At 59.2% G+C, this 57,208-nt stretch carries 53 protein-coding genes (2 of these 53 running past the window's edge); 34 read left to right on the top strand and 19 right to left on the bottom strand.

What is annotated here, in order from left to right; all coding sequences use genetic code 11:
* Window positions 1–470: the 5' portion of an arylesterase gene (locus tag ACR0D6_RS11785; protein ID WP_480765637.1), read on the bottom strand. 166 nt of this gene lie to the left of the window's left edge; 470 of the gene's 636 nt are visible here — the first part of the coding sequence; the start codon lies at window positions 468–470; its stop codon lies beyond the left edge, outside the window.
* Between the two features lie 50 nt (window positions 471–520).
* Between ACR0D6_RS11785 and ACR0D6_RS11780 the strand changes: the two genes are divergently transcribed.
* Window positions 521–1,216 (top strand): ABC transporter ATP-binding protein, encoded by a 696-nt coding sequence (locus ACR0D6_RS11780; RefSeq protein WP_480765636.1) that lies wholly within the window; start codon window positions 521–523, stop codon window positions 1,214–1,216.
* Window positions 1,213–3,741 carry an ABC transporter permease gene (locus ACR0D6_RS11775; protein WP_480765635.1) on the top strand — a complete coding sequence of 843 codons (2,529 nt, stop codon included), beginning with the start codon at window positions 1,213–1,215 and terminating at the stop codon, window positions 3,739–3,741. The genes ACR0D6_RS11780 and ACR0D6_RS11775 overlap by 4 nt, the downstream gene beginning before the upstream one ends.
* A gap of 32 nt (window positions 3,742–3,773) precedes the next feature.
* Here ACR0D6_RS11775 and ACR0D6_RS11770 read toward each other — a convergent pair whose 3' ends face one another.
* On the bottom strand, window positions 3,774–4,220 hold the full coding sequence (locus tag ACR0D6_RS11770) for an RrF2 family transcriptional regulator (RefSeq protein WP_480451399.1): 447 nt from the start codon (window positions 4,218–4,220) through the stop codon (window positions 3,774–3,776).
* A 95-nt stretch (window positions 4,221–4,315) separates the two neighbouring features.
* On the opposite strand from ACR0D6_RS11770, the gene ACR0D6_RS11765 reads away from it, so the two are divergent.
* Window positions 4,316–4,885, top strand: coding sequence for a gamma-glutamylcyclotransferase family protein (locus ACR0D6_RS11765; protein ID WP_480765634.1), 570 nt, complete (start codon window positions 4,316–4,318; stop codon window positions 4,883–4,885).
* Between the two features lie 83 nt (window positions 4,886–4,968).
* Here ACR0D6_RS11765 and gltX read toward each other — a convergent pair whose 3' ends face one another.
* Together gltX and ACR0D6_RS11755 are read right to left on the bottom strand one after the other, a co-directional pair.
* Complete coding sequence (gene gltX, locus ACR0D6_RS11760) at window positions 4,969–6,294, bottom strand: glutamate--tRNA ligase (RefSeq protein WP_480765633.1); 1,326 nt, start codon at window positions 6,292–6,294, stop codon at window positions 4,969–4,971.
* A 100-nt stretch (window positions 6,295–6,394) separates the two neighbouring features.
* On the bottom strand, window positions 6,395–6,829 hold the full coding sequence (locus ACR0D6_RS11755; protein ID WP_480765632.1) for a DUF1801 domain-containing protein: 435 nt from the start codon (window positions 6,827–6,829) through the stop codon (window positions 6,395–6,397).
* Between the two features lie 107 nt (window positions 6,830–6,936).
* Here ACR0D6_RS11755 and ACR0D6_RS11750 point away from each other — a divergent pair, with 107 nt between their 5' ends.
* Window positions 6,937–7,869 carry an MBL fold metallo-hydrolase gene (locus ACR0D6_RS11750; RefSeq protein ID WP_170654814.1) on the top strand — a complete coding sequence of 311 codons (933 nt, stop codon included), beginning with the start codon at window positions 6,937–6,939 and terminating at the stop codon, window positions 7,867–7,869.
* A 114-nt stretch (window positions 7,870–7,983) separates the two neighbouring features.
* On the opposite strand, the gene ACR0D6_RS11745 is transcribed toward ACR0D6_RS11750, so the two are convergent.
* Both ACR0D6_RS11745 and ACR0D6_RS11740 read right to left on the bottom strand, forming a co-directional pair.
* On the bottom strand, window positions 7,984–8,196 hold the full coding sequence (locus ACR0D6_RS11745; RefSeq protein ID WP_480765631.1) for a hypothetical protein: 213 nt from the start codon (window positions 8,194–8,196) through the stop codon (window positions 7,984–7,986).
* 395 nt (window positions 8,197–8,591) lie between these two features.
* Window positions 8,592–10,253 (bottom strand): NAD+ synthase, encoded by a 1,662-nt coding sequence (locus ACR0D6_RS11740; protein WP_480765630.1) that lies wholly within the window; start codon window positions 10,251–10,253, stop codon window positions 8,592–8,594.
* Window positions 10,254–10,410: 157 nt separating this feature from the next.
* Between ACR0D6_RS11740 and ACR0D6_RS11735 the strand changes: the two genes are divergently transcribed.
* Window positions 10,411–11,877, top strand: coding sequence for an MORN repeat-containing protein (locus tag ACR0D6_RS11735; protein WP_480765629.1), 1,467 nt, complete (start codon window positions 10,411–10,413; stop codon window positions 11,875–11,877).
* A gap of 251 nt (window positions 11,878–12,128) precedes the next feature.
* Window positions 12,129–13,703: a 2-isopropylmalate synthase gene (locus ACR0D6_RS11730; protein WP_480765628.1), complete on the top strand. Its 1,575-nt coding sequence runs from the start codon at window positions 12,129–12,131 to the stop codon at window positions 13,701–13,703.
* Between the two features lie 51 nt (window positions 13,704–13,754).
* Here ACR0D6_RS11730 and ACR0D6_RS11725 read toward each other — a convergent pair whose 3' ends face one another.
* Together ACR0D6_RS11725 and ACR0D6_RS11720 are read right to left on the bottom strand one after the other, a co-directional pair.
* A complete protein-coding gene (locus ACR0D6_RS11725) occupies window positions 13,755–15,491 on the bottom strand; it encodes an adenylate/guanylate cyclase domain-containing protein (RefSeq protein WP_480765627.1) in 1,737 nt (578 codons plus the stop codon).
* A 108-nt stretch (window positions 15,492–15,599) separates the two neighbouring features.
* Window positions 15,600–16,394, bottom strand: coding sequence for a 23S rRNA (adenine(2030)-N(6))-methyltransferase RlmJ (locus tag ACR0D6_RS11720; RefSeq protein ID WP_480765626.1), 795 nt, complete (start codon window positions 16,392–16,394; stop codon window positions 15,600–15,602).
* A 155-nt stretch (window positions 16,395–16,549) separates the two neighbouring features.
* Between ACR0D6_RS11720 and ACR0D6_RS11715 the strand changes: the two genes are divergently transcribed.
* The 6 genes from ACR0D6_RS11715 (at window position 16,550) to ACR0D6_RS11690 (ending at window position 23,117) form a co-directional block, all read left to right on the top strand.
* Entirely contained in the window at window positions 16,550–17,596 is a 1,047-nt protein-coding gene (locus ACR0D6_RS11715) for a rod shape-determining protein (RefSeq protein WP_039523195.1), read from the top strand.
* Window positions 17,597–17,657: 61 nt separating this feature from the next.
* Window positions 17,658–18,560, top strand: a complete 903-nt coding sequence (mreC, locus tag ACR0D6_RS11710) for a rod shape-determining protein MreC (protein ID WP_480765625.1) — start codon at window positions 17,658–17,660, stop codon at window positions 18,558–18,560.
* Window positions 18,553–19,089, top strand: a complete 537-nt coding sequence (locus ACR0D6_RS11705) for a rod shape-determining protein MreD (protein ID WP_480765624.1) — start codon at window positions 18,553–18,555, stop codon at window positions 19,087–19,089. The genes mreC and ACR0D6_RS11705 overlap by 8 nt, the downstream gene beginning before the upstream one ends.
* Window positions 19,086–21,032 carry a penicillin-binding protein 2 gene (gene mrdA, locus ACR0D6_RS11700; protein ID WP_480765623.1) on the top strand — a complete coding sequence of 649 codons (1,947 nt, stop codon included), beginning with the start codon at window positions 19,086–19,088 and terminating at the stop codon, window positions 21,030–21,032. The genes ACR0D6_RS11705 and mrdA overlap by 4 nt, the downstream gene beginning before the upstream one ends.
* Window positions 21,029–22,168 carry a rod shape-determining protein RodA gene (gene rodA, locus ACR0D6_RS11695; RefSeq protein WP_170654792.1) on the top strand — a complete coding sequence of 380 codons (1,140 nt, stop codon included), beginning with the start codon at window positions 21,029–21,031 and terminating at the stop codon, window positions 22,166–22,168. Before mrdA ends, rodA begins: the two co-directional genes overlap by 4 nt.
* Before the next feature lie 16 nt (window positions 22,169–22,184).
* Window positions 22,185–23,117, top strand: a complete 933-nt coding sequence (locus ACR0D6_RS11690; RefSeq protein WP_480765622.1) for a 2-hydroxyacid dehydrogenase — start codon at window positions 22,185–22,187, stop codon at window positions 23,115–23,117.
* 69 nt (window positions 23,118–23,186) lie between these two features.
* On the opposite strand, the gene ACR0D6_RS11685 is transcribed toward ACR0D6_RS11690, so the two are convergent.
* Window positions 23,187–25,202 carry a M3 family metallopeptidase gene (locus tag ACR0D6_RS11685; RefSeq protein WP_480765621.1) on the bottom strand — a complete coding sequence of 672 codons (2,016 nt, stop codon included), beginning with the start codon at window positions 25,200–25,202 and terminating at the stop codon, window positions 23,187–23,189.
* Window positions 25,203–25,345: 143 nt separating this feature from the next.
* On the opposite strand from ACR0D6_RS11685, the gene ACR0D6_RS11680 reads away from it, so the two are divergent.
* On the top strand, window positions 25,346–26,557 hold the full coding sequence (locus ACR0D6_RS11680) for a trans-sulfuration enzyme family protein (protein WP_480765620.1): 1,212 nt from the start codon (window positions 25,346–25,348) through the stop codon (window positions 26,555–26,557).
* Between the two features lie 89 nt (window positions 26,558–26,646).
* Here ACR0D6_RS11680 and ACR0D6_RS11675 read toward each other — a convergent pair whose 3' ends face one another.
* From ACR0D6_RS11675 to ACR0D6_RS11655, 5 genes are all read right to left on the bottom strand, one after another.
* Window positions 26,647–27,696 carry a HesA/MoeB/ThiF family protein gene (locus ACR0D6_RS11675; protein WP_480765619.1) on the bottom strand — a complete coding sequence of 350 codons (1,050 nt, stop codon included), beginning with the start codon at window positions 27,694–27,696 and terminating at the stop codon, window positions 26,647–26,649.
* Window positions 27,696–28,151, bottom strand: coding sequence for a dUTP diphosphatase (gene dut / locus ACR0D6_RS11670; protein WP_480765618.1), 456 nt, complete (start codon window positions 28,149–28,151; stop codon window positions 27,696–27,698). Before dut ends, ACR0D6_RS11675 begins: the two co-directional genes overlap by 1 nt.
* 53 nt (window positions 28,152–28,204) lie before the next feature.
* A complete protein-coding gene (gene coaBC, locus ACR0D6_RS11665; protein ID WP_480765617.1) occupies window positions 28,205–29,401 on the bottom strand; it encodes a bifunctional phosphopantothenoylcysteine decarboxylase/phosphopantothenate--cysteine ligase CoaBC in 1,197 nt (398 codons plus the stop codon).
* Between the two features lie 78 nt (window positions 29,402–29,479).
* Window positions 29,480–30,307, bottom strand: coding sequence for a ChaN family lipoprotein (locus tag ACR0D6_RS11660; protein ID WP_480765616.1), 828 nt, complete (start codon window positions 30,305–30,307; stop codon window positions 29,480–29,482).
* Window positions 30,304–31,182, bottom strand: coding sequence for an RNA polymerase factor sigma-32 (locus tag ACR0D6_RS11655; RefSeq protein ID WP_480765615.1), 879 nt, complete (start codon window positions 31,180–31,182; stop codon window positions 30,304–30,306). Before ACR0D6_RS11655 ends, ACR0D6_RS11660 begins: the two co-directional genes overlap by 4 nt.
* Window positions 31,183–31,300: 118 nt before the next feature.
* Between ACR0D6_RS11655 and cobU the strand changes: the two genes are divergently transcribed.
* The 4 genes from cobU (at window position 31,301) to ACR0D6_RS11635 (ending at window position 34,724) form a co-directional block, all read left to right on the top strand.
* Window positions 31,301–31,807 carry a bifunctional adenosylcobinamide kinase/adenosylcobinamide-phosphate guanylyltransferase gene (cobU, locus tag ACR0D6_RS11650; RefSeq protein WP_480765614.1) on the top strand — a complete coding sequence of 169 codons (507 nt, stop codon included), beginning with the start codon at window positions 31,301–31,303 and terminating at the stop codon, window positions 31,805–31,807.
* On the top strand, window positions 31,804–32,382 hold the full coding sequence (locus tag ACR0D6_RS11645; protein WP_170654773.1) for a histidine phosphatase family protein: 579 nt from the start codon (window positions 31,804–31,806) through the stop codon (window positions 32,380–32,382). The genes cobU and ACR0D6_RS11645 overlap by 4 nt, the downstream gene beginning before the upstream one ends.
* 58 nt (window positions 32,383–32,440) lie before the next feature.
* Window positions 32,441–33,133 carry a glutathione S-transferase gene (locus ACR0D6_RS11640; protein ID WP_480765613.1) on the top strand — a complete coding sequence of 231 codons (693 nt, stop codon included), beginning with the start codon at window positions 32,441–32,443 and terminating at the stop codon, window positions 33,131–33,133.
* Window positions 33,134–33,209: 76 nt separating this feature from the next.
* The gene (locus ACR0D6_RS11635; protein WP_480765612.1) at window positions 33,210–34,724 is read left to right on the top strand and encodes a YifB family Mg chelatase-like AAA ATPase; all 1,515 of its coding nucleotides are present in this window, start codon (window positions 33,210–33,212) and stop codon (window positions 34,722–34,724) included.
* On the opposite strand, the gene gshB is transcribed toward ACR0D6_RS11635, so the two are convergent.
* The 3 genes from gshB to rsmI all read right to left on the bottom strand — a co-directional run bounded on the left by gshB (window position 34,721) and on the right by rsmI (window position 36,945).
* Window positions 34,721–35,653, bottom strand: a complete 933-nt coding sequence (gene gshB, locus ACR0D6_RS11630) for a glutathione synthase (protein WP_480765611.1) — start codon at window positions 35,651–35,653, stop codon at window positions 34,721–34,723. The genes ACR0D6_RS11635 and gshB overlap by 4 nt on opposite strands.
* 61 nt (window positions 35,654–35,714) lie before the next feature.
* Window positions 35,715–36,086: a YraN family protein gene (locus tag ACR0D6_RS11625; RefSeq protein ID WP_170654765.1), complete on the bottom strand. Its 372-nt coding sequence runs from the start codon at window positions 36,084–36,086 to the stop codon at window positions 35,715–35,717.
* A 1-nt stretch (window position 36,087) separates the two neighbouring features.
* Entirely contained in the window at window positions 36,088–36,945 is an 858-nt protein-coding gene (gene rsmI / locus ACR0D6_RS11620; protein WP_480765610.1) for a 16S rRNA (cytidine(1402)-2'-O)-methyltransferase, read from the bottom strand.
* 86 nt (window positions 36,946–37,031) lie between these two features.
* On the opposite strand from rsmI, the gene ACR0D6_RS11615 reads away from it, so the two are divergent.
* The 3 genes from ACR0D6_RS11615 to murJ are packed head-to-tail and all read left to right on the top strand — an operon-like array spanning window position 37,032 to window position 42,524.
* Window positions 37,032–38,207, top strand: coding sequence for a penicillin-binding protein activator (locus ACR0D6_RS11615; RefSeq protein ID WP_480729439.1), 1,176 nt, complete (start codon window positions 37,032–37,034; stop codon window positions 38,205–38,207).
* On the top strand, window positions 38,167–40,986 hold the full coding sequence (locus ACR0D6_RS11610) for a [protein-PII] uridylyltransferase (protein WP_480765609.1): 2,820 nt from the start codon (window positions 38,167–38,169) through the stop codon (window positions 40,984–40,986). The genes ACR0D6_RS11615 and ACR0D6_RS11610 overlap by 41 nt, the downstream gene beginning before the upstream one ends.
* Window positions 40,983–42,524 carry a murein biosynthesis integral membrane protein MurJ gene (gene murJ / locus ACR0D6_RS11605; RefSeq protein WP_480765608.1) on the top strand — a complete coding sequence of 514 codons (1,542 nt, stop codon included), beginning with the start codon at window positions 40,983–40,985 and terminating at the stop codon, window positions 42,522–42,524. The genes ACR0D6_RS11610 and murJ overlap by 4 nt, the downstream gene beginning before the upstream one ends.
* 14 nt (window positions 42,525–42,538) lie before the next feature.
* On the opposite strand, the gene ACR0D6_RS11600 is transcribed toward murJ, so the two are convergent.
* Window positions 42,539–43,225, bottom strand: coding sequence for a rhomboid family intramembrane serine protease (locus ACR0D6_RS11600; RefSeq protein ID WP_480765607.1), 687 nt, complete (start codon window positions 43,223–43,225; stop codon window positions 42,539–42,541).
* Window positions 43,226–43,311: 86 nt separating this feature from the next.
* Between ACR0D6_RS11600 and trpS the strand changes: the two genes are divergently transcribed.
* Entirely contained in the window at window positions 43,312–44,340 is a 1,029-nt protein-coding gene (gene trpS, locus ACR0D6_RS11595; protein ID WP_480765606.1) for a tryptophan--tRNA ligase, read from the top strand.
* A 55-nt stretch (window positions 44,341–44,395) separates the two neighbouring features.
* On the opposite strand, the gene ACR0D6_RS11590 is transcribed toward trpS, so the two are convergent.
* Complete coding sequence (locus tag ACR0D6_RS11590) at window positions 44,396–45,445, bottom strand: Glu/Leu/Phe/Val family dehydrogenase (protein ID WP_480765605.1); 1,050 nt, start codon at window positions 45,443–45,445, stop codon at window positions 44,396–44,398.
* A 128-nt stretch (window positions 45,446–45,573) separates the two neighbouring features.
* Here ACR0D6_RS11590 and ACR0D6_RS11585 point away from each other — a divergent pair, with 128 nt between their 5' ends.
* The 13 genes from ACR0D6_RS11585 to ACR0D6_RS11525 all read left to right on the top strand — a co-directional run.
* The gene (locus ACR0D6_RS11585) at window positions 45,574–46,032 is read left to right on the top strand and encodes an Lrp/AsnC family transcriptional regulator (RefSeq protein WP_480765604.1); all 459 of its coding nucleotides are present in this window, start codon (window positions 45,574–45,576) and stop codon (window positions 46,030–46,032) included.
* 61 nt (window positions 46,033–46,093) lie between these two features.
* Window positions 46,094–46,957 carry a branched-chain amino acid aminotransferase gene (locus ACR0D6_RS11580; protein WP_480451453.1) on the top strand — a complete coding sequence of 288 codons (864 nt, stop codon included), beginning with the start codon at window positions 46,094–46,096 and terminating at the stop codon, window positions 46,955–46,957.
* Between the two features lie 73 nt (window positions 46,958–47,030).
* Window positions 47,031–47,486, top strand: coding sequence for a universal stress protein (locus ACR0D6_RS11575; protein ID WP_170654907.1), 456 nt, complete (start codon window positions 47,031–47,033; stop codon window positions 47,484–47,486).
* A 103-nt stretch (window positions 47,487–47,589) separates the two neighbouring features.
* The gene (locus ACR0D6_RS11570; protein ID WP_480765603.1) at window positions 47,590–49,176 is read left to right on the top strand and encodes a hypothetical protein; all 1,587 of its coding nucleotides are present in this window, start codon (window positions 47,590–47,592) and stop codon (window positions 49,174–49,176) included.
* A 294-nt stretch (window positions 49,177–49,470) separates the two neighbouring features.
* Window positions 49,471–50,034, top strand: coding sequence for a NifU family protein (locus tag ACR0D6_RS11565; protein ID WP_480451459.1), 564 nt, complete (start codon window positions 49,471–49,473; stop codon window positions 50,032–50,034).
* Entirely contained in the window at window positions 50,024–50,614 is a 591-nt protein-coding gene (gene tsaB, locus ACR0D6_RS11560; protein ID WP_480765602.1) for a tRNA (adenosine(37)-N6)-threonylcarbamoyltransferase complex dimerization subunit type 1 TsaB, read from the top strand. Before ACR0D6_RS11565 ends, tsaB begins: the two co-directional genes overlap by 11 nt.
* Window positions 50,611–51,024 (top strand): GNAT family N-acetyltransferase, encoded by a 414-nt coding sequence (locus ACR0D6_RS11555; RefSeq protein WP_480765601.1) that lies wholly within the window; start codon window positions 50,611–50,613, stop codon window positions 51,022–51,024. The genes tsaB and ACR0D6_RS11555 overlap by 4 nt, the downstream gene beginning before the upstream one ends.
* A gap of 160 nt (window positions 51,025–51,184) precedes the next feature.
* Window positions 51,185–52,183: a BMP family ABC transporter substrate-binding protein gene (locus tag ACR0D6_RS11550; protein ID WP_170654737.1), complete on the top strand. Its 999-nt coding sequence runs from the start codon at window positions 51,185–51,187 to the stop codon at window positions 52,181–52,183.
* Between the two features lie 89 nt (window positions 52,184–52,272).
* Complete coding sequence (locus ACR0D6_RS11545) at window positions 52,273–53,802, top strand: ABC transporter ATP-binding protein (RefSeq protein ID WP_480765600.1); 1,530 nt, start codon at window positions 52,273–52,275, stop codon at window positions 53,800–53,802.
* Window position 53,803: 1 nt separating this feature from the next.
* Window positions 53,804–54,898: an ABC transporter permease gene (locus tag ACR0D6_RS11540; RefSeq protein ID WP_170654733.1), complete on the top strand. Its 1,095-nt coding sequence runs from the start codon at window positions 53,804–53,806 to the stop codon at window positions 54,896–54,898.
* Window positions 54,898–55,905 carry an ABC transporter permease gene (locus ACR0D6_RS11535; RefSeq protein ID WP_480765599.1) on the top strand — a complete coding sequence of 336 codons (1,008 nt, stop codon included), beginning with the start codon at window positions 54,898–54,900 and terminating at the stop codon, window positions 55,903–55,905. Before ACR0D6_RS11540 ends, ACR0D6_RS11535 begins: the two co-directional genes overlap by 1 nt.
* Window positions 55,906–55,995: 90 nt before the next feature.
* Window positions 55,996–57,054, top strand: a complete 1,059-nt coding sequence (locus ACR0D6_RS11530) for a sulfite exporter TauE/SafE family protein (protein WP_480765598.1) — start codon at window positions 55,996–55,998, stop codon at window positions 57,052–57,054.
* Window positions 57,055–57,062: 8 nt separating this feature from the next.
* Window positions 57,063–57,208, top strand: the start of a protein-coding gene (locus ACR0D6_RS11525) for a sulfite exporter TauE/SafE family protein (protein WP_480765597.1). It continues 778 nt past the right edge of the window; only the first 146 of its 924 coding nucleotides appear in the window; it begins with the start codon at window positions 57,063–57,065; its stop codon lies off the right edge, out of view.

The raw sequence follows: 57,208 nt of genomic DNA, 5'->3' as shown, positions 1-57,208 counted from the left end.
AGACTGTCGTATGCGCCGGACAAATCCGGATAGATTGCATCAAAGGCAGATTTATACTCGGCACCGAAGTTCCCCGGCGCCTTCATCCCGACCAGAAGAACATCGACATCCGCCTGTTGGGCCACCATCAGAATTTTTTCAATATTCGCGCGGGACACAGCGGGATCGATGCCGCGCAACAGGTCGTTGCCACCAAGTGCTACGATCATTCCGTCAACCTCGGGTGTCAGCGTCCATTCCACGCGGGCTGCACCGCCTGCGGTCGTATCACCGGACACACCCGCGTTGATCAACCGGACGTCGGCCCCTTGCGCGTCAAGCCAGCGATCCAGTTGTGGGACAAATCCATCCCGCTCGACCAACCCATACCCCTGCGTCAGCGAATCCCCCAGCGCAGCGATCACCACCGGTTCGGCTGTGGCTGTAAAACCGCACCAGACAAAAATGGCCGACATCAAGACCTTGCGCATTTTCTGATCCGCTCCATATCCCAAATGATCCAGTTCCCCAGGAAGGCCTCATGTCGAAACCTGTACTTGTCCTCAAAGATGCCGCTTTGTCGCTGAATGGCAATGCCGGAAAGGTCGACATCCTGCACGAAGTCTCACTGACCGTGAATCATGGTGAGACGCTGGGCCTGATCGGCCCATCCGGTTCGGGCAAGTCGTCGATCCTGATGCTGATGGGCGGGCTGGAACAGGCCACGGGCGGCACGGTTCATGCCCTTGGGGCCGACCTGACGACCATGGATGAGGATTCGCTGGCCCGGTTCCGCCGGGACAACATGGGCATCGTGTTTCAGAATTTTCACCTGATCCCAACCATGACGGCGCTGGAGAATGTCGCCACCCCCCTTGAACTGGCCGGTCACAAAGATGCCTTTGCCCGGGCCGAGGCCGAGCTTGATATCGTTGGACTTTCGCATCGCCGGGACCACTATCCAGCGCAATTGTCGGGCGGGGAACAGCAAAGGGTTGCGTTGGCCCGCGCTTCGGCACCGCGACCGCAGATCCTGCTGGCGGATGAACCCACAGGAAATCTTGATGAAACAAACGGCGCCGCGATCATCGATCTGCTGTTCGGGCTGCGCGACAAGCATGGTGCGACGCTGGTTCTGGTGACACACAGTCACGAACTGGCTGACAAGTGCGACCGCATCGTTCGCCTGCGGGACGGGCGACTGGCAGAAACGGTCGAGCGTGAGGCCGCAGAATGAGCCTGCGCCTGTCTGCGCGGCTGGCCTGGCGTGAATTGCGCGGGGGCATTCGCGGCTTTCGGATTTTTCTGGGTTGCCTGGCCCTTGGCGTTGCCGCCATAGCCGCAGTCGGCTCGGTCCGCGAAGCCATTGAAACCGGGCTGGTACAGGAGGGTGCCGCGCTGCTGGGCGGCGACGCCCAGATGGAGTTCACCTACAGGTTTGCGTCCGAGGACGAGCTGACCTGGATGCGTTCAAATGCGCGATCCGTATCAGAGGTCGTAGATTTCCGGTCCATGGCCGTGACGGAACACGGGGGCGAAACCCAACGCGCGCTGACGCAGATCAAGGCCGTCGATGGGGCCTATCCTCTGGTCGGCTCGGTCATTCTGGCCCCCGACATGCCACTGGAGGACGCGTTCGCCGGGCAGGACGGAACCCCCGGCGCGGTTATGGACCCGGCGCTTATCGACCGGCTGAATCTGGAGACGGGCGATCGCTTTCGGTTGGGCACGCAAGACTTTGTCCTGATGGCGTCGCTGGAGCATGAACCGGATGGGGCCGCAGACGGATTTGGCCTTGGCCCGCGCACGATGGTGCAAACCAAGGATTTGACAGCATCCGGGCTGCTTGAGCCGGGCACGCTGTTTTCGACCAAGTACCGTCTGGCCCTGCCCGAGGGGACCGATCTAGCCACGATCGCCGAAACCGCCCGGCAGGATTTCAAAAGCAACGGCATGCGCTGGACGGATGCGCGCAACGGCGCACCCGGTATTGCCGAGTTTGTCCAGCGCCTCAGCGCGTTCCTTGTGTTGGTCGGATTGTCGGGGCTTGCGGTTGGCGGGATTGGCGTTTCAGCCGCTGTTCGCGCCTATCTGGCAGAGAAAACAGATACGATCGCGACGTTGCGCACCCTAGGGGCGGATCGCGCGACCCTGTTTCAGACCTATTTCCTACAAATCGGCATTTTATCGGGCGTCGGTATCCTTCTGGGGATCGCATTGGGCGGGGTTGCGCCCATCCTGCTGGCCTCCGCGATCGAGGCCCGGCTGCCGGTTCCGGCAGTATTCACCCTCTATCCCGCACCAATGGCCGAGGCCGCGCTTTATGGTCTGCTGACGGCATTTCTTTTCACGCTGTGGCCGCTGGCGCGAACCGAGGAGGTCCGGGCGGCGACGCTGTTCCGGGATGCCCTGTCGTCGGCCCGGCCCCTGCCGCGGGCCAGATACCTTGTGACAACCCTTGTCGCGCTGATCCTTCTGATCGCGGCTGCCGCATGGTTCAGCGGCTCGTACCGGCTGACGATCTGGACAACCGGCGGCGTGATTGGTGCTCTTGTCTTGCTGGCGATGTCGGCTTTGCTGATCCGTCTTGCCGCGCGGGCTGCCGTGCCAAGATCCCGGGGCCGCCCTGCCCTTCGCTGGGCGCTGTCGGCGATATCCGGGCCACGGGAAAGCGCGGTTTCCGTGGTTTTGTCGCTGGGGCTGGGGTTGTCGGTGCTTGCAGCCGTCGGTCAGATCGACGGTAACCTGCGCAAGGCCATCACCGGAAATCTGCCGGACGTGGCCCCGTCCTATTTCTTCGTGGATATTCAAAAAGACCAGATGGAAGGCTTTTCCCAGCGCCTCGATAGCGATCCGGCGGTCAGCCGGGTGGAAAGCGCACCGATGCTGCGCGGTATCATCACCCGGATCAATGACCGCCCTGCCAGCGAAGTCGCCGGAGACCACTGGGTTCTCGAAGGGGATCGTGGCCTGACCTATTCACCCCAGCCGCCCGAAAACACGCGCCTGACAGCCGGTGAATGGTGGCCACAGGATTACAGTGGCACCCCCCAGATCAGCTTTGCAGCCGAAGAAGCGCAGGAGATGGGGCTGCAACTTGGTGACACGCTAACCGTCAATGTTCTGGGCCGCGACATCACCGCCCAGATCACATCCTTCCGCGAGGTCGATTTTTCAACTGCAGGCATGGGGTTTGTCATGTCGATGAATCCGTCGGCACTTGCCGGGGCGCCACACAGCTTCATCGCAACTGTTTATGCCGAGGAACACGCCGAAAGCGCGATATTAAAGGACCTCGCAGATCGCTTTCCCAACATTACTGCGATCCGTGTCCGCGACGCCATAGACCGGGTCTCGGGGCTTCTTGCCGGGCTTGCCACGGCGACTTCCTATGGGGCGGGCGCATCGTTGTTGACCGGATTTCTCGTGCTGATCGGAGCGGCCGCGGCCGGTGAATCTGCACGCCGGTTCGAGGCTGCGGTCCTCAAAACCCTTGGCGCAGACAGAACGCGCATATTGCTGAGCTTCGCGCTGCGGTCCGCCTTGCTGGGTGCTGCCGCCGCCTGTGTGGCACTGGTATCGGGGCTGTTAGGAAGCTGGGCCGTCGTCAGTTTCATCTTCGAAACCGGTTTTGTGATCATCTGGCCGTCCGCGCTTGGCATCGTTCTGGCGGGAACGACGGTTACGCTGGTTGCGGGGCTGTTGTTTGCATGGCGACCCCTGTCCGCCCGGCCCGCGCGCATCCTGCGTGCCAGCGACTGACCCGTTCCGTCTTCGGCAATACCGGATACGCTTTAGCGAACGCAGGCCACCGGCTGCAAAATCTTCAGCAACTGAGTATTGTCACAAACCAGGGCGTCCAGCGTGATCTCGTCCAGCGATGCATAAAACGCCTGAGCCGCATCCTGCAGTGCAAGCCGCAACCGGCAGGCATCGGTCAACGGGCAGGTGTTGTCGGCATCAGCAAAACACTCGGCAATCGGTAGGCCGCCTTCCACGTGGCGAAAAACCTCGCCAATTCTGATCTGATCGGCGGGCCGACCCAGAGACATGCCGCCATTGCGGCCGCGCTGCGTGCTCAGGTACTTGAGCTGGCTCAGCTGATTGATGACCTGCGCCAGATGGTTTTCCGAAATGTTGCAAACCTCGGCGATCTCGGATTTCGTGACCAACCGATCCTGGTGGGCGGCGCAATACATCAGAAGGCGGACAGCGATATTCGTCCTTTTGGTAATACGCATGGGTACTCTCCTCAGATTTCGAGACGAACCCATATTGCATGTGCTTCAAAAAAACGGTTTGACATACATCAATTGCTCAAAGGACGTCACATCGCATGGCAGACCCCTATTTCTTTGGCTATGGCAGCTTGGTGAACCTTGCCACTCACGACTTTCCCGATCCGCGCCCGGCCCGATTGCAAGGATGGAGGCGCGCCTGGCGGCATACCGACCTGCGAGCCGTTGCCTTTCTGACTGCCGTCCCTGACCCGGACAGTGAAATCGACGGCATGATCGCGCATGTGCCCGGAAATGACTGGGCCGCGCTGGACGAACGGGAATGGGCTTATGACCGTATCCCGACAACACGATCGGTCGCGCACCCCCTGTCGCATGAGGTCGAGATTGCGGTCTATGCCGTGCCCGAACACCGGCATCGCGACCCGTCCGAGGGGCATCCGATCCTGCTCAGCTATATCGACGTGGTCATTCAGGGCTATCTGCGCGCCTTCGGCCCGGAAGGCGCGGACCGTTTCTTTGCCACCACGGACGGCTGGGACGCTCCGATCCTGAACGACCGGGCAGAGCCCAGATACCCGCGCCATCAGCAACTCAAACCCGCTGAGACTGATTTCGTGGACGACCGCCTTCACAAAATTTCCGCCAGAATCGGACTGCCAGCTTAGAACGAAAAGGGGCAGGCGCAGCGCCCACCCCTTCACCTTGTTCAATATACGGCCGCCGGAGGCACTCCGTCAGGCGCGTCTCATCACCCCCGGGCGCGGATCACCTGCAACAACGGCATCAGCGTCGCCATCTCCGGCCCACGCTCCATGCCGGTCAGTGCCTTGCGTAGCGGCATGAACAGGCCCTTGCCCTTGCGGCCCGTCGCCTCTTTCACGGCGCTGGTCCAGGAGCCCCAGGTTTCTCCGTCAAACGGTCCATCGGGCAGCAATGTCATGGCCTGAGAAATGAATTCGCGGTCCTCATCAGCGATCAGAGGCTCGGCCCCGTCGCGACACAACTCCCACCAGCCCTTCAGATCGCCCAACGTGGTGATGTTTTCCCGGGCCATGGCCCAGAACGGCTCGGCCAGTTCTGTCGGAACGCCAGCCTCGGCCACTGCTTCGGCCACGTTTGCCAAAGGCAGCGACTGAAGGTGCTTCGCTGTCAGCGGAAACAGGTCCTGCACATCGAACTTGGTGGGCGCTGCGCCAAAACGGTTCACGTCGAACCCTTCGATAAGTTCAGCCATGTCCGCGCGCAGCTCAACCGGATCGGAAGAACCCAGCCGCGCCATCAGGCTGAGCAGCGCCATCGGCTGCACGCCCTGCTCTCGCAGATCGCGCAAGGCCAGCGTGCCCAGACGTTTCGACAGCGCCTCGCCTTGCGGGCCGGTCAGTAGCGAATGGTGCGCGAAACGTGGGCACGTCCCGCCCAGCGCTTTGATGATCTGAATTTGCGTGGCCGTGTTGGTCACGTGGTCCGAGCCACGCACAACATCGGTCACACCCATCTCGGTGTCATCAACCACCGATGCAATCGTATAGAGAACCTGACCATCGCCGCGGATCAGCACCGGGTCAGAGACCGAAGCCGCATCGATCGATATGTCGCCCAGAATGCCGTCGGTCCACTCGATCCGCTCGTGATCCAGCTTGAAGCGCCAGACACCATTGCCACGCTCGGCGCGCAACGCCTCTTTTTCGGCATCTGACAGGTTCAGCGCGGCGCGGTCATAGACCGGCGGCTTGCCCATGTTCAGTTGCTTCTTGCGCTTCAGGTCCAACTCGGTCGGTGTCTCGAATGCCTCATAGAACCGGCCCATTTCGCGCAGCCTGTCGGCAGCCTCGGCATAACGATCCAGTCGGTCCGACTGACGCTCAATCCGGTCCCAGTGAAGGCCCAGCCACTCCATGTCCTGCTTGATCGCGTCGACATATTCTTCCTTCGACCGCTCGGGGTCTGTGTCGTCGATGCGCAAAATGAACGTACCGCCCGCCTTGCGGGCGATCAGATAGTTCATCAGGGCGGTACGCAAGTTGCCCACATGGATGTAACCGGTGGGCGACGGGGCGAAACGGGTGGTTGTCATGGGTGTCTCCTGTTGGCGCGGCTCTTGTCACAGGATTGGCCAATTGTCCAGCCGAACACCCTTCGGCACCATGGGGTTGGAGCACCATCCGAACTGACGTTCAGGTCGGTTCGACGGACCAGAGCCGGTCAAGATCGTCCAGCCCGGCGCGGATCAGTTCCGACAGAACATCCAGATCGATATCGGCAAGTTTGTTCACATACAGACAGGATTTGCCCAGCTTGTGCTTTCCCAGACGGGACAGGATATCCCCGAAATCGGCATATCCTGGCATGATATAGATTGAGTGCGCCGCTTTGCGCGGGGAAAAACCGGTCGCCAGAAAGTCCCCCTCGCGGCCCGTTTTGTAGCGATAGTGATACTTGCCATACCCGACCATCGACGGCCCCCACATCAGGGGCGTGAAACCGGTCACCTTACGAAACAGCTGATCAAGCCTGCGCGCATCATCTGCTTTGCTTTGGGGCAGCACGCCCGCCAGAAACGCTTCGACGCTCTGATCGGTGGGCACTGTTTTGTTACTGCTGTTTGCCATAAAGCGACGGTACCATGTGAATACAAGGAGCACAGCCCCGGACAGGCTGGAAGAGCATTCCACGCGTTCTATGTATCAGTCATCAGATCAGACAGGGAGTTCATTACATGGCCATCAAACTTACCCGTCGCTCGGCACTGGGGGCTGCAGTTGCCCTTCCACTGGCAGCAGGCGTGACACCCGCGCGCGCCGCCGGTTCAGAGCCCAAATCCGCGACCCCGAATACCCGATCCTTCAAGCTGGGCGACTTTACGGTCACCACCCTGCTCGACGGCAGCTTTCCACGGGACGGCGCAAAGGAGATATTCGGCGGCGGTGCCTCGGATGAGGAATTCGCCAGTGTTTCTGCGGAAAACTTCATTCCTGCTGATCAGGCCCAGTTCTTTTTCACCCCGACGCTTGTCGACACCGGGTCCGAGCTTGTGTTGTTTGACACCGGCCTTGGTCAGGGTGGCATTCAAGCAGCCCTGAGCGAGGCCGGTGTTGCCCCGGATGCCATCGATGTCGTGGTTCTGACGCATATGCATCCTGACCATATTGGCGGCATGACAACCGACGGCGCACCGACCTTTCCGAATGCACGTTATGTCACCGCAGCGGCCGAGTATGATTTCTGGGCGGCGCAGGACGCGGGAAATCGGGTCGGCGATCTGGTTGCCGAAAAGGTAACGCCGTTGGCCGAGAAAATGACCTTTATCGAGGACGGCGGCGACGTTGTGTCCGGGGTCACCGCCAAGGCGGCATTTGGGCATACGCCCGGTCATATGGTTTATCACCTGGAAAACAACGGGCAGCGACTGATCCTGACAGCCGATCTGGCCAACCACTATGTTTGGTCATTCGCGCATCCGGACTGGGAGGTCAAATTCGATATGGACAAGGCTGCGGCCACCGCCGCGCGGCGAGATGTGTTGGGTCTTCTGGCCGCCGACCGGGTGCCGATGATCGGCTATCACATGCCCTTCCCGGCAGCTGGTTATGTTGAGAAACGAGGCGACGGCTTCCGCTTTGTCCCGGTCAGTTATCAGTTGATGGGCTGAACCGCATCGGCGCTAATCCGGTCACACGGGCGATACGACTTGTGTCGTTGTCGCCCAGCTGTGGCCGGGTTCCGCTGGTGAGGAGTATCTCTGAAATTGCAGCCCGATTAAAACTCAGGCCGCAAACGCAGCCCATTTCCGTTTCACTGCATCCAAAACGGACAAATCACTGTTCGGTTCAGGGTCATCACAAGGGGCCAACGGAGGGAATTCCGGGCGGGTCCGGGTTGCCGACGAAGGAGTCTGTGCCCGGGCTTCGCTGCGCATCAAATCCGCGATTGCGGCATCTGTGCCCGCTTCGTCCAGTTCACGTGCCGGCGATTCCATGGTTTTCCATTTGATAGGCCCGTGAAGGGATTTTTCGTAATCGTTAAACATATTCGCACCAACTATCTTCAACTGACACACACCTGTCGGGCTATGCCCAAAGCGCGTCCACACCACCTAAGAATGACCGATGCCGCAACTTCTCTGGCTGCATTGCGTCACATTTGCCCCACTTGAGGCAACTTTGGTTCTTAATTGTGGCTAAAATGTGGCAAAGCTCCTATCGCGCCTTCAATTTTCGGCGTGTACTTCAAACTTTTCAATAAGTTAAAGGGCATCAGCCCCTTGACGCTGACTGCCATCATGCGGCCACATTCGAAACAATGTCGACTGACCAGCCAGATTGAAGAATTGAGGTTAACGACTCTCAGAGCAGCCGCTATCGATCTGCTGCGTTACTGCCCGCTGTCACGCCACCTGTTGACGATCGGATAGCGCCGGTCCAGCCAGAATGCACGGCGCGTCAGGCGCGTGCCGGGGGCCGACTGAAAGCGTTTGTATTCGCTGATATAAATCAGATGCTCGACCTTTTTGGCGATGTTTTCTTCGAAACCGGCGGCAACACAATCGGCAATCGAACCATCCTGATCGACAAGAATGTCCAGCAGGGCATCAAGCACCGGATAGTCTGGCAGGCTATCGCTGTCCTTCTGATCTTCGCGTAACTCGGCGCTTGGCGGCTTGTCGATGACCGATGACCGGATCACTTCGCCCGCAGGACCCATCATCCAGTCCCGGTGATTGTCATTGCGCCAGCGGCAGGTCTGGAACACGCGGGTTTTGTACAGGTCCTTGATCGGATTGTACCCGCCATTCATATCTCCGTAGATAGTGGCGTAACCGACGGCAATTTCCGATTTGTTGCCGGTTGTAAGCAACATCTCTCCGAACTTGTTCGAGATCGCCATCAGCAGCAGGCCGCGCAGGCGGGATTGCACGTTTTCCTCGGTCAGGTCAGCTTCGTGCCCTTCAAACAAAGGCGCAAGCGTCGATGACACAGCGGACCGGCTGTCAGAAATCGGAACGTAATCGTAGTGGACTCCCAGAGCCTTGGCGACGGCCTCGGCATCGTCGAGAGAACCCTGGCTGGTATATTCAGACGGCAGCATAACGCAGCGGACATTTTCGGCACCGATGGCATCCACCACGATTGCCGCAACCAGCGCCGAATCGACGCCGCCCGAAAGACCAAGAACTGCCTTTTTGAAGCCGGTCTTGCCCATATAGTCGCGCAGGGACTGAACCATGGCGCGATAGTCCTGTTCCCACTCATCCGGTTGCGGAGCAAATTCGCCCGGCGTAATGCGCCAGCCATCGTCGCCACGTTCAAGATCAACATGGGTGACGGCCTCGTCGAATACGGGCATGCGCAGAGCCAGTTCACCTCCGGGGTTCAGCGCAAATGTGCCGCCGTCAAAAACCTGATCGTCCTGTCCCCCGACCATGTTCAGATAAATCAGCGGCAGCCCGGTCTCGACCACGCGTGCCACCATGTGATTGATCCGCACGTCGTATTTGTTTCTGAAATAGGGGGACCCGTTCGGCACCAGCAGGAACTCGGCCCCGGTCTCAGCCAGCGTTTCGGCCACATCTTCGTGCCAGCTGTCCTCGCAGATCGGGCTGCCGATGCGGGTATTTCCAACCGAATAGGGGCCGCCCAGAGGACCGGCGTCATACAGGCGCACTTCGTCGAAAACGGTTTCGTTCGGCAGGTGATGTTTGAGGGTCTTGCTGGCGATTTTGCCGCCTTTCAGGATCAGATAGGCATTGTAGAGTTGGTCGCCTTCGGTCCAGGGACTGCCGATCGCCAGCGCAGGGCCATCCTTGCAGCGTTCCGCCAGATCGGTGACCGCAGCGATGGCAGCCTGATGAAAGGCCGGTTTCATGATGAGGTCCTGCGTATTGTAGCCGGTCACGAACATTTCCGGCAGCGCAACCAGATCGGCACCGGCTTCGCGCCCCTGTTCCCAGGCGGCAAGGGCCTTGGCCACGTTGCCTTCGATATCGCCCACCGTTGGGTTGAGCTGTGCCAGAGTAATGCGGAAACGGTCGGCCATATTGCCCTCATGCCCTCGTCAGTCCCAAAGCCATTTATCAGATCACGCCGCAAGTGGAAGGCAAATGCGGCAAAAGACATTGCCCGGCGTCCGCAGGTACCTTAGTTTTGCGCAAACGATCGGGAAACAGCTTAAAACCGGGCAGGCAGGAAAGACCATGAAGATGATCCGTTTGACACTGGCAACTGCAATGTCAGGAGCCATGGCCTTTGGTGCACTTGCCCAGGACGGGCAGATCGTGACCAAGGACGACGAGGTTGGCGGTGTGTACGAGGGTACCTTTGAAAAGGGCCTGCGCCACGGAACCGGCACCTATAAACTGCCGAACGGCTTTGAATATTCAGGTGAATGGGTCGAGGGAGAGATTCGCGGAAAGGGTACGGCGCGCTATCCCAACGGGTCGGTCTACGAAGGTGATTTCGTAAACGGCAAGCCCGAGGGCAAGGGCAAAATCATCTATGCCGACGGCGGCACCTATGAAGGAGACTGGTCGGACGGCGCGATCAACGGCACCGGCGTGGCCGAATATGCAAACGGTGTGCGCTACGAAGGTGGTTTCAAGGACGCCCGGCATCACGGCCAAGGGATGATGAAAGACCCCGGCGGATATGTCTATGAAGGCGACTGGGTCGACGGCCTGAAACAGGGCAAGGGCAAGATCACCTATCCCGATGGAGCCATCTACGAAGGCGACGTGATGGCGGATCAGCGCCATGGTCAGGGCAGTCTGACATTACCGGACGGGATGATCTATACCGGCGACTGGGCAGAGGGGCAGATTACAGGCTCCGGCCACCTGACGCAGGCAAACGGGGATGTCTATGAAGGCCAGCTTGTGGCCGGGCGGCGCGAAGGGACCGGCAAGGTCACTTACGCAAATGGCGACGTTTACGAAGGCCAGTTCTCGGACGATCAGCGCCACGGCGACGGTACGTTCACCGGAACGGATGGATATAAATACAGCGGCAGTTGGTCCGGCGGTCAGATCGAAGGGCTGGGAGAGGTCACTTATCCCGACGGGTCCGTATACGTCGGTGACTTCAAAGCCGATCTGGCGGATGGCAAAGGGCGGATCACCTATCCCGATGGATCGAGCTATGACGGCGACTGGGTTGCAGGCGTGATCGAAGGAACCGGCACCGCGGCTTATGCCGACGGCATTGTGTATAAGGGCCAGTTCCGGAATGCCCGCAATCACGGCAAGGGCGTCATGACATATACGAACGGGTACCGGTACGACGGCGACTGGGTCGATGGCGCTCGGCAGGGTCAGGGCAAGGCAACATACCCGGACGGCTCGGTCTATACCGGCGGATACGACCAGGGTCGGCGTCATGGGCAGGGCGAGATCGTCATGGCCGACGGCTTTAAGTATGCCGGCGGGTGGACCGATGGAAAAATCAGCGGATTTGGCGTTGCGACCTATGCCAATGGCGATGTCTATGAAGGGAATTTCCTGGACGGAAAACGTCAGGGCGAAGGCACAATGCGCTATTCCGATGGTCAGGAAGAAACCGGCGTCTGGGAAAATGGCGCCCTGACAGAACAGAAAGACACGGATTCCGGAACTCAGGCGCCCGAAGCGAGTCCGGCTCAGGACGGATCAGAAGCGTCAGACGGATAAATCCGTTCAGAAAGACAAGCCCACGGGCCGGTTTGCGGTATTTTCTTTCTTTTCATTCCGAATTGGCGCTGTATAACTCGATTCCATGATCAACCACGCCGATATCCCATTTTCCGGTTCCGCGCTGCGCGGTACCGATCTGCGTGGCCTACTGATCCTAATCCGCCTCTGAGCGTGCCATCCGGCGCGCCCGCTCAGAGGAGGACGCCCGCGCGCCAAATGGCTTTAGGACAGAACAGAAAGACACCGACATGACCAACGTGACCGACCAAGACCGCGTCTTGATCTTTGACACTACTTTGCGCGACGGCGAACAAAGCCCCGGCGCGACGATGACGCATACTGAAAAGCTGGAAATCGCCGAGCTGTTGGACGACATGGGCGTCGATATCATCGAAGCCGGGTTCCCTATCGCCTCTGAGGGTGATTTCAAGGCTGTGGCGGAAATCGCAGAGCGCTCGAAGAACAGCCGTATATGCGGCCTGGCCCGCGCCAATATCACCGATATCGACCGCTGCTGGGAGGCGATAAAGCACGCCGAGAAAAGCCGGATTCACACCTTTATCGGTACTTCGCCGCTGCACCGTGCCATTCCGAACCTGACTAAGGACGAAATGGCCGATAAGATCCACGCCACCGTCAGCCATGCGCGCAACCTGTGTGAAAACGTGCAGTGGTCGCCGATGGATGCGACCCGGACCGAGTGGGATTACCTGTGCCGCGTGATCGAGATCGCCATCAAGGCGGGGGCAACCACGATCAACATTCCGGATACTGTGGGTTACACCGCGCCGCTGGAATCGGCTGACCTGATCAAGCGTCTGATCGAAACCGTTCCGGGTGCGGACGAGGTTGTCTTTGCAACGCATTGCCACAACGATCTGGGCATGGCGACGGCGAACTCGCTTGCTGCCGTTATCGGCGGCGCGCGCCAGATCGAATGCACGATCAACGGTCTGGGTGAACGTGCCGGCAACACCGCGCTGGAAGAGGTCGTGATGGCGATGCGCACACGCAACGACATCATGCCGTATCACACCGGCATCGACACCACCAAGATCATGCACATCTCGCGGCGGGTCGCCACCGTGTCGGGATTCAACGTGCAGTTCAATAAAGCCATCGTTGGCAAGAACGCCTTTGCTCATGAAAGCGGCATCCATCAGGACGGGATGCTCAAGAACCGAGACAATTTCGAGATCATGCGCCCCGAGGATGTGGGACTGTCCGGCACCTCCCTGCCATTGGGCAAGCATTCCGGCCGCGCGGCGTTGCGGGACAAGCTGAACACCCTTGGCTATGAGGTGGGCGACAACCAACTCAAGGATATCTTCGTACGGTTCAAGGATCTGGCGGATCGCAAGAAAGAGGTGTTCGACGACGACATCATCGCGCTGATGACGCTGGACGACGATGATGGCGATGACCGCCTGCAGCTTGTTTCGATGAAAGTGACCTGCGGTACCGGCGGTCAGGCTGAAGCAACGGTCGAGATGGAGGTGAACGGACAGGATGTCACCGCCACCGAGCATGGCGATGGTCCGGTGGACGCCACATTCCGGGCAATTCGCATCATCCATCCCAACACGGCACATCTGCAGCTTTATCAGGTCCATGCGGTGACCGAAGGAACCGACGCACAGGCAACTGTGTCGGTCCGGCTGGAAGAGGATGGCATGATCGCAACCGGTCAGTCGGCCAATACCGATACCGTTGTGGCATCCGCCAAAGCCTATATCCACGCACTCAACCGCCTGATCGTGCGACGTGAAAAAACCGGTCCGGGCGCGGATGCGCGCGAGATCAGCTATAAGGATCTGACGTGACGGGCTGTGCGGCCTGTCGAATGTCCTGAAACATCAAGGCCGGATTGCGTATTACGCCAGTCCGGCCTTTTTTGCCCCGTCCAGAAAATGCTTAAGATCCTCGTCTCGCCCATAGTGCAGGGTGGCGGCCAGATCATCCAGTTTGAAACCGGAATCGGCTGAACGGATCGCATCGGCATGACGTCTGGCTCCGGCCTCATTCCCCAGCCAGCCGTGACATGCGGCGACAAAGGCGTTCTGCGTGATGTCCAAAGCGGGCAGATGCGAGAAATCGTCGATTGCCTGTTCGTAATGGCGGCCACAGAACCGGGCCCGGCCAAGATGGCTCCAGAACCGGGCCGGGTAATGGGGGTTCAGCCGCATTGCCTTGAGTATCCATTCGGCCCCTTCGTCGGGGTCCCCTGACCAGGTCAGCAACTCTCCCATCTGCACGACGACAAGGTCGTAGTTCGGATTCAGCGACAGCGCCTTGTCCTGATGATAGCGGGCGCGGTCCAGATTGTTGCGCAGAATCTCGACCGCCGCCATCAGCCGGTGAACATCGGCGTCGTTGTCATCCAGCGAAGCCGCCTTGAGGATCGCAGCCTCGCAAAGCGCCAGCATTTCGTCACGATCGTCACACCACCCGTATCCCCAAGCCTGACCGCGAATGCAGCCGCTCCAGGCGTGGGCATGGGCATAGTCGGGGTCCAGTTCGATGGCGCGATCGATCAGTCTGGTCGCCTCGATATTATCTTCACGGGTGCTGCGGTGATGCAGTACTTTGGCCGCCAGAACGCACTCGTAGGCGGCAAAGCTCGACGGCTTCTTGCGGGCCAGCCCCTCTTGTTGCGACGCCTCGATGCGCCCGGGCAGCGTTGCCACGACCGCCGCTGTCACCTCGTCCTGAATGGCAAAGATGTCGTCGAGGTCGCGATCGTATTTTTCGGCCCAGATATGGGCATCGGTCTGGCTGTCGATCAATTGCACGGTCACCCGCAGCCGGTTGCCCGCCTTTCTTACGCTGCCTTCGACAATGTACTGCGCGCCCAATTTTTCGGCCACGTCGCGGACGTTTACTGCCTGCCCCTTATAAACAAAACTGGAATTGCGCGAGATCACGAACAACTCGTGCCTGCGGCTGAGTTCCGTCAGGAGGTCCTCGGTCAGGCCATCGACAAAAAACTCCTGCTCGGGATCGCCGCTCATGTTTTCCAGCGGCAGCACCGCGATCGATGGTTTGACAACCCTGGTTGCCTCTTCCTGCGGCGCGGTCAGGTCCTGATCGGCAGGCCGGTCCAGTTCGATACGAAAGGTATGCACCGGCTGCGACAAGTTCTTGAGGCTGAGATTGCCAAGATCCTGAAACTGCAGGTCCATCCGCCCCGAAACCTGTTCGTGCACAGCGCCCGAGATCAGCACATCACCGGCCTCCGCCGATTGCTCTAACCGTGCGGCGACGTTCACGCCGCCGCCGAAGATATCGCCATCCTCGAAAATAATATCGCCCAGATTGACACCAATGCGGAACTGAATGCGCTGTTCCCCGGGCACGTCCGTGTTTCTGCGTGACATCCTGCTCTGGACTTCGACGGCGCAGGCAACCGCATCACAGGCGCTGGAAAACTCGACCAACATTCCATCCCCTGTGGTTTTGATAACGGTTCCGCGGTTTTTCTGAATCGCGGGGTCGATCAGTTCGATCCGATGGGCCCGGAGGCGGGCCAGTGTGCCCTGCTCATCGGCTTCCATCAACCGGCTATAACCCACCATGTCGGCAGCAAGAATGGCAGCAAGTCGGCGCTCCATGGCCCCCCCTTTCTGCAATTCTAGCGCCGCGCGGCCCTGTCAAACAAGAATTTTTGAATGTTCACCCATAGCGTGCGTACGTTGCCGAGTGATCCTGCGCAAACGGCGTCAAGCAGTACCCAGACTGTCGAACAGTTGGTCCAGCGCGGCAGCCTCTTCGGAAAAACCAAATGGTGCGTTGATCACGAACATGCCGGATCCCACCATCCGATGCCCCTCGCGCACTGCCGGGAAACGGACCTCGTGGCAGACGGCCCCGGGCAGGTTTTGCTGTTTCAGCGCCGCGACCATGGTCTTTTGACGCCCGTCCGTCAGGATCGGGTACCACAGGGCAATCACCCCGACATTCCATTTACGGTGCATCTTTGCGATCAGGCCGGGCAACCGGTCATATTCCGATTTCACCTCATAGCTGGGATCAATCAACATCAATCCGCGCCGTGGCGTGGGGGGCAGCAACGATTGCGCAAGCTCATAGCCGTCCCGGCGATAAACTTTGGCCTTTTGCGCAGCCATGACTCCGTTGAGGGCCGCGTATTCCTGCGGGTGAAGTTCTGCGAAATGCAGGCTGTCCTGCGCCCGCAAAAGACTGGCGGCAATTAGTGGCGATCCGGGGTAGGCCGCTGCGCCGTGCCGGTCTTGTACGGCACTCAACGCGCGTGACAGAGGATGTTCGGGGCCGAACCACGTTTCGCGCTGCGCGCGCTCGATGCCCGCCGCCGCCTCACCCGTCTTGCGTGCCTCGGCGGCGTCCAGCTGGTACAGCCCGCGGCCCGCATGCGTTTCAACGTAGCTCAGCGGCTTTTCCTTTTGGGTCAGATAGGCCAACATCCACGCCAGCAACGCGTGCTTTTGTACATCGGCCAGATTACCTGCGTGGTAAATGTGTTGATAAGAGAGCATGTTGCCTTCTAATGTCCTTGCAAATGAGGCGGAATAGCGCTGATTTACGCGGAATCAGCCCTTTTACCGGGCGAGATGGCACCCTATAAGACATGCGTCCCGGAACCGTCGAGTCGCGGGCAGTAGAAATTCTGACTAACGGGATCAGGAAAAACATGGGCATCTTTGGCAATCTGGGCGGCCTGTTCACAGCGGACATGGCAATTGACCTTGGTACGGCAAACACGCTGGTTTATGTCAAAGGGCGCGGAGTGATCCTGTCGGAACCGTCGGTTGTGGCCTATCACGTCAAGGACGGCGTGAAAAAGGTTCTGGCCGTAGGTGAGGACGCCAAGCTGATGCTGGGCCGGACGCCCGGTTCCATCGAAGCAATCCGCCCGATGCGCGAAGGTGTGATCGCGGACTTCGATACCGCCGAAGAGATGATCAAGCATTTCATCCGCAAGGTGCACAAACGCTCGACCTTTTCGAAACCCAAGATCATTGTCTGCGTTCCCCATGGGGCCACCCCTGTTGAAAAACGCGCCATTCGTCAGTCGGTTCTGTCCGCAGGCGCCCGTCGAGCGGGCCTGATTGCGGAACCCATCGCTGCGGCCATTGGGGCGGGCATGCCAATCACCGATCCGACCGGTAACATGGTTGTCGATATCGGTGGCGGTACAACCGAAGTAGCCGTTCTGTCGCTGGGCGATATTGTTTATGCGCGCTCAGTCCGCGTAGGTGGTGACCGGATGGATGAGGCCATCATCTCGTATCTGCGCCGTCAGCAGAACCTGCTGGTTGGTGAGTCCACCGCCGAGCGGATCAAGACCACCATCGGTACCGCGCGTATGCCCGATGATGGGCGTGGGCAATCCATGCATATTCGCGGCCGCGACCTGTTGAATGGCGTGCCCAAAGAAATCGAGATCAGCCAGGCTCAAGTCGCCGAGGCTCTGTCCGAACCTGTCCAGCAGATTTGCGAAGCCGTAATGACCGCGCTGGAAACCACCCCGCCCGATCTGGCGGCGGATATCGTGGACCGGGGCGTGATGCTGACCGGCGGCGGCGCTTTGCTGGGCGATCTGGATCTTGCGCTGCGCGAGCAGACCGGTCTAGCCGTCTCAATTGCGGACGAAAGTCTGAATTGTGTGGCGCTTGGCACCGGAAAAGCGCTGGAATACGAAAAACAACTGCGCCACGCGATTGACTACGAAAGCTGAGGCGCGCACCCTCTGACCAGAGGGTCCAAAACACGGCGCGAGCAGCACCGGAAGGAGTCCTGTGGCAAAGGACCGTTCACAGCGCGAGGACTATACCGCCCCCCTGCGCCGGTTGCTTCTGGGGATTGTCCTGCTGTGCCTTGTCGGGATTTTCCTTGTCTGGCGGATCGACAGCCCGCGGGTCGAACGCTTTCGCGCTCAGGTCGTCGACAAGGTGGTGCCGTCGATGGAATGGGCCATGGTTCCGGTCACGGCAGGTGTAAATCTGGTCAGGGATTTCCAAAGCTACCAGCGTCTGAGCGAACAGAACCGCGAACTGCGCAGCGAATTGCGGCAGATGCGGGCCTGGAAAGAAGCGGCGTTGCAGCTGGAACAGGAAAACGCGCGGCTTCTGGATCTGAACAATGTGCGCCTAGATCCGCGCCTGACCTATGTGACCGGCGTGGTAATGGCCGACAGCGGCTCGCCGTTCCGGCAATCCGTTGTGCTGAATGTCGGCAGCCGCGACGGCATCGTCGATGGCTGGGCCGCAATGGACGGTATCGGGCTGGTGGGTCGAATTTCCGGTGTTGGTCCGGACACGTCACGCGTGATCCTTCTGACCGATGCCTCAAGCGCGATACCCGCGACCATTCAGCCGTCCGGCCAGACGTCACTTGTCACCGGGGATAACACGCCTTCACCCGCCATCGAATTTCTCGAAAACCGCGAACTCGTTCGTCCCGGTGACCGGGTGATTACGTCGGGCGACGGTGGCGTTTTTCCTGCCGGGCTGCTGATCGGTCAGGTCGCGATGGACCCAGGGGGCAGACTGCGCGTTCGCCTTTCGGCTGATTTCGAGCGGTTGGAGTTCTTACGCGTGCTGCGTTACCATTCCGCCGAACCGATCCGGGATCCGGGCGGGATCGTCGGACCGGTTCGTCCCGAGGCCACTCTGACGTCAGAGGATGCCGCAGATGGATAAACATCAGACGCATCTCTGGTTTATGCGCGGATTGTACGTCTGTCTGGCGATGCTGGTCCTGTTTTTTCATCTGCTGCCGCTTGATACGCAGCCGGATCGATGGCCGTTTCCCGATTTTCTGATCGCCTTGACGATGGCTTGGGTGTTGCGCCGTCCCGATTACGTGCCGACACTCAGTATCGCCGCGGTCATGCTGATGGCCGATCTGCTGTTGCAACGACCGCCCGGCCTAATGGCTGCGCTGGTGGTCGGGGGATCGGCTTACTTGCGATCCGCCGCGCCCGGTATGCGCGACGGGGGTTTCGCGGCGGAATGGAGCTCCGTCAGCGTTGTGCTTGTGGCCATATTCGCTGCAAACCGCGTAATCCTTGCACTGTTGTCGGTTGAACAAGCCGCCCTTTGGCCAACAGTTGTGCAGCTTGCGATGACAATCGCGGTCTATCCGATTGCGATCCTGGTCACTCAGAACGTTCTTGGGGTGCGCAGACTGTCGGCATCCGCTTCCGAGGCACTGGGAGGTCGGGCATGAAACGGAATCCCAAGGAAGCAGGTCGGGTTTACAAGCGCTTCTCGCGCCGGGCGCTGGTTCTTGGGGGCGTTCAGGCCGGGTTTATTGGCGCGCTGGCCATGCGGATGCGGTACATGCAGGTCGATCAGGCGGATCAGTACCGCCTGCTGGCCGAGGAAAACCGGGTCAACATACGCCTTATCCCGCCAACACGCGGGCGGATTTATGACCGCAACGGTCAGATCATTGGCCAGAATTCTCCATCTTACCGCATCATTATCGTCCGCGAGGATGCCGGGGACGTAAATCAGGTAATCGCCAACCTGTCCCGCCTCATCCCGCTGAACGAAGATGAAATCGAGCGCGCCCGGAACGAGATGCGCCGCTCGGCCCCCTTTCTGCCTGTGACGCTGGCCGATCAGGTGACTTGGGAAGACATCTCAAAAGTGGCCGTCAACGCCCCGGCGCTACCGGGCATTACACCCGAGGTTGGTCAGACCCGCCAGTACCCCCGCTACGAGGATTTTGCCCATGTCGTCGGATATGTGGGCCCGGTCAGCGATTACGACCTGAGCCAGATGACCGACCCCGAACCGGTTCTGCGTATCCCCCGGTTCCAGATCGGCAAGGTCGGGCTGGAGGCGAAACAGGAAGACAATCTGCGCGGAAAGACTGGCGCCAAAAGGGTTGAAGTTAATGCAACCGGTCGGGTCATGCGGGAACTGGACCGGCGCGAAGGTCAGCCCGGTGCAGATTTGCAGCTGTCGGTCGATGCCGATCTTCAGCAATATGCGCAGGCCCGGCTGAGCGGCGAAAGTGCTGCGGTCGTGGTGATGGACTGCGAAACCGGAGACATCCGCGCCATCAGCTCGTCGCCCAGTTTTGATCCTAACCTGTTCGTGCGCGGTATTTCAGTCGCCGACTACAGCGCGCTGACGCAGGATAAATACCGCCCTCTGGCCAACAAGACGGTGCAGGGCACCTACCCGCCCGGCTCAACCTTTAAGATGATCACCGCATTGGCGGCGCTGGAGGCCGGAGTGGTCAGCCCCGGCAATACCGTTTACTGCCCCGGTTACCTCAAGGTCGGCAGCCGGCGTTTCCACTGCTGGAAACGGGGTGGCCATGGCATGGTCGATCTGCTGACCTCTCTCAAGCGCAGTTGTGACGTGTATTACTACGACGTCGCATTGCGTGTCGGTATCGACAAGATATCGGAGATGGCGCGTAAATTCGGGCTGGGTATCCGGCATGACATCCCGATGTCCGCTGTGGCCGAGGGGCTGGCACCAAATCAGGAATGGAAATCGCGCGTTCACGGTCAGGACTGGCTGGTGGGCGACACTGCTAACGCCTCCATCGGACAGGGCTTTATGCTGGCATCTCCGCTGCAACTGGCAGTGATGAGCGCCCGTATCGCGACGGGGCGCGCGGTGACACCTCGACTGGTGCGATCGGTCAACGGTATCGAACAGCCTTCGGGTGCGGGTGAGCCGCTGGACATCAACCCCTATAACCTTCAGCAGGTGCAACAGGCGATGTATGCGGTGTCGAACGACCGTCGCGGCACCGCGTATCGCAGCCGGATCATCGCCGATGAATTCCGCATGGCAGGCAAGACCGGCACCAGCCAGGTCCGCAACATCACCGCCGCCGAGCGCGCCGCCGGTGTGATCCGCAACGAAGACCTGCCGTGGGAGCGTCGTGACCACGCCCTGTTTGTCTGCTTTGCACCGTTCGACAAACCAAAATATGCAATATCGGTCGTGGTCGAACACGGCGGAGGCGGATCCAAGGCTGCGGCTCCGGTAGCTCGGGATGTGATGCTGCAAGCCCTTTATGGCGGTACACCGCCGCTTGAGGCTTATCCGGCGGGCGACCGTGAACGCATAAAAGAACAGCAAAAGAAACTGGAAGGCGACCGGCGCCCCAAAGCGCGTCCTGACGAAAAGGACCGCGCATGAGCTATCTTGAATACGCTGTCAAATCCACGCCGTCGGGGTTCCGCAAGATTCTGTACATGAACTGGCCGCTTACGCTGTTGCTGATCAGTGTGGCAAGCGCCGGTTTTCTGATGCTCTATTCGGTCGCCGGAGGATCATGGACACCGTGGGCCGAGCCCCAGATTGAGCGGTTTGGTATCGGGCTGGCCGCGATGTTCATCGTTGCCATGGTGCCGATCTGGTTCTGGCGGAACATGTCTGTTCTGGCCTATCTGGTTTCCATCGGTCTGCTTGTCCTAGTCGATCTTGTCGGCACCGTCGGGATGGGCGCCCAGCGCTGGATCGATCTGGGCTTCATGCGTCTGCAGCCATCTGAGCTGATGAAGGTGACGCTGGTGATGCTGCTTGCGGCCTATTACGACTGGCTTCCAGAACATAAGACCTCGCGCCCGCTCTGGGTGTTGATCCCCGTTTGTCTGATCATCCTTCCCACGCTGCTGGTATTGCGCCAACCGGACCTTGGCACATCCATTCTGCTGCTTGCCGCAGGGGGTGGCCTCATGTTCCTTGCGGGCGTGCACTGGGCCTATTTTGCTGCGGTCATTGCTGCTGTGGGCGGGCTGATCACCGCCGTATTCAAAAGCCGCGGCACTGACTGGCAATTGCTCAAGGACTATCAGTTCAGGCGTATCGACACCTTCCTTGATCCATCGACCGATCCGCTGGGTGCGGGCTATCACATCACGCAGTCCAAAATCGCGCTGGGATCGGGCGGTTGGAACGGGCGTGGGTTCATGCAGGGAACCCAGTCCCGCCTGAATTTCCTGCCGGAAAAGCACACAGACTTCATTTTCACCACCCTTGCCGAAGAGTTCGGTTTTGTCGGGGGTATTTCGCTGCTCGTCCTTTATGCTCTGATCCTGATTTTCTGCCTGTTCACGGCAATGGCCGCAAAAGACAGGTTCTCGTCGCTGGTGACACTCGGCATATCTCTGAATTTCTTCCTGTTCTTTGCCGTGAACATGTCGATGGTCATGGGGCTTGCACCGGTTGTGGGCGTCCCACTGCCCATGGTCAGCTATGGCGGGTCGGCCATGCTGGTCCTCATGGCCGCCTTCGGCATCGTACAAAGCGCAAACGTCCATCGCCCACGCTGATGAAAAGGTCAGGCCAATGCCCATCAACATCCTGTTTTCCGCGCGCCCTGCCCTTTGGCCGGTCTATCAGCCTCTGCTGACGCGTGGCCTGACCGATGCTGGTCTGGATTTCACGCTGGGAACTGAATTCCCGCCCGAAGACGTCGACTATGTGGTCTATGCACCAAATGGCGGGCTAAGCGATTTCAGGCCCTTCACGCGCCTCAAGGCGGTGCTGAGCCTGTGGGCCGGGGTCGAGAGCATTGCCGATAACGAAACCCTGACCGTTCCACTCTCGCGGATGGTTGATCACGGCCTGACGCAGGGAATGACCGAATGGGTCGTGGGCCATGTCCTGCGCCATCACCTGGGCATGGACGCTCATATCCACGGGCTGAACGGCGAATGGCGTCAGGACGTTCCCCCGCTTGCAACGGACCGCACCGTCTGCGTGCTGGGGCTCGGCGCGTTGGGCGAGGCATCGGCCCGGGCCCTGTCTGCCCTGAACTTCCGCGTTACCGGTTGGAGCCGAACGCCTAAAAACATCCCCGGCGTCGAGTGCTTGCACGGTCCGGACGGTCTGCGTCAGGCGTTGGGCCAGGCCGAGATCGCCGTTTTGCTTTTGCCCAACACGTCTTCTACCGAAAATACTCTAAACGCGGAAACCTTGCACTGGCTTCCGCGTGGCGCAACGATCATCAACCCGGGCCGCGGTCCCCTGATAGATGACGACGCGCTATTGTCAGCACTAAATGACGGCCAGATCGGCCATGCCACGCTTGACGTCTTCCGAACAGAACCGCTGCCGCGCGACCACCCCTACTGGGCACATCCAAACCTGACTGTCACTCCGCATATCGCGTCGGAAACACGCCCCGCCACCGCCGCGCAGGTAATCTGCGAGAACATCCGCAGGCACGAGACAGGCGCCCCTCTTCTGCATCTGGTAGACAGGAATCTGGGCTATTGATCACATGCCGGAAGGGGCGCGCGCGCCCCTTCCTCCTGCTAAAAATACCCCGCCGCAGGCGCCAACCCTTCAGGCCTCAATCAGCCCGCGCCCCTTCAGCAATGCTTCGACACCGGGCAACCGACCCCTGAAGGCAAGATACAGATCCTCTGCTTCCTTCGACCCACCGGTTGACAGAATATTCTCCTCTAGCGCCCGCGCCTGTTCGGCATCGAATGCACCGCCCGCCTCTTCAAAGGCAGCAAAGGCATCGGCATCCATGACTTCGGACCACATGTAGCTGTAGTAACCGGAACTATAGCCGTCGCCTGCGAACACATGAGCAAAATGCGGGGTCGCATGCCGCATTCCAATGGCGTGGGGCATTTCGATTTCGGCCAGAACCTCGGCCTGTTTTGCCATCGGTTCAGCTGGGGCCGGACCATCGTGAAAGGCCAGATCGACCAGAGCCGAGGCCACATATTCGACCGTCTGGAACCCCTGATCGAAATTTGCCGCCTTCAAAACCTTCTGCAACATATCCTGCGGCATTGGCTGGCCCGTTTCTACATGGGTTGCAAACTCACCCAAAACCTCGGGAACCTCCAGCCAGTGTTCATAAAGCTGGCTGGGAAGTTCCACGAAATCACGGGCCACACTTGTGCCCGAGATGCTCTCATATGTGACATTGGACAGCATCTGATGCAGCGCATGACCGAACTCATGAAACAGCGTGCGTGCATCGTCATAGGACAGCAGCGCAGGATCGCCCTTGGCAAAATTACAGACGTTGATAACGACGGGCGCCTGTACCTTCGGGAATTTGGCCTGGCTGCGCATCGCGCTGCACCACGCGCCTGATCGTTTGGAACCACGGGCAAAGTAGTCGCCTATGAAAACCGCTATGTGCTGTCCGTTTCGGGTTACTTCCCATGCCCGGCAATCCGGATGATAAAGCGGCACATCCAGTGGCGCAAACTCCAGCCCGAACAAACGGTTGGCACAGGCAAAAGCAGCCTCGATCATCCGATCCAGTTGCAGGTATGGCTTTAATGCAGCCTCATCCAAGTCATGTTCAGCCTTGCGCCGCTTTTCCGCGTAGTACCGCCAGTCCCAGGCCTCCAGAGGGCCGTTGACACCATCGGCCTGCATCATCTGCGTCAGAACTTGGGCATCCGCCTCGGCACGCTGTTTCGCGGGCTGCCAAACCTGCATCAGAAGCGCGCGCACCTTGTCCGGTGTTCGGGCCATTTCCGTTTCAAGCTTGAACCCGGCAAAGTTTTGATAACCCAGCAGTTTGGCCCGTTCCTCGCGAAGCGACAGGGTTTCGGCCGCGATGTCGCGATTGTCCGTCTCACCACCATTCGCCCCGCGCGCCACCCAGGCGCGATACGCCACCTCACGCAGATCACGGCGGGGCGAAAATTGTAGGAACGGCACGATCAGCGATCTGGACAGGGTTATGATCGGCCCATCGGCACCTTTTTCCTGCCCGGCAGCGCGGGCGGAATTGATGACGAAGTCTGGCAAACCATCCAGATCATCCTCGGTCAGTTCCATGAACCAATCCCGTTCATCCGCCAGCAGGTTCTGGGTGAAGGACGTACCCAGAGACGCCAGCCGGGACATGATCTGCTTCATGCGCTCATCGTCTGCCCCCTGCAACGCCGCACCAGAGCGCACGAAACTCCGGTGTGTCAGCATCAAAACCCGGTCCTGCTCGGCCGTCAGACCAAGGTCCTCTCGCCGGTTCCAAAGGTCTGCCACCCGGTGAAACAGCGGCTTGTTGGACGAAATCGCCGCGAAATGTGCAGCCAGCTTGGGTGAGAAATCGCGCTGCAATTCCTCGCGTCGGGGATTGCTGTCCGCCCCGGCAACCGTGAAGAACACGGACAGGACCTTATCCAGCTCTTCACCGGCAGATTCCAGTGCTTCGATCGTGTTGGCGAAAGTCGGAGGTTCATCAGTTTGAGCAATCGCGTCGATCTGAGCGTTATGCGCCTTCAGCGCCTGATCCAGCGCGGGCGCAAAATCTTCATCCGAAATTTCGACAAACGGTGCGAGTTCAAACGGGGTATCCCAGTTGGACAGGATCGGGTTGGTCATGGGGTTCTCCTTTGCCCGTCAAGCTAGGAAGGCAATGGGAAATGGTCCAGAGCCCAAGGGGGTGAACCGACAAATTCTGTCGTTGTACGGCTTGCATCTGCCCCCAGCGGCAAGCAGGCTCGGCGGAAATGAGGAGACAGGACATGAGCAAGCCCAATCGCCCCGCCGGGATCATGACAACCGCAATTCATGCAGGTGATCCACCGGATCCTTCGACCAATGCGTCGGCCCCGCCGATCCACATGAGTTCGACATATATTTCCGAAGACGTGGCCGGGTTTTCCGCGCATGATCTGACCCCGGACAGCCCTTATGTCTATTCCCGCTGGGCCAACCCGACGGTGACGGGGCTGGAAACAAAGATCGCGGCCCTGCAGGGCACCGAAGCCTGTCTTGCCACCGCATCGGGCATGGCAGCGGCGGCGGCGATCTTTTTCACCTTTCTGTCCGCCGGGGATCATCTGATCATTTCGGATGTCTCATATGCCGGTGTTGCCGAACTGGCCCGGGAAACACTGCCGCGCATGGGGATCGAGGTCACCGCAGTCAACATGTCAGACCAGAACGCGGTTGCCGCCGCGCTTCGTCCCAATACGCGCCTGATCCACACGGAAACGCCCGTGAACCCGATCGGGCGCCTGACCGATCTGGCCGCGATTTCCGAACTCGCGCGGCAGGCGGGCGCGCTGTTGAGTTGCGATGCAACTTTTGCGTCTCCGATCGGAATGGACACCGTGGCGCTGGGTGTGGATCTGACCATGCATTCGACCACAAAATACATCGGCGGTCATGGCGACGCGGTGGGTGGAGCGGTGGCGGGACCGGTGGAACTGATCGCGAGAATGCGGGCCGAAGCCGGAATTCATCACGGCGGTGTTCTATCACCGTTCAACGCGTGGCTTATCGCGCGCGGCGCAGCCACCCTGCCCTTACGTATGAAAGCGCACCAATTCGGGGCGCAGGCCGTCGCAGAATGGCTGGAATCCGACCCGCGCGTGACACAGGTGATCTATCCCGGGCTGGCCTCACACCCGCAGTCGGAACTGGCGGCGCGGCAGATGTCGAATACATCGGGCATGATCTCGTTTCAGGTCGGTGATGCCGCAACCGGGGAACGCATTGCACAGCAGATGATCGAGCGGTTGCAGGTCATTCACTATGCAGTATCTCTGGGCCATCACCGCAGTCTGATTTTCTGGATGGGAACCGAGGGCCTGATGGACACGTCCTTTCAGTTGCAGGGCGCGCAACGAGAGGATTATCGCGCCTATGCAGGCGACGGGATTTTCCGGCTGTCGGTCGGGCTGGAGGATGCCGAAGATCTGATTGCCGATCTGGACCGGGCGCTCGGGTAAACCGGGTGCTCCCGCCCCCGTGGCCGCATCAAAGATGCGTCTTGGCGGGGTTGGGCGTGGCCGCGCGCTAGGGCGCGCGGCGGTACCGTCTAGCCTTTGACCTGACCACAGACCGGGCAATCGGCGCGGCTGGACAGCGAGATTTTGCGGCTTTCGCCATAGAGCGCATCATATATCAGCATCTCGCCTGAAAGCGCCTGCCCCGCGCCGGTGATTAGCTTGATCGCCTCGACCGCCATCATCGAACCGACGACACCGGGAAGTGGTGCAATCACCCCGGCCTCGGCGCAGGATGGAGACAGCCCTGCAGCTGGGGCTTCGGGGAAAATGCACTGATAGCACGGGCTGCCACCTGCGGGGTGAAAAACACTCAGTTGCCCCTCCCATTGAGACAAAGCGCCGGAAATCAGAGGCTTGCCAAGCGCTACGGCTGTTTTGTTGGCAAGATAGCGGGTTTCGAAGTTGTCGGTGCCGTCCAGGATCAGATCATAATCGCCAAACAATTCCGCAGCGATGTCATCGGTCAGGCGGCGGTGATAGGGACGAACGATCACGTTCGGGTTCTGCGCCACCATGGCCTGCTGCGCTGAAAACACCTTGGGCACTCCGATATCGGCATCCCTGTGGATCACCTGACGCTGAAGATTGGCATTTTCAACCACATCGTCGTCAATCACACCGATGGTTCCCACGCCAGCAGCGGCCAGATATTGCAGGACCGGCGCGCCCAGACCGCCTGCGCCGATCACCAGAACCTGCGCCGTCTTCAGCCGCTTCTGACCGGGGCCGCCAAGTTCGCGCAACACGATATGTCTGGCATACCGCTCCAGTTCCGTATCACTGAATTTATCCGACTGCATAGCGGGCTCCTTGATCGGGGAAGATGCCGCCCGGTTGCGCAGCGCCTTCAGCAGCCTGCTATAAAGCAGAGCCAGCAGCGCAAAACCACCCAGGATCAGCCAGATCGCCGCCGATCCCCCGGTCGCTTCGCGCAGCGGGTGCCCGTCGGGCAATATCAGCTGTGCAAGGACCACCCCCGCCAGAAGGATCGAAACTGCGGTTGCCCGCGCCGGTCTGGACACGCCTGCAATATATCCCAGCGCCCAAATCGCGGCCGCAACGACAAGAACCGCCAGCATCAGCCGCGCCCGGTCGAGCCGAAACCGCCCTGCCCCCGCGCAGTATCACCCAGACCATCGACGAGTTCGAAGGCAGCTTGCACCACCGGGGCCACCACAAGCTGGGCGATACGTTCACCATGGGCGATCTCGAACGGCTCTTGCCCGGCATTCAGGACAATTACGCCAAGCGGGCCACGATAGTCGCTGTCGATGGTGCCTGGTGTGTTCGGAAGGGTGATCCCGTGTTTCAGCGCCAGTCCGGATCGGGGACGCACCTGAACCTCGTAACCTGCCGGGATTTCTATCCGCAAGCCGGTCGGCACCAGAGTGCGATGCCCCGGATCAAGCACGACGGGCATCCGGTCCGGAAAGCTGGCCCGGACATCGGCGCCAGCCGCACCTGAAGTTTCATACGAAGGAAGGGCGACATCCGGGTCGGTCCCTTCTTCGCGGATCACGCGGATTGCAACCATTCCAGCGCCCCTTGTTCTATCTTTTCCAAAACTCACTGCCGGGCATAAACCCGCTATCCGACCAGTGCGGTCGCGATCCTTTGCGCCAGCTGTTTGGCCACCGCATCCTTGCCCATTCTCGGCCATTCCTCATGCCCGTCACCGGAAATCAGAACGACGGCATTCTCGGACCCGCCCATGATCCCGGTCGCAGGACTGACGTCATTGGCTACGATCCAGTCACAGCCCTTGCGCGCCCGCTTTGCCGTAGCATGTTCGATGACATTGTCCGTTTCGGCGGCAAAGCCAACCACCAGTGCGGGACGGCCTTTGTCCAATTGTGAAACACGCTTCAGAATGTCCGGGTTTTCGGCAAATTCCAGAACCGGCAATCCGTCCCGGCTTTTCTTCAGCTTCCGGTCAGAGGCGCTTGCCACCCGCCAATCTGCCACCGCCGCGGCAAACACCCCAGCATCAACCGGCAGACACGCATCCACGGCGTCGGACATCTGTTGTGCGGACTCGACGCGGACTACCTCGACCCCATCGGGTGGCGCCACATCGGCGGGACCGGTCACAAAGATCACGTCGGCGCCCAGCGCGGCCAACGCCCGTGCAACGGCGGTGCCCTGCGCACCCGAGGATCGGTTCGCGATATAGCGCACAGGATCGATCGGCTCGTGCGTGGGGCCGGAGGTAACCAGAATACGTTTGCCCGTTAACGGACCTTCCGCCATGGCCGCTTCGATCGCCGCTACGATCTCCAGCGGTTCCGACATGCGCCCTGGACCATATTCACCACAGGCCATGTCACCTTCGTTCGGACCGACAAACCGAATTCCGTCCGCCATGAGCTGCCGGTGATTGCGCCGTGTCGCGGGATGTTCCCACATGCGGACATTCATGGCCGGCGCCAGAAGAACAGGCGTATCGGTTGCCATTAACAGCGTCGAAGCCAGATCACCGGCAAGACCACCCGCCATCTTGCCCATCAAATCCGCTGTGGCAGGCGCCGCGACGATAAGATCGGCAGACCGGGACAGTTGAATGTGCCCCATCTCGGCCTCATCCGTCAGATCGAAAAGATCACGATACACCTTTTCGCCCGCCAGCGCGGAAACAGACAGGGGCGTCACGAACTCTTCCGCCGCGCGGGTCAGAACCGGAGTGACCGAGGCGCCCCGCTCTTTCAGCCGACGGATCAGATCCAGCGACTTGTAGGCCGCAATACCGCCGCCGATGATCAGCAGAATACGTTTGGACGCAAGCATGCCCAGCCTTTCTTAAATCCGCTCGGTTCCGACATTAGGCAACGGTGCCAAATTCTTCCAGCGGATATTCCGGACCTGTCAGTCCTGTGCTTCGAACGCTTTGCAGGGGTTTTCCCGTTCGGCGGCAGGGCTGTCGATTACGGCATCGAATTCACCCTCGACCACGCCATCTTCGGACTGCCCCAGGACAAAGACTTTCAGGCCCGGTTGCAAACGCGACAGAAAGGTGGGGATACCACGGTCCTTGCGGGCATGACCGTTTCCGGTGATGACGGCAACCGGTCCGTCCGTTTCCTCGACCGCGCGCAGAACGGCGCGGGCAAGAACCGCGTCCCGCAACCTTTGAATGGCCACGAAATTAGGGAGCGTTTCGGGCGACAGTGCATTGCAATGTGCCGCCTGCTGATCCGCTTCGCGCGCGGCCTGATCTTCGGGCGACAATGGGATATTCAAACCAAATCGCGCGGCATCTGCACCAAGCGCGGTGGCCGCGCCGCGTTCCATCGCGGCCTTGGCGGCCTCGCGCGGGACCATGGCGCCATAGACAGGCGCCTGCGACGCTTTGAATACCGGCAGATACATCGAAAGCGGCGGCCATCCCAGTTCGGCCCATCTCAAAATCCGCGCCAGTTCCTCGGGGTCTGAAACTGCCTTCTGGTTCAGCCGTTCCGCGCCCTCTTCGGTCACCATTTCCCAAACAACAGCGGTGGGTGAGATGGCCTCGACCGCCTCTTCCTGCACCAGATGATGCTGGGGATTGTCATGGGTTTCGCCCAGAATCACGACATCCGCCGCCTTCATTTCCTGAAGAACGTCGTCAGGTATCAGTTCTGATGCGAGGACCGGCATGGCCGGAACGGCAGAAATACTCAGGATGGTGCAAACCAGAATCGCAAGATGTCTCATGCGAAGAACTGTTGCACCTCGCGCGATTGAGCTTCAAGGTTCTTCCGCATCTTAGTAAAGGCTGCCGCCTCAAGCTGGCGCACGCGCTCTTTCGACAGATTCAACTCCTGCCCAAGACTTTCCAGCGTCCGCGCTGGTTCGCGCAGCTTGCGTTCGCGCACAATAAAACGTTCGCGTTCGTTCAGCGCCTGCATTGCCGACAGCAACCACTCGCGCAGTTGTTTCGTGTCGTGACGGTGCTGAACGAAATCAGCCGCCTGCTCTCTTTCGTCTTCCAGTATGTCGATCCACTCGCGCCCGTCCTCTTCGGTGGACTGCACTGCGTTTAGCGAAAAGTCCGATCCCGAAAGCCGACCTTCCATCATCTCGACATCGCGCAGGGGCACACCGATTTCCGCCGCGATCATCTGATGAAGCTGATGCTTGTCCAGATCCACGCCATCTGTCGCTGCCTCGCGCTCAAGCCTGGCCTGTACACGCCGCATGTTGAAGAAGAGGGATTTCTGCGAAGATGTCGATCCAGTACGCACCATCGACCAGTTGCGCATAACATAGTCCTGAATGCTGGCCTTGATCCACCACACCGCATAGGTCGAAAAACGTACGCCCCTGTCGGGGTCGAATTTGTCAGCGGCCTTCATCAGGCCCAACCCGGCCTCCTGAATCAGGTCGTTCATAGGAGCACCATAGCGTTTGAACTTTGCCGCCATGGAAATGGCGAGACGCATATACGCGTTTATCAGGCGGTGCAGGGCCTGCTCGTCGCGCTGGTCTCTCCACGCATAGGCCAGACGCAGTTCGGTTTCCGCGTCGAGCAGTTCTGCCTTCATCGCTTGTCGCGATATTGACAGGTCTCGCGGGTTGTCCAGTGCCATGCCGTTCTCCCCCATACTACAGGCGTACCTACCGGTCTTGCCATGCGCGTCTGTGGTCGATACGCAGGTCGAAACCGGGTGGATCACTAGAAAGGTAATAAAAGTGCATCCCGATTTAATGTTAATTCTTGGTGGGGCAGCTTCGGGAAAGTCCGCATTTGCGGAGCAACTCGTTGTTTCACATGGGAAAGATCAGATTTATGTCGCTACATCACAAGTGTTTGATGATGAGATGCGATTAAAAATTGTGCAACATATTGCACAGCGCGGGCCCAATTGGACGACAATCGAGGCCCCTTTGGACCTTCGACCGGTATTATCGAAGTTGGACGATAAACAGATTTGCCTGATCGACTGCGCGACCATGTGGCTTAATAATCACCTTATGGAAGACAGCGATCTGAAACAGGCGCAGGCAGACCTGCTTGACGCGCTGGCCACGTGCCGGGCGCGGGTCGTTATCGTTTCGAACGAGGTCGGACAGGGCATCGTTCCGGACAACGCCCTTGCCCGCAGATTTCGCGAGGCTCAGGGACGGCTGAACATTGCCCTGGCGGCAAAGGCCGATCTGGTTGTGCAGGTGACTGCCGGATTGCCACTGGTTCTGAAGGGGCAATTGCCGTGACCCGTTTGCACATGGTCCGGCATGGTCCGACACATGCCAAAACCATGGTTGGATGGTCCGATCTGCCTGCCGACCTAAGCGATCATGCCGCAATTGCACGCCTGCAATCTTATCTGCCAAACAGTGCTACTGTCGTTTCCTCCGACCTTTGCCGCGCGGTCGATACCGCCACGGCAATTCTGGGAAACCGTCCGCGGCTGCCGCATAATCGTAACTTGCGGGAAATCCATTTCGGAACGTGGGAGATGCGGACCTTCAACGACATCGAGGCCGAAGACCCCGAACTTGCGCGGGCATACTGGGAATCACCGGGCGAGATCAAACCACCAGATGGCGAAAGCTGGAACGACGTTTGCACGCGGGTTGATGCGGCGATTGACGCTCTGATTAATGATCACACCGGCAAAGACCTGATCGTCGTCGCCCATTTCGGAGTCATCCTGACGCAGGTGCAGCGGGCGTTGAAACTGGATGCGTATCAGGCATTTTCGCACCGGATCGACAATCTGTCGGTCACCGACCTGACGAAATCCGACGATGGCTGGTCTGTGGGCAGGATCAATCATCGCCCGTGATGCCGGTGCCCACAAAATACCGTTTTACCGTCCGTGCAACAGCACTCATCCTTGCCCCATGACTTACGATCTGTTTATTGGCGACCGCCTGTTTTCAAGCTGGTCCCTGCGTGGGTGGCTGATGCTCGAGAAATTCGGCATCCCGTACCGCACTCATATGGTTGGATTGTATACCGGCACCATGGCCCGGGATATGGAAGCACTTGCCCCAGCTCGGCTTGTACCCGCCCTGCGCCTGCCGGATGGAGCGGTTGTCGGCGAAAGCCTTGCCATGGCCGAAACGCTGGCCGAGAGGCATCCGGATGCAGGGCTGTGGCCGGACGATCCGTCAGCCCGGGCAACGGCGCGGTGGTTGTGCGCAGAAATGGTCGGTGGATTTTCCGCGTTGCGGGCAGAATGCCCGATGCAACTGCTGCACTGCTACACGGGGTATTCGCCATCACCCGAAACCCGATCGGATCTTGAACGCGTCGAAGCCCTGTGGCGGCACGCCCGGTCCGTCTCTGGGGCACGAAAGGGTCCGTTGTTCGGGCGCTACTCGCTGGCGGATGTGTTTTACACTCCGGTGGCTGCCAGAATTGTCGGATATGGATTGCCGATCTCATCCGACGCTCTGGACTACTGCCATACCCTGCTGGCTGATCCGGCGGTCGTACAGTGGCGGGAAGAGGCACTGAAGATCACCTATGATCCGTTCCCCTATCCGGTAGATGCCGCCGTGCGACCATGGCCTGACCCGGTACCTGCCTAAGAGCTGTGTTCCGCGTTAACGCTTCTTAAACCGCGACCATGGCAGCAATCACCTGTTAACCATAAGCAGGGGAATCATGGTCGCCCGCGCCCATACAGTCGCATTTCAGGGGGTCGACGCCCGCCCAGTCGAGGTTCAGTGCGCGGTATCGCCTGGCCTGCCCGCATTTTCCATTGTCGGCCTGCCAGACAAGGCCGTCTCGGAAGCGCGTGACCGGATTCGCAGCGCATTGAGCTCAATGGCGATCGCGCTGCCTTCTAAACGCATCACCATCAATCTGTCGCCCGCCGATCTGCCAAAAGAGGGCAGCCATTTCGATCTGCCCATCGCAATGGCGCTTTTGGCTGCGTTGGAAATCATTCCTTTTGATGCGGCCGAAAGTGCTGTGGCGTTGGGGGAATTGTCGCTGGATGGCTCACTGATGCCGGTTGTCGGGGCGTTACCCGCTGCGATGACGGCGGCCACCGACTCGCGCATTCTACTATGCCCACAGGCCTCCAGTGCCGAGGCCGCCTGGGTCGATGCCACACAGGTCATAGGCGCCGGGTCGCTTGGGGATGTCGTCCGGCATTTCTCTGGCCAGTCGCCGTTGGCAGTCGCCCAACCCGGCGAAGTTGACCTGACACCCTGCCCGCGCGACCTGCGCGATGTGAAGGGGCAGGAAAGGGCCAAACGGGCGCTCGAAATCGCGGCAGCGGGGCGGCACCATCTGATCATGATCGGCACACCCGGGTCGGGTAAATCCATGCTGGCTGCGCGCATCCCCGGCATTCTGCCGCCGCTGACCCCGGTGGAGGCTTTGGAAACGTCGATGATCCAGTCTCTGTGCGGATTGCTGGACGAAGGCGGCATCAGCCGGACCCGCCCATTTCGCGAACCACATCACACGGCGTCGATGGCAGCGATTGTCGGTGGCGGAAAAGGGGCAAAACCCGGAGAGATTTCGCTGGCCCATAATGGCGTGCTGTTCATGGATGAATTCCCCGAGTTTCCAAGAACCGTTCTTGAAACACTCAGGCAACCGATTGAAACCGGCGAGGTCATGGTGGCAAGGGCGAACGCACATGTGAAATACCCCTGCCGCTTCATGCTGATCGCCGCTGCCAACCCGTGCAAATGCGGGTATCTGACCGATCCCCATCGCGCCTGTTCACGCGCGCCCGCCTGTGGAGAGGACTATCTTGGCCGGATATCAGGCCCGTTGATGGACCGCTTCGATCTGCGGCTGGAAGTGCCACCCGTCGAATTCACCGATCTGGACCTTCCTGCATCCGGCGACAGTTCGGAAACCTTCGCGCGCCGCGTTCAGAAAGCGCGGGACATTCAGGAAATGCGGTTCGAGGACAATCCGACAATCCGACAAAACGCGGATACCGAAGGCAAGGCGCTTGAGGAGATTGCGACCCCGGACGAAGAAGGCAAACAATTGCTTCTGAAAGCAGCGGACCGGTTCGGCCTGTCTGCCCGTGCGTATCACCGCATCATGCGTGTAGCCCGCACCATCGCCGATCTGGACGGAGCGCCGGATGTGCGCCGCCCACATGTTGCCGAGGCGCTGAGTTTTCGCATCAGCGCATCGGCAATAGCTTAGACTTTGGCTTCAATCGCCTGCCAGATCTTTTCGGCAACGTTGATTCCGTTGAACCGCTCCAGCTCCTGAATGCCGGTCGGCGAGGTCACGTTGATTTCAGTCAGGTAGTCGCCGATGACGTCGATCCCGACGAATATCTGCCCCTTCTCTTTCAGCAGCGGACCGATTGCGGCGCAAATCTCCAGATCGCGTTCCGACAGGCCGATTTTTTCCGGGCGACCCCCAACATGCATGTTCGAGCGTGTTTCACCTTCGGCAGGAACCCGGTTGATCGCGCCGACCGGCTCTCCGTCCACCAGGATGACGCGTTTGTCGCCGTTGCGGACATCGGGCAGGAATTTCTGAACGATCAGAGGCTCGCGCGAGAATCCGGTGAAAAGTTCGTGCAGGGAAGTCAGGTTCCGATCATTGGCATCCAGCCGGAACACCCCAGCGCCCCCGTTTCCATAAAGCGGCTTCAGGATGATATCGCCGTGTTTATCCTTGAACTGCTTTATGGTCTGCAAATCCCGCGCGATGGTTGTCGGCGGCGTCAGGTCGGGGAAATCCAGCACAAGCAGTTTTTCGGGATAGTTACGCACCCAGAACGGATCGTTCACCACCAGTGCCTGCCCCTGAAGACGGTCCAGCAGATGGGTGGAGGTGATGTAGTGCATGTCAAACGGGGGATCCTGACGCAGCCACACAACGTCAAAATCGGCCAGATCAACTTCGCGCTCGGGACCCAAAACAGCCGGGTCGCCGGGGATACGCTGCACTGTCATGTCCTGACCGCGCGCGGTGATCCGACCTTCCTGATAGGCCAGTTGGTCCGGCCCATAGAAAAATAGCGTGTGCCCACGCGCCTGCGCTTCTTCTGCCAGGCGGAACGAGCTGTCCGCGTTGATGTCCACAGCCCCAATCGGGTCCATCTGAAAGGCGATTTTCATGGCAAGTCCCTCAAATCCACGCCCGTTACATGGCGCAGGGCGGCGGAGGGTTCAATGGCGATCAGTCCAGCCCGAAGGCGTTTTCGATGATTTGTATGTTTCCGACCGCATCCACCAGCGCTGCATCAAAGCGTACATTCGTAAGCTGGCCCTGCGGTTCCTGCGCCAGATACTGCGCCGCCGCGTCGTATATACGGCTTATCTGACGCCTGGCCAGCCGGTTTGCTGCCGCCTCGAAACTGGCGCTCTTCTTGACTTCGACAAACACCAGACCTTCGGAGTTCCTGACAATCAGATCAATTTCACCAGCCGCGCCGCGCCAGCGCTGATGTGCGATCTGATAGCCCCGTCTTTCATATTCTGACGCGACGCTCAGTTCCGCAGCCTGCCCCGCGTGAAACGCCCTTGAGCCCTGAACGGATCGCTGCGCCATGTCATCCTTTTCCCAGTTTCAGGGCCTGTTGATATACGGGGCGGCGCGGCAGATCGTACATTTTTGAAACCAGATCCGCCGCGTCTCGAACTGAATGCGTTTCCAAAGCCGTTTTCAGAGCTTCTTCTATGTCCAATTCGTTAACGCTTTGCGAATGGGCGCGATCCACCAGCAGGACAACTTCGCCTTTGACATTTGCATCGCCATATAACGCGGCCAGTTCGGCAAGCGTTCCGCGCCGCGTCTCTTCGAACTTCTTGGTCAGCTCGCGGCAGAGTACCGCGTGGCGATCCCCACCCAGAGTTTCAGACATGTCCGCCAGACTGGCAGCAACGCGTTTCGGGGATTCATAGAACACAAGCGTTCCCGGTATCTGCCGCAATGCCTCAAGCCGGGACCGCCGTGCACCAGAGGCGTTTGGAAGAAAGCCCGCGAAAAAGAACGCATCCGTCGGAAGACCGGCCAGAGTCAGCGCGGCAAGAACCGCCGAAGGCCCCGGTGCGCAGGTCACAAGGTGGCCTGCCTCAGTCACCTGCCGACCCAAATCATAACCCGGATCGGCGATCAGTGGCATTCCGGCCTCGGAGGCGTAGGCGACGGATAATCCCTGAGCCAAAGCTTCAAGGATTTTACCGCGCGCTCCGGGTCCACTGTGATCGTGATAAGCCAGAATGCGACGCCCTTCCAATGGAACGCCGTGAATGTCCATCAGCTTGCGCAGGCTGCGTGTGTCTTCGGCTGCGATCTGGTCTGCGGAGGCCAGAATATCCAGCGCCCTAAGCGTAATGTCGCGCGCCGTACCGATCGGAGTGGCGACAAAATACAGCCCGGGGTCCAATCTGACCTTTTGGAAATTCAAAGCTGGACCCTCTCTGCGTGACGTTTATTATCGCGGCTCAACAAAGTGCGGCGTTGATGCCGTCGGATCAGGGAGTTTTGATTTAGATGTTTACCGTTTGCAAGCCTGCTCGCAAACTGGCGCATTCCGCCATTGCATTGATGACCGCGGCATTTCTGGCTGCCTGCGAACCGACTACAGTCGGCGGTGGCGGACCTTCGATCAACACTTCCGAACCGGTCCCTGTGGCTTTGCTGGTTCCAAGCGGGTCACCGCAGGCAGGTGACGCGGCGCTGGCCCGAAGCCTTGAAAACTCGGCAAGGCTGGCCATGGCCGATCTGCAGAACGTTCAGATCGATCTGCGCGTGTACGATACGGCGGGCAATGCTAATGCTGCCGCCGCAGCGGCACAGCAAGCCGTGAATGACGGCGCCAAGATCATTCTGGGTCCGGTATACGCACAGGCGGCAAATGCGGCAGGTCTTGCGGTGCTGAGCAAAAACGTCAACGTCCTTTCTTTCTCGAACAACACCAGTATCGCCGGCGGTAATGTTTTTGTGCTGGGACCGACCTTTGACAATACCGCCAACCGGCTGGTGGATTTTGCCGGAAAGCAGGGAAAATCCGGCATGGTCGTCGTGCACAGCAATGATGCCGCCGGGCAACTGGGGCAAACGGCCATCGCCAACGCCCTGAGCGGCAGCCGGGTGGGCAATGTGGGCACGGTCGGTTTCGACAGATCGCAGCAGGGCGTGATCGATTCCGTTCCTGCCATCAAGGCAACCGTGGATGCATCGGGCGCGGATTCGATTTTCCTGACCGCAACCACCGCAGGGGCGCTGCCGCTTTACAGCCAGCTGTTGCCCGAGGCCGGAGTTTCGCCCGCGACAACTCAGTTCATCGGCCTGACGCGCTGGGATATTCCGCAGCAAACACTGGATTTGCCGGGGGTTCAGGGCGGCTGGTTCGCGCTGCCGGACCCGGCAAAGGCGCAATCTTATCGCGCGCGGTACCAGACCACCTATGGTCAGGCGCCGCACCCAATCAGCGGCCTCGCCTATGACGGTATTGCGGCAATCGGTGCGTTGGTCGGCCAAGGGAAATCGGACGCTCTGACCGGATCTGCCCTGACGCAACGGGCAGGGTTTCAGGGTGTCGGGGGCATCTTCCGTTTGCTGCCGAACGGGACTAATGAAAGAGGCATGGCCGTGGCCACGATCCAGAACAGACAGGTGGTTGTGATTGACCCTGCCCCGCAAAGCTTCTCTGGTGCCGGTTTCTGATCCTGCGGTGCAACTGCCGTTGCCCGAGGGCGAGCTGATTTGCCCTGCCGAGGCGATTTTCGACGCAGCAGATGTTGGCGTCAAAGTCGCCAAGGCCCATGAGAACAGCAAGGATAACACCGAAGTGCGCACCGAAGTTGTGCGCATTTTGCGTGACGTGCAGAAATCGGGCCGGGATGCCATAGCGCAGGCCTTTGCCGGGCGCCCATTCGATGCCCGCGCCCTGACCCGGGCCTATACTTATCTGACGGATGGTCTGGTTTGTACGGCGCTGGACGTTGCCAGCACCTATCTGCATCCGCTGGCCAACCCGACTCAGGGCGAAAAAATCGCGGTTCTCGCCGTTGGCGGTTATGGCAGGGGTGAAATGGCCCCGTTTTCCGACGTCGACCTGCTTTTCCTGACACCCTATAAGATCACCGCCTGGGCCGAGAGCGTGATCGAATCCATGCTGTACATCCTGTGGGATCTACGGCTGAAGGTCGGGCATTCGTCGCGCACGATCCGGGACTGCATGCGTCTTGGGGCCGACGATTTCACCATCCGGACCGCAATGCTGGAGCAACGGTATCTTGCGGGTGACAAACCGCTTGCCGATGAATTGGAGGCGCGCCTCAGATCAGAGCTGTTCAAAGGAACGGAACGCGAGTTCATCGAGGCCAAGCTGCAGGAAAGGGACGAGCGCCACCACAAGCAGGGTGAGCGCTATATGGTCGAGCCCAATGTGAAAGAGGGCAAGGGCGGCCTGCGTGACCTGCAGTCGCTGTATTGGATTGCGAAGTATGTCTATGGGGTTCACGACGTCGCCGAGCTTGTGCCGCTGGGCCTGTTCACCCCCGAGGAGTTCGAGACCTTCGTTCAGGCCGAAAATTTCCTGTGGGCCGTCCGGTCACATCTGCATCTGGTCACGCGGCGCGCAACCGAACAGCTTACGTTTGATCTGCAGGTCGAAGTCGCCGACCGCATGGGATACGAGGATCGTGCTGGTCGGCGCGCGGTCGAGGTCTTTATGCAAAGATACTTCCGCGAAGCCACGCGCGTTGGTGAGCTGACCCGGATTCTTCTGACCAAGCTGGAGGCGGTGCACATGAAGGGCGCACCGCTGCTGGAGCGTATCTTCCGCCGCCGCCCAAGGGTCAAGCAGGGATATAAGGTCGTGCACGGCCGGCTGGATGTGGACGACCCCGCGAAATTCCTGGCGAACAAGATGAACCTGTTGCGCCTGTTCGAAGAAGGGCTGCGTACAGGCATGCTGATCCATCCCGATGCAATGCGGCTGGTTTCTGCAAACCTGAATCTGATCGACGATGACATGCGCAACGACAAAGAAGCGCAGCGCATTTTCCTTGATCTGATGCTGAAACACGGCAACCCGGAGCGTGCATTGCGCCGGATGAACGAACTGGGCGTGCTGTCGGCCTTTCTGCCGGAGTTTGAACACATCGTGGCGATGATGCAGTTCAACATGTATCACAGCTATACGGTGGATGAGCACACGATCCAGTGCATCATCAACCTGGCCCAGATCGAACGTGGTGAACTGATCGAAGAGCTGCCACTGGCATCGTCGATACTGGAGCGCGGGGTCAACCGGCGGGTTTTGTACGTCGCCCTGCTGTTGCACGACATCGCCAAGGGCAGGCCCGAGGATCACTCCATACTGGGGGCCAAAACCGCCCGCACCGTCGCCCCGCGGCTGGGGCTGAACAAGGCGGAATCCGAAACGGTGGAATGGCTGGTGCGCTATCATCTGCTGATGTCGGACATGGCGCAAAAGCGCGATATTTCTGACCCCCGGACGGTGCGGGATTTTGCCAAGGCGGTAAAAACGGTCAAACAATTGGACCTGCTAACGGTTCTGACGGTTTGCGATATTCGCGGCGTCGGACCGAATACATGGAACAACTGGAAAGCCACTCTGCTGCGGGCGCTACACGCCGAGACCAAGCGCGCACTGGAAACTGGGATGGAGGACCTCAACCGCGCCAACCGTGGGGCCGAGGCCAAGAAGGCGTTGCGCGAGGCGCTCGAAAACTGGTCCAAGGGCGATCTCAAGACTGAGACCGGCCGCCACTATGATCCGTACTGGCAGGGCCTGAACCTGTCCACGCATGTTGAATTCGCAGAAATGCTGCTGGCGCTGGAAGAAAGCGGCGCCCCCAGCGCGATGGAGGTCCGACTGCATCCCGACATCGACCGGGACGCAACGCGCGCCTGTTTCGCAATGGCGGATCACCCCGGCATCTTTGCCCGCATCGCCGGAGCGCTGGCGCTGGTTGGTGCAAACGTGGTGGATGCACGCAGCTATACAACCAAGGACGGATACGTGACCGATGCCTTCTGGATTCAGGATGCAGAGGGCCGCCCATATGAGGCCGCGCGCCTGCCGCGCCTGACCCAGATGATCCACAAGACCCTGAAGGGTGAAGTGGTTGCGCGCGATGCGCTGAAATCCCGTGACAAGATCAAAAAGCGGGAAAAGGCGTTCAACGTGCCGACGCATATCACCTTCGACAATGACGGGTCCGAGATTTACACGATTATCGAAGTGGACACCCGCGACCGGCCCGGTTTGCTGTATGATCTGACACGCACTTTGGCCGCCGCGAATGTCTATATCGCCAATGCCGTCATCGCGACCTATGGCGAGCAGGTTGTAGATACGTTCTACGTCAAGGATATGTTCGGTCTGAAATACCATTCCGAAGCCAAGCAGCGCGGGCTGGAGGCCAAGTTGCGTAAAGCCATTACCGAAGGTGCGGAGCGCGCGGCCTCATGAAACCCATCCGGTTGCTGTCGGGCTTTTTCACCGTGGGGTTCTGGACCCTTGCCAGCCGGATACTGGGGTTCCTTCGGGAAATTCTGCTGACCGCCTATATCGGCCCAGGCCCGGTTATGGATGCCTTTGTCGCGGCCTTCCGCCTGCCCAACATGTTTCGCCGGTTCTTTGCCGAAGGCGCATTCAACGCCGCCTTCGTGCCAATGTTTTCGAAACGGTTAGAGGGGGACGAAGACGCCGAAGGGTTCGCGCAGGATGCGTTCAATCTGCTGGCCGTTGCGGTTCTGGCCTTGGTGGGGCTGGCGATGGTTTTCATGCCCGCGCTGGTCTGGATCACTGCCGAAGGGTTCTATGGCGATGAACGTTTCGACCTGGCCGTCGACTATGGGTATGTGGTGTTCCCCTACATCCTGTTCATGGCATTGGCGGCCTTGTTTTCGGGCGTTCTGAACGCCACGGGTCGGTTCGCGGCAGCCGCCGCCGCTCCAGTGTTGCTGAACATCTTTGCGTGTACTGCCCTTATCGCCGGAGCTGTTTCGGGCGGCGAAATCATCAGGTGGCTGATCGCGGTTATCCCTGTTGCGGGCGTGGCGCAGCTGGCGCTGGTGTGGGTGGCGGCAGAACGGGCCGGTGTGCGTATTCGTCCGGGTCGACCCCGTCTGACGCCTGAAATGCGCCGCATGGTGCGGATAGCTGTGCCCGCCGCGCTGGCCATGGGGGTGACGCAGGTCAATCTTGTTGTCGGTCAACTTGTGGCCTCAAAGACCGAAAAAGCTGTCAGTTGGTTGTTTGCTGCTGACCGGCTGTATCAGTTGCCGCTGGGCGTTGTGGGTATCGCCGTCGGGATTGTTCTGCTGCCGGATCTTTCGCGAAGGCTGCGCGCGGGCGACGACACCGGGGCGCGTAACGCATTTTCGCGCGCCGGTGAATTCACCATGCTGCTTACACTGCCCTCGACCGTAGCCTTCCTGATCATTCCGCTTCCGCTGGTCTCTGTGCTGTTTCAACGCGGCCAGTTCAGCGCCGAAGATTCGGCAGCCACAGCGTTGGCGGTTGCAATCTATGGTATCGGATTGCCCGCCTTCATGTTGCAGAAACTGCTACAGCCCCTGTTCTTTGCACGCGAGAATACACGGGCCCCCTTCCGCTATGCGGTGGTTGCCATGATCATCAACGCCGTGCTTGCATTTGGTCTTTTTCCGGTGGTCGGCTGGATCGCACCGGCCATTGCTGCCTCGGCGGCAGGCTGGGCCATGGTTGCACTTTTGGCCATCGGCGCACGGCAGATGGGGGACGTTGCCCGCTTTGACGCGCGTATGAAACATCGCGCATGGCGGATTGCGGCGGCATCGCTGGGGATGGGGGTCGTCTTGTTCGCGGCCGTTCACAGTTTCGGCTGGGCTTTCGAGCTTCCCGGCTGGCGTTACCTGGCGTTGCTGGCGCTGATTGTGGTTGCGGCAGGTGCCTATTTCGCGCTTGGCCACGTGTTCGGCGCATTCAGGGCATCGGAATTCAAAAAAGCCCTGCGCCAATCCTAGTCAGAACTACGACCTCAGTCTCGTCGCATCTTGCGAAGAATCCGCGCCCAACCGCCCGGAGCCAAAAGAAACGACAGTCCGAATCCTGTGGCAAATCCACCCAGATCGGCCACCCAGTCCGATGTTCCGCCAAAGAGCAGCCCGAACAACAGCTGAATACCCATCAGAACTGCAATCAGGTTGAAGGCGCGGGCCTGATTGGCCCCCACCAGGGACAAATTGTGCCACAGCAACCAGGTGAAGGCACCGATCAGCCCGTAGACGGACGGAAACCCTCCGATCAGAGGGTAGCTCGGATCAAGAACCAGCGCATAAACCAACGCGCCGCCGATGCCGGAAATCACAAAGATCAGCAACATTGCTAAGCCGCCGAAAACTTCACCCACCATCTTGCCCATCGCAAGAACGAACACGCTGACGAACAGCGCCTGCGTAAAATTGCCCGAGACAAAGGGATAGGTCACGAAACGGATGATGTGTTCAAACGGCCAGCGGCCGGTTTCAATCATCCAATCCAGAATATCGGCGGAAAATGCATAGTTCTGGATCGCCTCAACGCGCCAGCCCACTGCACCCGGCCCACCGATCAGCCCCCTGGCACCCAGCGAAAACGCCAGTTCGATCCCCATGATGAACAGCACCAGTGCCACCACGGCGGGCGGCAGCGGGTTAACCGGCGGTGTGTAATGATCACTGCTCATGGGCTTGGCCTTTCGCGGCTGTTGACGTCCCCTGACCTCATGGGTAAGCGACGGGGGCTGATTTTTCCAGACGGGAGTTCCCTTCCATGACCGAAACCATGTTCACGCCGCGCGTGTTTTCCGGCATCCAGCCCTCGGGCGGACTGACGCTGGGCAACTACCTTGGCGCGATGAAACGCTTCGTGGATATGCAGGGTCCGGAGTTCGAGACTGTTTATTGCATGGTCGACCTCCACGCGATCACCGTCTGGCAAGACCCCGCCGCACTAGCCCACAATACGCGCGAACTGTGCGCGGGCTTCATCGCTGCGGGCATCGATCCAGAACAGTCGATCCTGTTTAACCAAAGCCAGGTGCCCGAGCATGCGCAACTGGCGTGGATCTTCAACTGTGTCGCACGCATGGGCTGGATGCAGCGCATGACCCAGTGGAAGGACAAGGCGGGCAAGAACCAGCAGAACGCCTCGCTGGGATTGTTTGCCTATCCGTCGCTGATGGCCGCCGACATCCTGATCTATCATGCGACGCATGTGCCTGTGGGTGAGGACCAGAAACAGCATCTGGAACTGACACGCGACATTGCCATCAAGTTCAACAACGATTTCGGCGTCGATTTCTTTCCAGTGACCGAACCCGTGATCGAGGGCGCGGCAACCCGTGTCATGAGCCTGCGCGACGGGTCCAAGAAAATGTCCAAATCCGACCCGTCGGACATGAGCCGGATCAACATGACCGACGATGCCGACACCATTGCTAAAAAAATCCGCAAGGCCAAGACCGACCCCGACGCCCTGCCGTCCGAGGCCGAAGGTCTGGAAGAGCGCCCCGAGGCGCGCAATCTGGTCAACATCTATGCCGCGCTAAGCGATCAGCCGGTGGATCAGGTTCTGGCCGAGGTTGGCGGCAAACAATTCGGCGAGTTCAAGCCAATGCTGGCCGATCTGGCAGTTGAACGTCTTTCGCCGATTTCTTCGGAAATGGCGCGTCTGATGGACGATCAGGCCGAAATTGACCGGATTCTGGCGCGCGGTGCTGAACGGGCGCGCGAGATTACGGTTCCGATCCTGCGCCGGACCTACGAAATCGTCGGAATGGTTGGGGCAGGCAATTCCTGAACCCAATCTTTGAGCAATTCCGGGCCGCCTTTTTGCAAGGCGGCCCTTTATTTGTTCAGGCAGCCTGCGGCTGCAGGATTTCCCGGACTATGGATTCGGCCACGTCATGAGGGCTGACCGACTGGCTGATCGCACGGATCAGAATGCGATCCATGGTCCGATCCAATGCGTCCAACTTGGCCGCGACCCATTCCTGCCGGTTTGAAATCTGCAGAATCTCGGTGGCGACATTGATGATGCCTCCACCGTTTGCAACGTAATCGGGCGCGTAGAGAATCCCGCGTTCGTGCAGGCGCAGCGCATCTTCATCGGTAGCAAGCTGATTGTTTGCGCCACCGGCCACCGCTCCGACTTTGAGCAGCGGAATGGTGGTTTCGTTCAGGATCGCACCGATGGCGCAAGGGGCAAAAATCTCTGCCTCGACGCCATAAATCTCATCCGGTGAAACCGCCGTTGCGGAGAACTCCTTGGCCACCAGGGCAACCTGCTGCGGATCAATATCCGTGACGACAAGGTTTGCCCCTGCTCCGTCGAGCAATCGGCACAGGTGATGCCCGACATGGCCGAGACCCTGTACCGAAACCGTTTTCCCACTGAGATCCTCTGACCCGAACCGGTGCCGCGCGACGGTTCGAATTGCGTTGAAGATACCCTGCGCCGTAATCGGTGAAGGGTCTCCGCTCGCGAACTCACCGTCTGAAAGGCCCGCAACGAAAGACGTCTCTGCCCCGATATGCGCCATGTCGGCGGGTGTCATCCCCATATCCTCGGCAGTCCGGTAATGCCCCTCAAGGCTGTGGACGACACGGCCAAAGGCACGCAGCAATTTCGGGGTCTTGTCCGAAGTCGGATCGCCGATGATGACCGCCTTGCCGCCGCCCAATGGAAGGTCAGCGGCCGCATTCTTGAAGGTCATCCCCCGCGACAGGCGCAGGGCATCGTGCAACGCTTCGGTGCGGTGACCATATGTTTTCATCCTGACGCCACCCGCAGCGGGTCCAAGCCGCGTCGAATGAACGGCCGCGTAGCCGAACAAACCGCTGGCGGCATCCTCGAACTGCACCACACGCTCGTGGTCCGGCGCGTCAATTTCGGTAATCTTCATGTTGCCCCTCCGAAGTACTGCAGGAATCATGCCACACCGGGCTGAGCGGTTTTCACCAAGATGCGCTGACCAACTTTGCATCTTTGGTGAAATCCCCTAATTTAGCTGCAGGATTTAGAGATTTCACTATGGACAATATCGATCGTAAAATCGTTCGGGCCCTTCAGCAGGATGGTCGCATGACCGTTACCGAGCTGGCGGAAACCGTCGGCCTTTCTGCGACGCCCTGCGCACGTCGACTGGATCGTTTGCAAAAAGACCAGATCATCACGGGATACACGGCACAGGTAGATGCCGCGAAACTTGGCTACGGGGTGTCGATCTTTGTGTCAGTCGAGCTGGAAAAACAGGACCGTTCAGCCATTGATGCTTTTGAGCGCGCCATTCGCCGGTGCGACGAGGTGATGGAGTGCTATCTGATGACAGGGTCGCGCGATATTCTCTTGCGGGTTGTTGCGTCCGATCTTTCAGCATTCGACGCGTTTCTGGAAAACCAGTTGATGCAGATACCCGGTATCCGGAACCTGCGTTCGAATTTTGCCCTGCGCACCATGGTCAAACGTGAAACGCTGCCTGTTTCGGTCTGACTATTCTCTGGACCTCTGCCCGGTGCCCCCCTAGTTTCTGCTGGAATTGAGGGAGAGCATCATGGCGGTCGGCAGCAACATTCGCACCTATTTCGAAGGTAAATGGCATGACGGGGACGCGCCGATCATGCGGGCCGGAGATCACGGCGCATGGCTGGGGACATCCGTGTTTGACGGAGCGCGCTTTTTCAATGGAATGACGCCGGATCTTGAGGCGCATTGCGCAAGAACCAACCGGTCGGCCAAGGCGCTGATGCTGACGCCGACCGTGTCAGTCGATCAGATGGTTGAAATTGTGCGCGACGGCTTGCAGGCATACGGCCCCGACAAAGCCGTATACATCCGCCCGATGTACTGGGGCATCGACGGGGACGCATCGGCAATAGTACCGCAGGAAGACAGCACCGGCTTTGCTGTCTGTCTGGAAGAGATACCTCTGGCCCCGGCAGAGGCCTCGGTCACGCTGACTACAACGCGTTTTCGCCGCCCTGTACTGGAAACGGCAGTCGTGAACGCCAAGGCGGGGTGCCTTTATCCCAACAATGCAAGGATGTTACGCGAAGCTCGCTCCAAAGGGTTCAGCAATGCCCTTGTCGCTGATGCCATGGGCCATGTCGCCGAAACCGCCACCGCCAACATCTTTATGGTGAAGGACGGTGAGGTATTCACACCCGTGGCAAACGGCACATTTCTGGCGGGTATCACCCGCGCGCGGCATATGAAGAACCTGCGCGAGGATGGCGTTACGGTGCACGAATCCATCCTGAGCTTTGAGGATTTTCACGATGCGGACGAAGTCTTTATGTCCGGCAACATGAACAAGGTGACGCCAGTGACTGCGCTGGATGACACGCAGTACCAAATCGGGCCGATTGCCCGGCGCGCACGTGAGTTGTATTGGGACTGGGCTGCGTCAAACCGTTGAGCGGGCCAACTGCGTTGTTGAGTTGCCAGCCCTCGTTTGCTCAGGCATGATCCCTGAAACGGAAAGGACATATATGCGCAAGTTCCTTGTTATTCTTGACGATAGCCGCGAATGCCTGAATGCAATGCGGTTTGCAGCTATGCGCGCGTCAAACACTGGCGGCGGCGTTATCGTCCTGTCCGTGATACCGCCCGATGAATTCAATCACTGGATCGGCGTTGCAGCGGTGATGCGTGAGGAAGCGCGCGAGAGAATTCATGCCCATTTCGAGGTGTTTGCGAAATGGATGCGGGACAAGCAGGGAGTTGAGCCGGAACTGGCGATTCGCGAAGGTGAAGCGGTTCCCGAGATCATCGAGCATGTAAATTCCGACCCTGAAATCGGGGTGCTGGTGCTGGGCGCGGGCACCGACAAAAAAGGACCCGGCCCTCTGGTGACACAGTTGACGCGCAATTCCGGCGGCCTGCCCATTCCGATCACCATAGTTCCGGGTGATCTGAGTAAAGAAAAACTGGAAGAGATTACCTGACCGGAAATTGAACCGGTTGATACAGGATCCTGTGTCGATTCGGAAAAATTCAAAAACTCTGATAATATGCGCGAGTCGATTTATTAGCTTGTGCGTATTAGTTGTGAAAAGATTATTCCATACCGTTCTGGTCGCGGTTTTTGCTATACCGCTATGCCTTTCCGCCGCGCAGGCCGAAGGGTTCGATCCCTGCCCGCGACTGCACGGCGCGGAAGACAATGAACCGCGAATCAGGTGGAACTGGTTTCTGACCGGTAACGACGAAGCAGAACCAGTGCCATACAGCGAACATGAATACTATGTAACGGTCACCCCGGGCCGTTTCGTGAACGTGCGCTGCGATGACGCTCAATTCGAAGAACAGGAAATGTACCCGATCGGTGTAGTCGTGAAGCCGATCGCCTATGTCTCGCTTCCGGATTTCGAAGCCGGTCGCGGCGACCGCGCAATCCTTGTCATAACCGAGTACGGACATCGCAAGCTTATTCGCGAACAGGACATTCAGCCGCTTTTACAAGAACAGACTTATTTCTTTAGCGACAGCCCCGCAAATTCGCTGATTTGCAGAAGCGCCGATAACTGCCCGGGAAGTGGGATGGACATCTGCGACAGACCTTCCCAGTGCCGGTACGTTGTTTCGGCGCGTTATGGGTTTGCCGTGGCTGAAGCGGATGACCCACAGGCGATGAGTACAATACAGGCCTTTCAGGCGGCCCTGAGCCAATCCTCTCGCGACGCAGATTTCTGGAGCGAAAGCGGAGACGAAATCAGTCTGGAAGACCTTGAAGAAGCGGCGTGCCAGCCGTTTCCGGTTCTGGCCTACAAGGCTGGGGGTGAGCCACATCAGAGTGGCGCAAGTTATTTGTCGTTCTGCGCCAGCCGAAAGGCCGCCGGTGCAGAATACAACGCGCTGTTTCCGCTTAAGATCGTAACGAAGTCCTATGCGGATCAGGCGTTTGCCTGGCAACTGGATGGCTCGTTCCATCGCCGGTTTGGCGTCGGGCAGGCCGGACAGGACACCAATCTGCTGGATGCAATGACAAACTACCGCATCACCTCGGTCAAGGAATGCGGAACGGAAGTCAGCGATACCTCGGGATTTGATGCATCTGTAGGCCTCAAGGCCAAGGTTTCAGCCGGGATTTTCGAAGCATCTGCGGGGGCGGAAACCGCTTTGACCGCTGAAATCACCAACACTCTGAGCGAGGACGACTATTTGCTGATGTCGACCTATTTCATCGAACCGATCAAAAACGCCCCGGCGGTCAGCGAGGAAGATGATAGTGAGCTGTGGCTGTTCCGCGTTATTTTCCGATCACGGTGCGTGGACGGAACCCCCAAATCCGCCACATCTGTCATCATCCATTATCACCGACTTTCCAGCAAGGTACTCGAGGTACGAGCTGCGGACGATCTGAAGCAAAGCTATCTCCAGAAATGGAAAGACTATGCCTATGCGGCAAATACCAGCGCGTCCGCCCTACGCGAGGGGCAGTTCTGGACTGTTCCCGATCTGGCCGGATACTTCATCTGGCGCGACACGTTGCGCAAGTTCATCGAAGTAGAAAACAACGTCACAAGCCGGTTGCTGGCACGTCATCCGCAGGAACAACGGCCCTATGTGCGCGACTTTTTCGTTTTTCTGATGTTGGCGGCCGCGTTCGATCATCGTGATCCATCTTTGAATTGAGGACAAAATGCTGCGCCTGACCTTTCTTCTCGTTCTGACTCTGTCCGTCGGCAGCCAATCGTCTGGTGGCTCGGCATGTGAAATTGCGCAAGGCACACGCTGCTGCACGCTCAGCACCGGTGTCCAATGCTGCGGCTTTTCCTCTTCGCCAACAGGTTCGATCAGCGGCTGCGACTGCCCGGATCTGAACCAGAGTTGAATGCTGATCCAGATTTGCACATTTTAGAATCGTTCCAATTCTTGACTTCTGCGGTCCGCACCCGCATATCAGGGTCAACAGAAGCGGAGCGTGACATGTTCATCCAGACCGAATCCACCCCAAACCCGGCCACGTTGAAATTCCTGCCCGGTCAAACCGTTCTGGAAATGGGCACGGCGGACTTCCCGTCGCCAGAGGCGGCTCAGAAATCGCCATTGGCGCAGCGTATCTTTGCCGTGAATGGCGTGACAGGCGTATTCTTTGGCAACGACTTCGTAACCGTGACCAAAGAAGACGGCGTCGAGTGGGATCACATCAAGCCCGCCATTCTTGGCGCGGTGATGGAACACTACCAGTCCGGCCAACCGGTGATGGGCGCGGATGCGCAAACAGCCTCGGGCCATGCCGAGCACACCGGCGAGGACGCCGAAGTTGTAGACCAGATCAAAGAGTTGCTGGACAGCCGCGTGCGCCCGGCGGTGGCGCAGGACGGTGGCGACATCACCTTCCACGGTTTCGACCGCGGCGTCGTCTATCTGCATATGCAGGGCGCCTGCGCGGGTTGCCCCTCGTCCACTTTGACCCTGAAGATGGGCATTGAAAACCTGCTGCGTCACTACATCCCCGAAGTGACCGAGGTGCGCCCGGTTGCCGTCTGAACCAACGATACTGGCATTTGATACATCGGCCGCGCATTGCGCGGCCGCTTTGTTGCGCGACGGCGAAATCCTGTTGTCGCGGGCCGAAGCCATGTCGAGGGGGCAAGCCGAACGGCTGATGCCACTACTTCAGGAACTGCTGACCGAGGCCGGATGTGACTGGAGCGATCTGGATGCAATCGGCGTCGGAATCGGTCCGGGCAACTTCACCGGCATCCGAATTTCGGTATCCGCCGCTCGCGGGCTTGCACTGGGTCTTGAGGTTCCCGCCGTTGGCGTCTCAGGGTTTGAGGCGTTGAGTTTGATCGCCCCGGCAGGCCACATCCCTGCAATCGCGGCCCCGCGGGATCAGGTTTATTTTCAGATCGGAGAGGACGCTCCGGTATTGTCAGGCCGAGAACAGGTGGAAGCCCATGCCCCCCTGTTTTTTTGCGATGAGCCCCAAAAACATGCCGAGGCGATTGCCCGGTCTGCAGCCCAGCGTTGGAACACAACCAGTGAGGCACCGGCCCCTCTTTATGTTCGACCGGCTGACGCGGCGCCTTCCAGAGACGTGCCGCCGGTACTTCTGGACGAATGAGACCGGCGGAAATGGCGGCCCTGCACGCCGCAGCTTTCAGACAGTCGCGCCCCTGGACGGAAGAAGAGTTCGCTGATCTTCTGGCCAACCAGTTCACCTATGCCATTGGCGGTACTGATTGTTTTGCGGTAATTCGCGTCATAGCGGACGAGGCGGAACTGCTGACCATCGCGACCCACCCCTCGCGCCAGCGAGCAGGATTGGCACGTAATCTGATGAACGACTGGCAGCACACGGCCATCAAGGCGGGCGCGTCCCGCGCGTTTCTGGATGTCGCTGCTGATAATCACGCGGCCATTGCACTCTATAAAAGTTGCGGTTATGCGCCCTGCGGTCTGCGCCGGGGCTACTATCGGCGCGAAAACGAGGAGAACGTGGACGCAATTGTAATGGAACGCAGCTTGCCCTGACGGCAGCCGGGCGTTTCTCAGACCATCTGGTCAAAAAGCGGTTGACCACCGCCGCCGCAAACGGCCTTAATTGCCAGCATCACAGCAGTTCTGCTCGCTTTGAGCGGAGCAACGGATTATTCGTTCGCTCCGGATCGATAAAAACCAACGGGAGTACAAAATGACCCTGATGAAATCCTTGATGGGCGCCGCTGCCGCCGTCGCATTGACGGCAGGCGCAGCCCTTGCCGAACCGGCCCTGATCTTTGATCTGGGTGGCAAGTTCGACAAGTCGTTCAACGAAGCCGCACATAACGGCGCCTCGCGCTGGGCCGAGGAAACCGGCGGAAGCTATCGCGAGATCGAGCTGCAGTCTGAAGCGCAGCGTGAGCAGGCTCTGCGCCGCTTTGCCGAAGCGGGTGCAAACCCGATCATCACCATGGGTTTCGCGATGGCCGATCCGCTGAGCACCGTTGCACCCGACTATCCCGACACCAAGTTCGTCGTGGTTGACGTGACATGGCTGGACGCGCCGAACCTGCGTCAGGTCGGCTTTGCCGAGCACGAAGGGTCGTACCTTGTGGGCATGATGGCGGCGATGGCGTCTAAATCGGGCACCGTTGGCTTTATCGGCGGCATGGACGTTCCGCTGATCCGTCACTTTGGCTGTGGCTATGCACAAGGTGCCAAGGCCGTTAACCCGGACATCAATGTCGTCGCCAACATGACCGGCACAACCCCGGCCGCTTGGAATGACCCGGTGAAGGGTTCGGAACTGACCAAAGCTCAGATCAGCCAGGGTGCTGACGTTGTTTATGCCGCCGCGGGCGGTACCGGTGTTGGCGTTCTGCAGACCGCTGCAGACGAAGGCATCCTGTCCATCGGCGTCGACAGCAACCAAAACCACCTGCATCCGGGCAAGGTTCTGACCTCGATGCTGAAACGCGTGGACGTGGCTGTTTATGAGGCCATGAAAGCGGGCGACGGGGTCGAGCCCGGTGTCTTTACCATGGGTCTGGCCGAAGAGGGCGTTGGCTATGCTCTGGATGACAACAACGCGCCTTTGGTTTCGGATGAAATGAAAGCCGCAGTCGACAAGGCACGCCAGGACATCATCGATGGCAACGTCACGGTCGTCAGCTATTACGAGAACGACAGCTGCCCGGCACTGCAGTTCTGATATCGCGCGGGACGGGGAGTGCGCTTTCCGTCCCGCATCCACTCTGCCGCCAATCGCAAGCGCGGCCCTTCGGCAATTGAGGACAAGACATGACCGTCCCCGCCATTGAGCTCAAAGGGATATCCAAAGCCTTTGGGCCGGTTCAGGCCAACAAGGACATCTCCATCAGCGTCGCCCCCGGCACGATCCATGGGATCATCGGTGAAAACGGTGCGGGCAAATCCACGCTGATGAGCATTCTCTACGGCTTTTACAAAGCCGACAAAGGCGAAATCTGGATCAACGGTACAAAGACCGACATCCCCGATAGTCAGGCGGCGATCGCTGCAGGCATCGGTATGGTTTTCCAGCATTTCAAGCTGGTCGAGAATTTCACAGTTCTGGAAAACATCGTTCTGGGCGCCGAAGAGGGTGGCCTGCTTGCGCCATCTCTGGCCAAGGCGCGCAAGGAACTGAAAGAGCTGGAAGAAGAATACGAACTGTTTGTCGATCCGGACAAACGCATCGACGAGATCGGTGTCGGGATGCAACAACGGGTCGAAATCCTCAAGGCGCTGTACCGGCGCGCGGAAATTTTGATTCTGGACGAACCCACGGGCGTGTTGACACCGGCCGAGGCGGACCAGTTGTTCCGCATTCTGCACCGCCTGCGGGAAGAGGGTAAGACGATCATCCTGATCACCCACAAGCTGCGCGAGATCATGGAAGCCACCGATACGGTTTCGGTGATGCGCCGCGGCCAGATGACGGCTACGGTCAAGACAGCGGAAACCAACCCCGAAGAACTGGCCGAACTGATGGTGGGCCGCAAGGTTCTGTTGCAAGTCGACAAGGTCCCGGCTCAACCGGGCAAGCCCATTCTGGAAATCGAGAATCTGCACGTCAGCGACGAGGCAGGTGTCGAGCGGGTCAAGGGCATCAACCTGACTGTTCGCGCGGGCGAGATCGTCGGCATCGCCGGTGTCGCCGGAAACGGCCAGTCGGAGCTACTGGAAGTTCTGGGCGGTATGCGTGCCGGAAGTGGTACGATCAAACTGAACGGCTCCCCTCTGGCGCTGAGCGGTCCGGGTTCGGATGGGCAGGCGCGCCGCGCCCAGCATATCGCACACGTGCCCGAAGACCGGCAGCGCGAGGGTCTGATCATGGACTTTCACGCCTGGGAAAACGTGGCCTTCGGGTACCATCGCGATCCGGCTTATCAGCGTGGCATCTTCATGGACAACGCCGCCCTGCGGGCCGACACCGAACGCAAGATCGAGAAGTTCGACGTGCGCCCACCCGATGGCTGGTTGGCAGCCAAGAATTTCTCGGGCGGGAACCAGCAGAAAATCGTCGTCGCACGCGAGATCGAGCGTAATCCGGACCTGCTGCTGGTCGGCCAACCCACGCGTGGCGTTGATATCGGCGCGATCGAATTCATCCACAAACAGATTGTCGCACTGCGTGACCAGGGCAAGGCCATCCTTCTGGTCTCGGTCGAACTGGAGGAAATTTTCTCGCTCTCGGACCGGATCGCGGTGATGTTTGACGGACATATCATGGGCGAACGTCTGCCAAATGAAACAGATGAAAAAGAACTGGGCCTGTTGATGGCCGGTGTTGCGGGGGAGGCCGCGTAACATGGACAAAATGCCTAAATGGGCCGACGTGGTTCTGATCCCGGTGATCAGTCTGATACTGGCAGCGATCCTATCCGCCCTTGTCATCCTTGCCATCGGTGAAAACCCGGTCGAGGCTGTGAACCTAATGGTTACCGGTGCGCTGGGGTCTACCTATGGCTGGGGCTATACGCTGTATTATGCCACCAATTTCATTTTCACCGGTCTGGCCGTAGCCGTCGCATTCCATGCGCGCCTGTTCAATATCGGTGGCGAAGGTCAGGCGATGCTTGGCGGGCTGGGCGTGGCGCTTGTTTGCTTGCACGTGCCATGGCCACACTGGTCCATCGCTTTGCTCGGGGCCTGTGCGGCATCGATGATCTTTGGAGCGGCGTGGGCGGCAATTCCGGCCTATCTGCAGGCCAAGCGCGGCAGCCATATCGTGATCACCACGATCATGTTCAATTTCATCGCTGCGGCATTCCTCAACTATATGCTGGTCAACGTCATGCGCCCGCAAGGGTCGATGGACCCGGCGACCGCCCGTTTCCCTGAGGCAACGCATCTGCCAACCTTCCAGTCGATGTTCTCGACCGCCGAAAACGTGGTGTTCCGCGGCGCGCCTGCCAACATCTCGTTCTTTGTGGCGATCCTTGCCTGCGTTGTGGTCTGGGCCCTGATCTGGCGCACCCGCCTGGGTTACGAGATCCGCGCATATGGCCATTCGGAAACCGGGGCCATCTACGCCGGTATATCGCCTGTCCGCATCACTATTGTCGCCATGCTGATTTCAGGTGCTTTGGCTGGTCTGATGGCAACCAACAACGTGATGGGCGAGGCAGAGCGGCTGGTTCTGAATTCAACCGAAGGAGCGGGCTTTATTGGTATCGCAGTTGCGCTGATGGGCCGGTCGCATCCCTTTGGCGTATTCCTCGCCGCGATCCTGTTCGGATTTCTCTATCAGGGTGGGGCAGAGCTGGCGCTGTGGACTTCAATCCCTCGCGAACTGATCGTGGTGATTCAGGCACTGGTGATCCTGTTCACCGGGGCATTGGACAATATGGTGCGGATGCCGCTTGAAAAGCTGTTCCTTGGACTGCGGAAAGGATCGGCCTGATGGATTTTCTGACACTCATACAGGTCCTCGATTCGACCGTTCGCTTGGCGACACCTTTGCTGCTGGCCTGTCTTGCGGGGCTTTACTCCGAGCGGGCGGGCATCTTTGACATCGGCCTGGAAGGCAAGATGCTGATGGCCGCGTTCTTTTCCGCCGCTGTCGCAGCTGTAACCGGTTCGGTCTGGCTGGGGCTACTGGCGGGTATCGCGTCTTCGCTGGTTCTTGCCGGGCTGCACGGTCTGGCTTCGATCACTTTCCGGGGTAATCAGCTTATCTCGGGCGTGGCGATCAATTTCCTTGCCGCCGGTATGACCGTGCTTGTCGCACAGGACTGGTTTCAACAGGGAGGACGTACTCCTTCGCTGATCGGCGAAGGGCGCTTTGAGAGCGCTGAATTCCCGTTGGCAATCGGCCCGGAAGACGCAGAGCTTGCAGGACGCCCAGTTTCGGCGCTGATGTCCGAAACGAACATTTTACACCAGATTTACTCTGAGTTGCTCTCTGGCCATTCCATTCTGGTCTATTTTGCCTTTCTGGCAGTGCCCGCAACCTGGTGGATTCTGTACCGTACCCGTTTCGGACTTCGTCTGCGTGCGGTGGGTGAAAACCCTGCGGCGGTTGACACGGCCGGGGTGTCAGTGGTGGGCCTGCGTTATGCGGCTGTGGCGATCTGTGGTGTTCTTTGCGGCATTGCGGGGGCCTATCTGGCGACAGCCCTGCAGGCTGGCTTTGTAAAGGACATGACGGCGGGGCGCGGGTTCATTGCGCTGGCGGCGCTGATTTTTGCCAAGTGGCGGCCCTGGCACGCCATGGGGGCCTGCCTTCTGTTTGGCTTGTTGCAGGCCATTGCCCTGCGGTTTCAGAACATCGATCTGGGTGGTGTCGTCATCCCGGTTCAGCTTATGGACGCCCTGCCCTATATCCTGACGGTCGTGATTCTTGCCGGGTTTGTCGGCAAGGCCATCCCGCCGCGCGCAGGCGGCGAACCCTACGTAAAAGAACGCTGATAGGGCCAGTTCAGGACCGTTCTTCGGTCCTGTTCGCTGCATAGCGGCATGCAGAGTTGATTTTGCGTGCCGCAACCGCTCTAAGGGGGTATGCATGTCTACCTCCCTATCGCCGAGGTCTCGGTGAATCCCCTATTGTTACTGGGCATCGGTGCGGCCGTCGGAGTGCTTTCCGGGATGTTCGGAGTGGGGGGCGGGTTTCTGATCACGCCTTTGCTGTTTCTTATCGGCATTCCGCCAACGGTTGCAGTCGCAACATCTGCAAATCAGGTTGTCGCATCCTCTTTCTCGGGGCTTCTGGCCCATCTCAAAAGAAGAACCGTCGATTTGAAGATGGGGCTTGTTCTGCTTATTGGCGGGCTTTTCGGTGCGGCGTTGGGGATGGTTCTTTTCAACTTTCTCAAGCAACTCGGGCAGGTCGATCTGGCCGTTCAACTTTGTTATGTGGTGTTCCTCGGCGTCATCGGCAGCCTGATGTTCGTCGAAAGCGTGAACGCAATCCGAAGGTCTAAACAAGCCGGCGGCGCGACACCTTATAAACGCCGTCAGCGAACATGGGTTCATGCGCTGCCATTCAAGATGCGATTTCGCGGCTCAAGCCTGTATATATCCGTCATTCCACCTGCATTGGTTGGGTTCGGCGTGGGCATTCTGTCGGCAATCATGGGGGTCGGCGGCGGCTTTATCATGGTGCCTGCCATGATCTACATTCTTGGGATGCCGACCAAGGTTGTGATCGGAACGTCCCTGTTTCAAATCATCTTTGTGGCCGGGTTCACGACGATGGTGCATGCTTCGACCAATTTCAGTGTCGATCTGATGCTGGCCCTTCTGTTGATTCTGGGCGGCGTCGTGGGGGCACAGTTGGGCACACAGATCGGCGCGCGCCTGAAAGCCGAGCAATTGCGAGTTCTGCTGGCCCTTCTTGTGATGTCGGTTTCGGGCAAAATCGCCTTTGAACTGCTGCTTGAACCGATCGAGCTGTATTCGGTCACCGAACAGGGTGGGATTGATCCTACCGGCAGTCAAAACTCTCCACGTGCGGTGGGAAATGACACGGAACTGTCACCCATGGGCTGCACACGATCACTTGATGCCGGTGAGTGCGTAAAACCTGCCGCATTGCACAACTTATCCAGGCTGGACTAGAAGTCACCATGCAGATCTATTTACCGATAGCCGAAGTATCAGTTAACGCGTTCCTGCTTTTGGGCCTTGGTGGTCTGGTGGGCATCCTTTCCGGAATGTTTGGAGTCGGGGGCGGGTTTCTGATGACACCGCTGCTGTTCTTTATCGGGATACC

The organism is Ruegeria sp. BJ6, assembly GCF_056537885.1.
This window is presented reverse-complemented; position numbering and strand designations above follow the sequence as displayed.

Coding starts and splice junctions, on each gene's coding strand:
- ACR0D6_RS11780 (WP_480765636.1), top strand. CDS start 521: ATGTCGAAACCTGTACTTGTCCTCAAAGATGCCGCTTTGTCGCTGAAT.
- murJ (WP_480765608.1), top strand. CDS start 40,983: ATGAAACCCATCCGGTTGCTGTCGGGCTTTTTCACCGTGGGGTTCTGG.
- ACR0D6_RS11745 (WP_480765631.1), bottom strand. CDS start 8,196: ATGGAATCGCCGGCACGTGAACTGGACGAAGCGGGCACAGATGCCGCA.
- ACR0D6_RS11615 (WP_480729439.1), top strand. CDS start 37,032: ATGTTTACCGTTTGCAAGCCTGCTCGCAAACTGGCGCATTCCGCCATT.
- ACR0D6_RS11565 (WP_480451459.1), top strand. CDS start 49,471: ATGTTCATCCAGACCGAATCCACCCCAAACCCGGCCACGTTGAAATTC.
- ACR0D6_RS11680 (WP_480765620.1), top strand. CDS start 25,346: ATGAGCAAGCCCAATCGCCCCGCCGGGATCATGACAACCGCAATTCAT.
- ACR0D6_RS11530 (WP_480765598.1), top strand. CDS start 55,996: ATGCATGTCTACCTCCCTATCGCCGAGGTCTCGGTGAATCCCCTATTG.
- ACR0D6_RS11590 (WP_480765605.1), bottom strand. CDS start 45,445: ATGAAGATTACCGAAATTGACGCGCCGGACCACGAGCGTGTGGTGCAG.
- gltX (WP_480765633.1), bottom strand. CDS start 6,294: ATGACAACCACCCGTTTCGCCCCGTCGCCCACCGGTTACATCCATGTG.
- ACR0D6_RS11575 (WP_170654907.1), top strand. CDS start 47,031: ATGCGCAAGTTCCTTGTTATTCTTGACGATAGCCGCGAATGCCTGAAT.
- ACR0D6_RS11770 (WP_480451399.1), bottom strand. CDS start 4,220: ATGCGTATTACCAAAAGGACGAATATCGCTGTCCGCCTTCTGATGTAT.
- trpS (WP_480765606.1), top strand. CDS start 43,312: ATGACCGAAACCATGTTCACGCCGCGCGTGTTTTCCGGCATCCAGCCC.
- ACR0D6_RS11625 (WP_170654765.1), bottom strand. CDS start 36,086: ATGGCGCAGCGATCCGTTCAGGGCTCAAGGGCGTTTCACGCGGGGCAG.
- ACR0D6_RS11580 (WP_480451453.1), top strand. CDS start 46,094: ATGGCGGTCGGCAGCAACATTCGCACCTATTTCGAAGGTAAATGGCAT.
- ACR0D6_RS11545 (WP_480765600.1), top strand. CDS start 52,273: ATGACCGTCCCCGCCATTGAGCTCAAAGGGATATCCAAAGCCTTTGGG.
- ACR0D6_RS11550 (WP_170654737.1), top strand. CDS start 51,185: ATGACCCTGATGAAATCCTTGATGGGCGCCGCTGCCGCCGTCGCATTG.
- ACR0D6_RS11720 (WP_480765626.1), bottom strand. CDS start 16,394: ATGCTCTCTTATCAACACATTTACCACGCAGGTAATCTGGCCGATGTA.
- gshB (WP_480765611.1), bottom strand. CDS start 35,653: ATGAAAATCGCCTTTCAGATGGACCCGATTGGGGCTGTGGACATCAAC.
- rodA (WP_170654792.1), top strand. CDS start 21,029: ATGAGCTATCTTGAATACGCTGTCAAATCCACGCCGTCGGGGTTCCGC.
- ACR0D6_RS11675 (WP_480765619.1), bottom strand. CDS start 27,696: ATGCTGGCGGTTCTTGTCGTTGCGGCCGCGATTTGGGCGCTGGGATAT.
- dut (WP_480765618.1), bottom strand. CDS start 28,151: ATGGTTGCAATCCGCGTGATCCGCGAAGAAGGGACCGACCCGGATGTC.
- ACR0D6_RS11750 (WP_170654814.1), top strand. CDS start 6,937: ATGGCCATCAAACTTACCCGTCGCTCGGCACTGGGGGCTGCAGTTGCC.
- ACR0D6_RS11725 (WP_480765627.1), bottom strand. CDS start 15,491: ATGGAGCGCCGACTTGCTGCCATTCTTGCTGCCGACATGGTGGGTTAT.
- ACR0D6_RS11655 (WP_480765615.1), bottom strand. CDS start 31,182: ATGGCACTGGACAACCCGCGAGACCTGTCAATATCGCGACAAGCGATG.
- ACR0D6_RS11705 (WP_480765624.1), top strand. CDS start 18,553: ATGGATAAACATCAGACGCATCTCTGGTTTATGCGCGGATTGTACGTC.
- ACR0D6_RS11555 (WP_480765601.1), top strand. CDS start 50,611: ATGAGACCGGCGGAAATGGCGGCCCTGCACGCCGCAGCTTTCAGACAG.
- ACR0D6_RS11540 (WP_170654733.1), top strand. CDS start 53,804: ATGGACAAAATGCCTAAATGGGCCGACGTGGTTCTGATCCCGGTGATC.
- coaBC (WP_480765617.1), bottom strand. CDS start 29,401: ATGCTTGCGTCCAAACGTATTCTGCTGATCATCGGCGGCGGTATTGCG.
- ACR0D6_RS11585 (WP_480765604.1), top strand. CDS start 45,574: ATGGACAATATCGATCGTAAAATCGTTCGGGCCCTTCAGCAGGATGGT.
- ACR0D6_RS11690 (WP_480765622.1), top strand. CDS start 22,185: ATGCCCATCAACATCCTGTTTTCCGCGCGCCCTGCCCTTTGGCCGGTC.
- ACR0D6_RS11755 (WP_480765632.1), bottom strand. CDS start 6,829: ATGGCAAACAGCAGTAACAAAACAGTGCCCACCGATCAGAGCGTCGAA.
- ACR0D6_RS11600 (WP_480765607.1), bottom strand. CDS start 43,225: ATGAGCAGTGATCATTACACACCGCCGGTTAACCCGCTGCCGCCCGCC.
- ACR0D6_RS11685 (WP_480765621.1), bottom strand. CDS start 25,202: ATGACCAACCCGATCCTGTCCAACTGGGATACCCCGTTTGAACTCGCA.
- ACR0D6_RS11535 (WP_480765599.1), top strand. CDS start 54,898: ATGGATTTTCTGACACTCATACAGGTCCTCGATTCGACCGTTCGCTTG.
- ACR0D6_RS11660 (WP_480765616.1), bottom strand. CDS start 30,307: ATGAGACATCTTGCGATTCTGGTTTGCACCATCCTGAGTATTTCTGCC.
- mrdA (WP_480765623.1), top strand. CDS start 19,086: ATGAAACGGAATCCCAAGGAAGCAGGTCGGGTTTACAAGCGCTTCTCG.
- cobU (WP_480765614.1), top strand. CDS start 31,301: ATGTTAATTCTTGGTGGGGCAGCTTCGGGAAAGTCCGCATTTGCGGAG.
- ACR0D6_RS11775 (WP_480765635.1), top strand. CDS start 1,213: ATGAGCCTGCGCCTGTCTGCGCGGCTGGCCTGGCGTGAATTGCGCGGG.
- ACR0D6_RS11640 (WP_480765613.1), top strand. CDS start 32,441: ATGACTTACGATCTGTTTATTGGCGACCGCCTGTTTTCAAGCTGGTCC.
- ACR0D6_RS11735 (WP_480765629.1), top strand. CDS start 10,411: ATGAAGATGATCCGTTTGACACTGGCAACTGCAATGTCAGGAGCCATG.
- ACR0D6_RS11730 (WP_480765628.1), top strand. CDS start 12,129: ATGACCAACGTGACCGACCAAGACCGCGTCTTGATCTTTGACACTACT.
- ACR0D6_RS11740 (WP_480765630.1), bottom strand. CDS start 10,253: ATGGCCGACCGTTTCCGCATTACTCTGGCACAGCTCAACCCAACGGTG.
- ACR0D6_RS11635 (WP_480765612.1), top strand. CDS start 33,210: ATGGTCGCCCGCGCCCATACAGTCGCATTTCAGGGGGTCGACGCCCGC.
- ACR0D6_RS11765 (WP_480765634.1), top strand. CDS start 4,316: ATGGCAGACCCCTATTTCTTTGGCTATGGCAGCTTGGTGAACCTTGCC.
- ACR0D6_RS11715 (WP_039523195.1), top strand. CDS start 16,550: ATGGGCATCTTTGGCAATCTGGGCGGCCTGTTCACAGCGGACATGGCA.